Here is a 56,273-nt window from a genome sequence, read left to right on the forward strand (position 1 = left end):
TACGAGCAGGAGATCACCTTCAGCCACGACGGCCGCCCTTTCCTGCGCTACGAGGCACGCGCGTGGCTGATCGACGACTCCGGGGCCCCGGTCCGGCCGGCGGGACGTGAGGCGGGCTGGTGGCGGGTGACGCCCGACGCCTCCCTGGAGGTCGTTCTCGCGCACCCCACCGGCATCGTCGAAACGTACGTCGGACGGGTGTCCGGCGCGGAGATCGAGATCGAGACCAAGGACGTGTCGCTGACCCCCCTGGCCAAGGAGGTCACGGCCACGCGGCGCCGCTACACCGTCGACGGCGGGGAGATGACGGTCCTTCACGACATGGCGGCGGTGGGCCGGCCCCTGCAGCACCACCTCACCACCCACCTGCGCCGGCGCCCGACCTAGGCCCTGTCCGGGCGATCTTCGCGGGGCCCGCGACGCTCCCCCAGCTACCGCTGGGAGGTGCCCCCAGGCACGGCACCTCGCCGCGTTGTCGGAGCGCGCGAGTACGGCCAAGTACGAGCTACGCTCCTCCGCCTTGCGATGCACCGCGCCAGACGCCGCGGCCTGAGCCACAAAGATCGCCCGGACAGGACCTCGGCACCGCCGCCCCGTGGCCGCGGTGGAGATCACCCGGGTGCCCGGCACGGGCTGCGGGTGCTCCCGTCGGCGCCGTCGCATAGTCGTGGGAGGCCCCGTGACGGCGGCGGCGTACCGGATGGAGTGATGGTGGTGGAGGTCGGACGACGCGCCGCGCTGGCGGCGCTGCTGGCCGCAGGGCTCGTACCCTGCTCCGGTGCCGCGGCGGCGCAGCCCACCGCGCAGCCCACCGCGCGGGCCGCGGGCGAACCGCCGGCGGGCGCACCGGCCGCGGGCCGTCCGGCCTCGGGTGCTCCGCCCGCCGGTCCGCGCCCGCCGGCCTCGCTCCTGGGCAGTGAGATCCGCCGGCTGCCCACCTCGCGCAAGGTCGTCGCGCTCACCTTCAACGCCGCGTGGGACGAGGCCGGGCTCGACACCGTGCTGGCCGAACTGCGGCGGCGCAAGCTGCCCGCCACCTTCTTCCCGACGGGGGAGTTCGCCGACGCCCACCCCGCGGCGGTCCGTGCCATGGGCGCCGCGCACGGCCTCGGCAACCACTCGTACAGCCACCCCTACTTCGGTGAGATCAGTGCGGCGGAGCGTGCCGAGGAAGTGCGGCGCGCGGACGCGGCGATCCGGACGGCGTCCGGGACCGAGCCGCTGCCGTTCTTCCGTTTCCCCTACAGCTCCACCACCCGCCAGTCCGTCGCCGACGTCAACGACCTGGGCTACGCGGCGATCGAGTTCACCGCCGACACCAACGGCTATCTCGGCCCGGAGGGCGGCATGACCGTGGACGAGGCGGTCGAGCGGGCGGTCGACGCCCTCACCCCGGGAGCGATCATCCAGATGCACGTCGGCAGCACCGGCGACGGCGTCGTCCTCGACGCCGACGCCCTCCCGCTGATCATCGACGCGGCCCGGGCCGACGGCTACGAGGTCATCGACCTGCGCGAGTTCCTGAGCGCGCCGGCTTCCCCCGCTGCCGCGGGGGCCCGGTAGCGGTCGGGCCGGCCGGCTCCCGGAGCCGGTCCACCGCCCTCGCCAGCCGGAAGCCCGCGATCTGGCAGGTCACGAGGGAGACGAGGACCAGGACCACGAAGAACCGGTCGTTGATGAGTTCGGCCTGGCGGGTGACGCCCGCCAGGACGATGCCGATCGTGCCGCGGGCGTTGAGGGCGACGGCGAGGGACGAGGAGAACACCCGGTCTTCCCCCGCCACGCGCGCCGCCGCCCAGATGCTGGCCGTCTTGATGCCGCAGGCGAGCGTCAGGAACCACAGGAAGAACAGCGGATCGAAGGCGCGCACCAGGTCCAGGCGCATGCCGACCAGGACGAAGAAGACCGGGATGAAGAAGGCCATCGAGAACTGGCGGATGGCTGCCCAGACCGCCGTTTCCCGTCCGGCGTCCGGGGAGGTTACGCCCTCGGCCGCGTGATCGGCCTCGTGATCGCCGCGGGCGGCGCAGATGCCCGCCATCAGGGCACCGAACACCGCGTTGATGCCGAGGCCCAGGCACAGCAGCACCACGGCGCACAGGAAGATCAGCCGGAAGGCCACCGGGCTCTGCCGGGCGACGATGTTGGCGCGGTGACCGGCCAGCCGGCGGAAGAGCCGGGCGCCCCAGGTCAGGCTCGTGGCGAAGAAGAGCAGGCTGACGACGGTGAAGTAGACGGCCGTCGGCACGGCCGTGGCGGTGCCGATCAGGTCCCACAGGCCGACCGGGTGGCCGGTGCCGGAGCGGGCGAGGCCGAGGACCACGGCGAGGACCACGTAGAGGATGACGTCCTCGATCACGGCGACCATCAGGACGATCCGGCCGAAGGCGGTGTCCATGATCTTCAGGTCCATCATGATCCTGGAGATGACCGGAATGGCCGCGACCGCCATCGCGAGCCCCACGACGAGGGCGGTCGTCACCGTGGAGCCCGCCGGCCCCGCGAAGGAGGCGGGGACCAGCGCCGCGATGCCCGCGCCCGCCGCGAAGGGCACCACGAGGCCGGCCGCCGCGACGATCGCCCCGGTGCGGCGTTCCCTGCCGCCCGCCCGGATGCGCAGCTCCGCGCCGGCCAGGAACATCAGGAGCAACTGGCCCAGCTGGTAGAGGGCGTCCAGGGCGCTGGTCACCGCCCCGGAGGCGGGGAACAGCGCGGCTCGGGCCGCGGGGGCGACGAGCCCGAGGAGGGAGGGGCCCAGCAGGATGCCTCCGACGACCTCCCCGATGACCGGTGGCTGGCGCAACGCGCCGAAGAGAAAGCCGCATCCGTGTGCGGATGCGCAGATCACGGCGAGGGCCGCCAGCAGCCGGATGGTGTCGATCGCTGTCATGCCGGATCACTTCCACTCGTTCCGCGGGGTGGACGTCGTGCTGCTCGGATACACGTCGGTGCGGGGAAGGACTGTTCGGCCGACACGCTCGACGGCGGTGTGAGGCGGGTCGGTTCGGCGCGGTCCCATTGAATCGCCTCCGCCCTGCCGGAGTCGACGTGAGCCCGGTGCCGCCCGGGCCCGCGGGCCCGCGTACTGTCTCCCTGTTCGAACCCGGGGAGGGGACATCCATGCAGGTCGGAACGAGACGCGGCTTCCTGGTCGCGGCCGCCGCCATCACGGCGTCGGCGTCCGTCGGCGCCTGCCGGAAGCGGGGTGCGAACGACGACCCGCTCGATGTGCCGGCGAGTGCGAACCTGCCCGCGGCCAGGGAGTCGGTGGCCGCCGACGGCACCACGATCGTGCTCGGTGACCCGGCCGCTCCCCTGGCGGTCCGGCTGTACGAGGACCTGAGCTGCCCCGCCTGCGCCGAGTTCGAGACGGAGGGCACCGGCCCGTACCTGAAGCGGGCGGCCCGCAACAACGCGCTGCAACTGCAGTTCACCCTGGGGTCCTTCCTCGGGCCGGGGTCGAAGTTCGCCGCGAACGCACTGCGCGCCGCCGTGGACCAGGGCAAGTTCGCCGAGTACCACCACGTGCTCTACAGCCACCAGGTGCACGCACGGAAGTCCGGAGGCTTCACGAGGGACCGGCTGCTGGCGCTGGCCGTCCTGGTCGAGGGACTGCGCGGCCCGGAGTTCGACGCGGCCGTGCAGGAGACGAAGTACCGGGAGTTCGTCGAGGCCTCCGACGAGGCGCTCGGCGACTCACCCGCCGAGAGCACCCCGACCATGGAGATCAACGGGGCCCTGGTGAAGGAGGGCAACCGTGCGCTCTACACCGACCGCAACCGTCTCTACCGGCACCTCAAGAAGGCGTCCGGGGCGTAGGAGCGGCGCGGCGCGCGTACTGCCGGGCCGCGAGCCCCCAGGACAGCCCGAAGAGCAGCCAGTAGGGCGACCACAGCAGCAGGTCCCAGCTGGCCAGGGTGCGCGCGAGGTCCAGGTGCTCAGGGGGTGCGGAGGCCCGGCCGGCCAGCAGCCAGAGGTCGCCGGTGAACCCGTAGCCCAGGAGTCCGACGGCGCGCGCCACCATGAACGCGCATCCCGCCCAGGCCCCGGTGAGCAGCACCGCGCGCCGGACCCGGCCGTGCGGTCCGAAGCGGCCGCGCAGGTGAAGGGCCGCGGCCATGCCCACCACGGCCAGTGCCACCGACAGCCAGTGTTCGGTCACCGTGTTCCCGGCGCGATCGAGCAACTGGGCCCGGGCCGTCGGCGGCAGCGGGGTCTGGCGTGCGAGGATCGCGCCCCCGAGGGCCCAGTCGAGCTTCATCGCGCCGTACGCGAAGGAGCACCAGAAGACCGTTCGGGCCGCCTGTACGCCGGTCCGGTGGGTGGCCGTCATCGTACGGACTCCGCGCGCGTGCGCCGGTGGTAGGAGACGATCACCACGCACCAGGCGGTCAGTTGCGCGGCTCCCCCGAGGCCGTCGGCCGCCGCGGCCCAATCGCCGGACAGCACGTCGAGCCCCTGGCGCCCCAGGGTGACCGCCATCCCGAGCGCCTGCAGCAGCAGGCCGAGTGCGAGGGCGCCGAGCACCGCCCAGCGCGGGATCCGCCCTCCCCAGCGGGTGACGGTCGCCGCGACCACCGCCGCCGCCACGACGCCGAGCAGCGCGTTGCCCGCCTGCGCGGCCGCGGGGTGCTCGAAGCGTGCCTGCACGGCCTCGGGCGCGGGGCTGCCGGGCATCCCGATCTCCCCGCGTGCCGCCATGTACAGCTTCAGCCCCGTGTACATCAGCATGTATGCGACGGCGAGGGCCGCGGCCAGCCGTACGAAGCGGCCCGCCGGCGCGGGCCGCGCGGGCGTGAACAGCATCCGGCGCGCTCTGTCGGCGTACCTGTTGAGGATCATGCCCTCAGGGTGACCGGCACCGTCCGCCGCGCACGTCATGCCCGGGGAGCATCCCCCTCCCCCGAATGGTGGAGGGAACCTTGTCGGTTGGGGACGTATTCGGCCGGGGTCGAGGGCGGGGCCGGGGCCTTGCGGACGCAGCTTCGTGGCCGCGGGCGCCGGTAGCGGCAACAGGCCGATGGGTCCATAGGATGGTTCTATGCCCCTGCCTCCCCGCGTCCCCGATCTCGCCGCCCTCGACCTGCTGCTCAGCGTCATCGAACTGGGCAGTCTCGGCAGGGCCGCCGAAGCGCACGGCATCAGCCAGCCGTCGGCCAGTTCCCGCATCCGCTACCTGGAGAAGCTGGTCGGCCTGCCCGTCCTGGAACGGACGACGCTCGGTTCCCGGCCCACGCCGGCCGGCGCGCTGATCGCGGAATGGGCGGGGACGGTGGTCGAGGCGGCGCAGCAGTTGGGCGCGGGCATCGAGACCCTGCGGGAGCAGCGCGACTCTCGGCTGCACGTGGCGGCCAGCCAGACCGTCGCCGAGTACCTGTTCCCGAAGTGGCTGGTGGCGCTGCGGGCGTCCGCCGCCGTCCCGGCCGCCGTCACCCTGGAGTCCGGGAACTCGGCCGGGGTGGCTCAGGCGGTACTGGAGGGCCGGGCCGGGATCGGCTTCATCGAGAGCCCCCGGGCGCCGAAGGGGCTGGAGAGCCGCCCGGTGGCCGTGGACCGCCTGGTCGTCGTGGTGGCGCCCGGGCATCCCTGGGCCCGGCGTTCCACGATCACCCTGGAGGAGCTGGCGGCCGCGCCGCTCGTCCAGCGCGAGGCCGGCTCGGGAACCCGTACGTCCTTCGAGCGGGCCGTCGCCGCCCGCGTGCCCGACTGGCGGCGGCCCGCGCCCCTGCTGGAGCTCTCCTCCACCACGGCCATCAAGACGGCGGCGGCCGCCGGGGTCGGTCCGGCCGTGGTCAGCTCGCTGGCCGTGTCCGTGGAACTGGCCTCGGGGACCTTGAAGTCCCCCACCGTGGCCGGCTTCGACATGGCCCGCTCCCTGCGTGCCGTATGGCCCCAGGGGCAGCGTCCGGCCGGACCGGCGCGGGACCTGTACGCGATCGCGCGGCGGGCCGGTGCGGGGGCCGGTTCCGGCGCCGGCACCGAGAGGCCATAGAACGAACCTATGGATGCATCGGCCGGTTGGTGCTACCGGCGCGGAACTCCCGGGCGGAGGGTGGAGTCAAGAAAAGCTCCCCCCGATGAAGCAGGGACACCATGTACACCCTCCTCTTCCTCTTGATCTTCTTGTGCGTCGTGGCGGTGGTCCGCGACTGGCCGGCCCGGGCCCGGATGCCCCTGTGGACGGGAACCCTGATCGTCACGGTGCTGGCGTTCCTGCCCCACGTCATCGACCACGCCTTCCACATCGCCCTCTGAACACCGCGTTCCGGAGGAGGAGACCTCTCATGAGCACCACCACCCTGACCCCCGCCCCCGCCGTCCCCGCGGCCGGCGATCCGGCCCGGCTCTCCCACCGCCTGGGCCTCTGGTTCGCCCACGCCTACGTCATCGGCCTCTGCGGCACCCTGGCCGGCGCCTACTTCTTCCAGTTCGGGCTGCGGGAGTACCCCTGCCCCATGTGTCTGCTCCAGCGCATGTTCTTCCTGCTCAGCGCGCTGGGCCCGGCCTGGATCATCGCCCGATCCCGCAAGGGGGCCATGACCACCCACGCGTGGGCCTCCGGCTGGGGCTGGGCGATCCTGGCCGCCGTGACCGGCAGTACCGTCTCCGCCGCCCAGGTCCTGATGCACATCGTGCCCCCGGACCCCGGCTACGCCGGCGCCCTGTTCGGCCTGCACCTCTACACCTGGGCCCTGATCACCTTCCTGGCCGCCGCCGTGGCCGCCGCTGCCGCACTGTTCCTGACACCTTCCGCGGAGCCCCTGGACGCCGGACTCACCTCCCCCGCCCTGCGCCGGGCCGGCGTGGTCACCCTCGCCGTGCTCGTCGTCTTCGCCGCCAGCAACCTGATCGCCTGCTTCCTCCTCCAGGGCTTCCACTGGCAGATGCCCGGCGACCCCACCGGATACCGGTTCTTCACCGACCTCGGCCTCTGAACCGCTCCCCGGCCCCGGCTCTCCCTGTTTCCCCGCCCGGTTCCCCGGCCCTCCCGGCCGGGGAACCGGCGTGTGCGGCCGCCGCCCAACCAATGTGCGGCCACGCCTCGTTGTCCCGGTCGGTTATCGTCCGTCTCTCAACCGACCGACCGGCACAGGGGGATGCAGCAGGTGAGCGAGAAGGACGTTCTGGCGCGGAGCTTCGAGGAACACCGCCCCCATCTGCGGGCAGTGGCCTACCGGATGCTGGGCTCGCTCAGCGAGGCGGAGGACGCCGTACAGGAGGCCTGGCTCAAGCTGAGCCGCTCCGACGCGGGTGCCGTGGAGAACCTGGGCGGCTGGCTGACCACCGTGGTCGGCCGGGTCTGCCTGGACATGCTGCGCTCGCGGACCACGCGGCGCGAGGATCCGCTTCACGACCAGGACGGGCAGGTCCGCATCCCCGACCCCGTCGTCAGCCGTGCGGACGGCCTCGACCCCGAGCAGGAGGTGCTCCTGGCCGACTCGGTCGGCATCGCCCTCATGGTCGTCCTGGAGACGCTCGCCCCCGCCGAACGCCTGGCCTTCGTCCTGCACGACCTGTTCGCCGTCCCCTTCGACGACATCGCCCCCGTCCTGGGGCGCAGCGCGGCCACGACCCGGCAGCTCGCCAGCCGCGCCCGGCGCCGCGTCCAGGGCGCGGCGCCCGCCCCGGACCCCGACCGGGCCCGGCTGCGGGCGGTCGTCGACGCCTTCCTCGCCGCCTCGCGCGGCGGGGACTTCGAGGCGCTGGTCGCCGTCCTCGACCCGGAGGTCGTGGCCCGCTCCGACGGCGGCGCGCTGCGCCCCGGCCTGGTCCGGCGCGGCGCGGCCGACGTCGCCTCCCAGGCGATCACCTTCGCGCGGTTCGCCGCGGCAGCCCGTCCGGTGCTGGTCAACGGGATCCCCGGAGTGGTCGCGCTGGCGGAGGGCCGGGCGATCTCGGTCATGGCGTTCACCATCCGGGACGGCAGGATCACCGCGCTCGACATCCTCACCGACCCCGAGCGCCTCGCGCGGATCGACCTGAGCGTTCTGGAGGGCTGAGCCGCCGGCAGCAGCCGTGTGGTGCCCGGGGCCCCTCGCGCCCCGCGCACCACACGGTGACGGGCCCGGCCGTGCGGCTCTACGATCGCCGGGTGATGGAGACTTCGAAGCCCGAGCCGGGTGTCGGCCCCGGCACCGCCCTGGTGCTGATCGACCTGATGCCCCGTATCGTCGCCCTGCCGCTGGCCCCCCACACAGGCGAGGAGGTGGCTGCGCGCTGCGGGCGACTGGCCGAGGCCTTCCGGGCCGGCGGCCGCCCGGTGGTGGCGGTGCGGGTCGAGCGTCCCAACGTGGCCGAACAGCCGCCCGGCAGCGGCTTCGCCGAGGGCATCGCCCGCCCCGGTGACATCGAGATCGTCAAGCGCACGGTCGGCGCCTTCCACGGAACGGGCCTGCACGAGCGGTTGCGCGGCCTGGGGGTGGACAGGCTGGTCCTGGCCGGGCTGGTGACGACGATGGGCGTGGAGTCCACCGCCCGCGCGGCGAGCGACCACGGCTACGAGGTCGAGTTCGTCGAGGACGCGATCTCCGCCTTCGCGGCGGACGAGCACGAGTTCGCCGTACGGAGGATCTTCCCGAAGTTCGGCGAGGTCCATACCGCGGCCTCCTACCTGAAGGCCTTCGCCGCGGAATAGGGGCTGAGGCCGGTCGGGGTCAGGAGAGCCGCCACGGTGCGGGCGGAGCCCGTAGGGCACGGGGGCCCGAAACGGCGCCGGGACCGCCTCCGGGTGCGTGCCCCGGCCCGGCCGAGGATGGTGGAGTCCTGGCTCTTCCTTCCGCGCTCCGCCCGGAGCACGGCGGCCTCTGGGAGGTTCGATGCGACGTGTGCTCGCCCTTGTGCTCTCCGGGCTGTTCGCGGCTACCACGGGCTGTTCCGGAGAAGCGACGGTCACCACCACACCGGCGAGCAGCGCGCCGGCCCGGGAAGCGGCGCCCGCCGTAGTGCAGTCGACCCCCATACCGTCCCGGCCCGCTTCCGCCGCAGTAGGGGCCACCATCGACCTCAGCGGCCTCGAGGACGGCGAGAAGCTCGCCGTCACCCTCGTGAAAGTCGTAGACCCGGCCCGCGCCAAGAACCCGTACTCCACCCCCGAGGCGGGAGCACGGTACGTGGCGGTCCAGTTCCGGCTCAAGAACACCGGCACCGCCGTCTACCAGGACTCTCCGAGCAATGGTGCGAAGGTCGTGGACGCCCAGGGCCAGCAGTTCAGTCCGGCATACACGGAAACCAGTGCCGGCCCCGAGTTCCCCGGCAGCATCACCATCGCGCCCGGGGACACCGCACTGGGATTCATCACGTTCGAGGTTCCCGGCACATCCGAGATCGCCAAGGTGCACTTCTCCATGAACAGCGGCTTCTCACCGCATACGGGGCAGTGGAACGTGCCCTGACCCCCGACAGCCTGCAAGCCGTCCGGGCGGCCGGCCGGCACGTTCGGATCCTCGCCTGCGGGAGCACCATTGCGTCCGCCACCGGCGGGCGGTAGCCGGCGCTCTGGTCTCCGGCGGGCGAACGGTCCCCCGTACGGACGGCTCGACGGGCATCCGCCTCCGGACGGCCGGAGGATCAGTGCGGGGACACGCGACGGGAGCCGATCAAGGATGCCGAACACCGCCGGTCGCTCGAAAAGGGCGCGCATCGTCCTGTCAGGTGTGCTGCTCCTCGCCGGGGTCGTCTCGACCGGGTGCAGCGGCGAGGCCCGCGACGCCGGGCAGGAGCCCGGAGCAGGCCCCCGCCCCCAGCCGGCGCGCTCCGGCAGGGTCACCGTCGTCTACGAGGCCCAAACGGTCAAACCCGAGGACCGGGAGGCCGTGGCACTGATCCGGAACTCCCGCGTGCTGGAGCGTACGGCCGACTGGGTGAACAGAACACTCACCCTCCCGCACGACATGGTCGTGAAGGTCACCGCCGACGTGCCGCCCGGAGTCACCGACGCCGTCACCCAGCCCGACGGCAGGACGATCTTCGTCCCGCCGCCGTTCCTGACCGAGATCGAGAAGGCCCTCGCCGACGTCGTGAAGACCGTCGAACGGCCCGCCCCGTTCCCCGCGTCCGAGTACAACACCGACGACCTGACCGTGTTGTCGACCGAGTTCATCTTCGGCCACGAGATGGGCCACGCCCTGCAGCGCCAGCTCCTCCTGGCCAACCTCGGCCTCGAAGAGGACGCGGCCGACGGCTTCGCGTCCTTCTACACCGTCAACGAGGTCGGACCGGGCCCGTCGCTGGCCGCCGCGATCCTCTTCGACGAGATCGCCCGCAAGGAAGGCACGCCGACCTTGGAGGGCATGTCGAGCGACCACCCCGTCACCCAGCAGCGGGCCTTCAACTTCCTGTGCTACCTGGACGGCAGCGACCCGAAGAAGTACCAGCAGTCCCTGGTCGACAGCGGCTATCTCCCGAAGACCCGCGCCCCCCTCTGCCCGCAGGCGTGGGCCATGCTGGACTACGGCTGGTGGACCCAGCTCCAGCCCCACTTCAGCGCGGCGTTCAGGGCCCAGGGCGACGAGGAGCAGAAGAAGGCACACGCGCGGCTGATCGCGGAGACACAGGCTCTGGCGAAACGGATCGACGAGATCCGCACCAGCCAATGAGCCCGTCCGGCACCTGCCCGGGAGGCTCTGCAGACGCGCGCGGACCTGACGGCGCGCCCTGTCGTTGACCGGCGTGGCTAACGGCGGCGTGGGCGTCGGCTGCAGCTCCCTCCCTTCATCTCCCTCCCGTCATCACTCACCGTCCTCGGTGGGCCCGGACCGGCCAGGAGTCTCGGGACTTCCAAGGGATCGGCACCATGGACATTCGCGCAGGTGGCTCGCCGGGTCCGCTGGCGGTGGCAGGGACAGGGGGAAGCCCAACCTGTATTCGTCCTGAAGGGCTGGCATCGAGCTCATTCGCGTGCGGGGCGGGGTGGTTTCGCCGGCCGTGCCTGCTTCGGCCAGGCGGCGGATCGCCCGCATCAGCAGCGCCCGCACCGTGCACGCCACCCGTTGCACCGCCGCCCATGGATCACGAGCGGCTGGGTCACCGCAGGGGGCATCCTCACGCGACCCTTCTCGCGGACTGTGTCCGGATGATCTGGAAGACCCGGTCCATGCCAAGAAATTTCCTCATCTGCCGCGCGCCTCGGAGGGATGGACCTTCCTGGCGGGAGCACCCCGTCCATTGCAGAGGAGCCTCACGATGATAGACCGATGATAATTCTTTCACTTCAGAGATAATTCACCTTCCCCATCGATCCCCAGCACGGAATACATCAAACAGGCATGAGAGCACCCGTTACCGCTTCAACACAACCCATTCGGCGGCGAGGGGGCAGCAATGTGCGAATTGCCGGGGTTTTAGCCCGCCGCCTGGTGTGCGAATTGCCGGGGTTTTCGCCTCACTTCGACGATGTACGAATTGCCGGGGTTTTTCTGTGATATCAGCCAGCCTTTCCGCTTGGTCTGCTTGATCAGAAGGGCCGGCCGAGCGGCCTGCCGGCGTGTGGCATTGGACAGCACTCCGGCCTGACTCGTCCCAGCTCTCCGGACACGGTTCACGAGGCCAATACATCGAGGCGACAGGGCACTGGACGCACTCGCCGAGCCCATTTCGGCGGCCTCACCGCGACCCGGAACCTCGTCGCCCGGGGCGCCGGCATCACCTGCGTCGCCGGAACCCAGGACGCGACGAAGTCCGAGCCGACGCGAGCACCCAGCCGTCAGAGCTGCAGTCGTTCAGCGGGTGGAGCCGGCCGCCGGCAAGGAGGCGTCGTGCCGTAGGACGGGTGGCCGACATGGCTCATGAATGACCCGGATGCGCAGACGCCAAAGGGCCCCTCCCCCGGCCACACCGGCTCCGCGGCTTCCCGACGAGACAGCCGCGTAGCGTCTACGTGCAGGGACAGAACCTGCTTGAAGCGTCGTTGGCGCCTCAGTTCAAGGGCGTCCACGCCCCAGAGACGGCCCACCCCCGAGGAGTGCAACGACGTGAAAACTGTGCCCAGTGCGGTGGAAATCAGCACGATCCACAGGAGGATGCCTCCCACGGCTGGTCCTTTCGAAGGTTACAGAGGAAAGGACCGCCCGGACCGGAGCCCCGGCGGTCGATCGGCATAACGCAGGGGCATATGCCTGGTTGCGCCCTGTCCTCCGATTGCAGCCATGCGCGGCAATCCACCAGTCTTAGCATCTCGATCTACTTACCGATGATCAGTCGACTGCTGTGAGCGTTCAGACGAGGGCCGCAGCCGACCCTCCGGGCTCCAAGCCGGGGGCAGCGCGCTCCTTTGGGGTGAGGCGGCCGCCCGAGCCCGGGCAGCGAAGCCGAAGGATCCGATGGATGGGGCTCGGCGCGGCAGCAGGGCGGTCCTATTGAAGTACGCGCGTTGGCGTCAGCCGCCCCGACAGATGGGCGGACGGGGTGTCATAGGTGACGGGCACGACGGCAGGGAAATACGTTCCTGCTGTTCGCCTGTCTGTTTGTCGAAACTGATAAGACAGGCCCAACACTTGTCCATCGGCCACCATCACCCGGATGGCGCATACCCTGACCAACATCGACAGCGTTTATGGAATATGACAACAGCAAAGCTCCCCGTCTTCTTCCGCAGGGCCGCGGAACAAGACGGACAGGGAGACAGTTTTCACTCCGGGGCGATCCGGATCGGGAAGTGGCTTTTCATTCCGGGCTCAGCCGACTCGGGCGTGACCCGGAACGCAACGCTGGAACACGAGACTCTGGAAATCGATCTGAGCTACTCGTCCTCGATCTTTGAGGAGTTCCTTCACGCGATGAGCGTGATCCAGGTCGACTTCGGCAGGCGGTTGGGGATCACGGCAGCGTCCGCAACGACTGTCGGCGAGTGCTCGGGTGGCAGCTCCCATGTATGAGCCGTACGGGTACCCGGACATCCACGGGGTCCGCCCCGAGCCGGAGACCTCGGCGTTCTGGGGCCGGCCAGAGCACGTACAGCACGAGCACGTACAGCACCCCTCTCCCGGGCAACCGCTCGGCGGCCCCGGCGAGGCGCATCGACCGTGGGATCCGGCGGAGGAACTCGCCGGCCTTCTCCAGGAGAGCGCTGCAGCTGGGCAGCGGGAGCCCCTCACCCGAGGCGGCTTCGACGGTACCGGTGACACGGTCAGCACCATCGGCCTCGTCGCAGGGCTGAAGCACGCCGCTCCCGGGCGTCCGCCCGCACAAGCCTCCAGGGGGCACCGCCGGAACCTGTCGAAATCGCCGGTCGTGACCCTGCTGCAAACGGGCAGCCTGTTCACCGCCGCGATGGTGGGCGCCATCGCCGCTGTGGTGAGCATCCTCAGCGGGCTGGCCATCTGCGACGCCCTGCGCCACAGCGCCGGACCTCACACGGCCCGCGACGTGGTCAGTTGGTGGCCCCTGCTGATCTACGGCCCCTGGATGGTCGCCTCCCTGTCCATCCTCAGATCGGCCTTGCACCAGCGCCGCGCGCTGCACTCCTGGTCCATCGTGTTGTTGTTCTCCACCCTGGCCACGCTTCTGTGCGTGGCCCAGGCACCCCGAACGATCGCCGCCGGGACGGCGTCCGCCCTTCCTGCGGTCGCGGCGCTGGCCTGCTTCCAACAGCTGGTCCGCCAGATCACACTGACGCGACCGCCTCGCCAGGCCGCGCCGCGACACCGGAACCCGACGGCCTCCGTGTCCGTTCCGCTCAAGCAGACGGCCGCAGCCGCGGCAAGACGTGGCCCGGGCCGTGTCCCTCCCGGCTTCCCTGCGGAAGACAGCAGGGCAGGCCGCTCTCCGTCCCACAGCCACGGATTCGGGTACGGCGCATGACGGTCGCACGCGGGCGACTGCGCGGGAGCCTCCTCCGGTTTCATCTCTTTTCTGCTCGGCAAGAACGAGCGAACGCCTCCGGGAAGAGTGGGCGCAAGCCGGTACCGTCAGGGGAGTCCGGCCGACCGAGAGTCTTGCCGCCGGCCAGAGCGAGTCGCGGTTCACGCGACGCGGCGGAAGTCCTGGGTGAGCGTCCCAGCGGGAACCGGGCTGTCGCACGACGACGCAAGAGGGCCGATCGGCCCGTGGGCGGCAACCGCGAAGAGCAAAGGCGGTAGCAGCCGCTAACTCCTCCCTGGCCAACCCGGTCCTTCCCACACGTCAAAGGGGTGCTCGCCTGCACCTTTGAAACGAAGATCGAAACCGATAGTCACGGGCCGTGCGCAGACTCAGTCCGACGGTCTACCTCCTCTTGTCCCCATCGCAGCCGATCCTGGGCTGTCCACCGCGATGCGGCCTGGACCGCACCCGCAGCCCCGGCATCCGGCCACTACGACACACCCGAGCGACGTGCCGTAGGGAAGGGTCATGCCCGGCTACGGGGCAGGCGCGCCGGGCAGAGGACCGCACCCCACTGAAACGCAAGCACAACGCGCTCCGGCGCCTCATCTCCAGCTCTATCACGAGAGGTTGGCAACATGTACGAATTGACCTACACGGAGCGAATCCAATACAAGCGGCGCCAGGACACGGCCTACCAGGCCGGCGAAGATGCTGTGACCAACCTTCAGGCGGCGCTCGCACGCGCAGACCTGACCCTTCCCTCCCTGAGCAACGACGGGCCGGTGGCCGGCCACGGCTTCGTCCGGCTCGGAGGATGCAACGCGGCCTTCGCCAACCGGCTCGCCGAAGTCATCGCCGCAGGTGCCGACGCCCTGAAGTACCAACGGAAAGCCGGCAGGGTGGAACAGCCCCAGGAGGGGCTGAGGCAACAGCGCAGCATGCACTCCGTCGAAGTCGACGGCTACCGGATCCTGCGCGCCGAAGCCCCGGCCGCACCGGACCACATCACCGCGTTCCTCCTTGCCCTGCGCGACACCGGGTATGCAGCTCGCGTTGACCGAAGGTCGACGCCGGCCCACTGAGGCCCTACGAGCCGACGGGCCGTGGCCGAACCAGTCCGCCCCCGCCATCAGCTCGACGAGAATGTCCTGGACGAGCTGATGGCAGGGACGTCCTCGCCGAACGCCGCGACCGACTCGATGGCGAGCGGCGGGCCGCGCTCGCCTTCTTCCCACAGATCGCTCGGGTACCGGCGGCGTTCGGGCGTGATTCCGGCATGACACTTCACTCCTCGTGAGTCGGCCACCTGTAGCCGTTCGTGACGGTGGCCGTCGTCTTATGCGAGGCGTTCGGTCCTGGTGGCGAAGTGAGCCGTCGTGGTGAGCCTGCTACTGCATCGGGTGCCCTTCCTGGTGTTGTTCACCGGTCCGTCGTCAGTGCGCTGCCGATGATGCTGGCCGGATCTCCAGGGCTCCTTCATCACCACGGTGCCGGGAGCGACCATCCCACCGCTGGCGTCACTGCCTTCATTCAGGTGTGGTTCTGGTGTTGTCGAGCCGTTTGACGCGCGCTACGTTCTCCCGGTCCTCGGCGTCCACGCTCGCCTCGGCGGCGAACCAGGCGTCGAGGATCTCCTTGAGCAGTGGTTCGGAGGTCAGGCGCAGGCTGAGCGCGAGCACGTTGGCGTCATTCCAGCGGCGCGCACCGTCCGCCGTGTAGGCGTCCGTGCACAGGGCTGCGCGTACGCCGGGAACCTTGTTCGCGGCGATCGACGCGCCCGTACCGGTCCAGCAGCACACGACGGCCTGGTCGGCGTTCCCGGCGGCGACCTCGCGGGCCGCCGCCTCCGAGCAGGCTGCCCACTGCGGATCGTCGCCGGGGCGCAGCGCCCCGTACGTCACCACGTCGTGTCCGCGATCGCGCAACTGCCCGAGGAGTGCACGAGCCACGGGTTCGTCCATGTCCGAGGAAACGGAGATCCGCATACCCCGAGACTAACCAGCCGTGGACGGACGGTCGTCGCGAGTCGCGGAAATGAGCACTCGTCGTTGCCGCGGTTGACCGCGACCTCAACCGGCGTCACACGAGGATCAACAGTCACCGTGCGTACACGCGTAAACGCGTACACGACCACAAAAGTCTCATCGACATCCTGGCCGGCACCTTCGGACCGCTGGTGGACCGCGGGACTGGAACGGCTCACGCCTGGTATCCCACCAGTCCGCCAAGCGCTGAAACCCATCCGTACGAGCGCACCCCATCAGCAGCTTTCGCCCTCCCTGCGCACCGCGACGGGGAGGGCGTCTCCTTGGCGGCCCCGGGGCCGCTGGTGTCGGATCTCCGTACGCCGTCGACTTCCTCGACACCGCCGTCTACTGCCTCCATGCAGCCACAAGGTCCGGAACCTCCTGCCGGCCCCCGGCACACCACCCGCCAGACCGCGTACTCGCGCCGACCGATGCCGCACCGCAGCGCCATCCCGTAGATCTGCCACGGGCTGTTTTGGGGAGGCGACCGTCGGCGGTATCGCGAAGCGTGGGGGATCTGAGCGGTTTGCCCTGTGCTTGCCTTCCGGTTCGTGCTGCCCGGGTTGGCTTCGCCTTTCCCTTTCCCCGAGCGGGTCAGCCCGTACCGGAAGTGTGCTGAGACCGCTGCGACGGCCTGGTGCACGTGGATGAGGCTGGTGACACCGGAGCAGCAGGACCGCCGGCATGCGGCACGTGAGTGGGGGCATTGCGCCGCGGTGGCAGTGCCGCTGGCATCGGAGTGGGCGCTGATGCTCCTGGCGTGCTGGTTGGCCTGGATCGGCGCACTCGGCGGCGCGGCGGAGGCCCGTGCCCGCGGCGGCGTACGCACGCCGCCCTGCAGCTGCCCCGGCGCGCCTTCCAGTCGCAGGTGAGGATCGTGGAGGAGCCCTGCCTCACCGCCGTCCCGGCGTCGCGCACACACCGACCACACCGCCCGGTCCGGGCGATTCCTGCCCGGCATCGGCCGCCTCACCCCTTGGCCCCGCTGCGGTGAGGCCGGTGGACGGCCGGCTGGGGGTGGCTGGGTAGAGTCGCGGTCATGCTCGTCCGCCCTGCCCGACGCCATCGGCCGGCCGTCGCGGCCTTCCTGGCCGGTGTAGTACTGGCCTGCGCCTACCTGATGTGGGGCCCCGGACACGCCAGCGCGATGTCCATGCCCGCCCCCATGCCTGGCATGGCAGCGATGGCCGCCGTGGACTCGGCGGCGGATGCCGGACAGCATCCGGCCGTCTCCGGTGCGGGCCACGACGGTTGCCCGGCGATGAGCATGGACTGCCCGCTCGCGACCGCGCACCCGCCCCTTCCCGTCGCTCTCGTTGCACCGCCCGCCCCCACGGCCCTCGCTCAGCCGGCCGTAGCCGACACGGAGTCGGCACGGACCACCGACGACGGGTGTGCCTGGCCAAGGGCACCTGACCCAGTCGCTCTGCTCTGCGTCAGCCGGACCTGACACCACCCCGCACCCCGACCGGTCGCGCACCGACCGACGGGTGCCTCGCCGTGTCCTGATCCGGTACCTGTCCCCTTGGGAGAGTTCCTCCTCCATGTCCACCACGTTGTTCGTCACTGCCCTGACCACGGGCCTCTTCGCGGGCGGCGCCTCATGCGCCGCCGTCCAGGGCGGCCTCCTCGCCGGCGCCGTCGGCCGCCGCGCCACCGCCTGGACGCCCGAAGCCTGGGAGCGCAGCGGCCTGTTCGCTCCCATCGGTGCGTTCCTCGGTGCCAAGCTCGCCTCCCACACCCTGCTCGGCGCCGCCCTCGGCTTGGCCGGAGCCGCCGTTCAGCCCGGCCCCCGTACCCGCGCCGTCCTCCTGGTGGTCAGCGCGCTGGTGATGGTGCTGTTCGCCCTCGACATGCTCGGCGTCCGCGCCGTACGCCGCTTCGTGCCCCGACCGCCCGCCTCCTGGGGACAGCAGGTGCGCAGGTCGGCGAAATCGACGGCCGTCACCACCCCGGGCGTCCTCGGCTTCCTCACCGTCCTCATCCCCTGCGGCGTCACGCTCAGCGTCGAGCTGATCGCCATCACCACCGGCTCGTCTCTGGCCGGAGCGGCGGTCATGGCTGGTTTCGTCCTCGGTACCGGGCCGCTCTTCGCCGTGCTCGGGTTCTTCCTGCGCTCGGCCGCCCGCATTTGGCAGGGCCGCCTCACCGCAGTGACCTCCGTGATCGTGCTGGCCGTCGCGGTGTGGACACTCACCTCCGGACTGCGACTCGGCGGCTGGTGGCCCACACCTGCACCCGCCGCGGCAGCCGCAGCCGCACCCGCACCCGCACCCTCGGAGACGGTGACCACCGCGAACAACACGCAGACCATCACCGTCCAGGCCCGTACCAACTCCTACACACCCACCAACATCACCGCCGCCGCTGGCGTGCCGACCAAGCTGGTCGTCGCCACCCGCGGCACGAACGGCTGCGTCCGCTCCTTCGTCGTCCCCGACCGCGGCATCCAGGAAATCCTGCCCGTCACCGGCGAGACCGTCATCGACCTCGGTACCCCCAAGCCCGGAGTCCTCGCCTTCACCTGCGGGATGGGCATGTACGGCGGCGAAATCCGCTTCCAGCAGCCCGCCACCGTCACCACTGGCCCGAACCCCACCGCACCTCAGGAGACCGCCCGATGACCCTCCGCCTCGAGTTCACCGTCAGCGGCATGCACTGCAACAGCTGCGGCCTCCTCATCGACGACGAGATCGAAGAGCTCCCCGGCGTCACCGCCAGCACCACCAACCTGCGCACCGAACGCACCGTCGTCGAACTCGACCGGCCCATTCCGGCCGAGCAGATCATCGAAGCGATCGCCACGGCCGGGTACACCGCCACCGTGGCCGGCTGACCCCCGTCTGGGCGGCGCACTGTCAGTCCGGCGGAGGAACGCCAGCACACGGTCGAGGAATACCTCACCGCTGGAATGACGCCCCCCGCCCGCTGGGGCGTCGGGTGGCCGGCGAAGGGCCGCGAGCCCTACACGAATGACCAGGACACGCCCAGCTCGCTGATCGGGCGGTCACCGCGAAGTCCAACCAGGCCAAGGCCGACAAGGACCCGGCCGAATGGCTCCCGCTCACCGCCTCCTACGACTGCGCGTACGTGACGGGCCGGGTCGAGACCAAGCTCCGCTGGGACCTGACCGCCGACGACCGCGAGCGCGAAGCGCTCCTCGGCCTGGCGGACGACTGCCCGGCGCCGCCGTCTCCTACGAGACCGCGCCGTAGGGGCTCGACCTTCAGGCCAGCCGGGAGCCAATGCGAAGGCTCATCTCCCATCAGGGCCCTCGCCTCGTCCCCGCTGATCAGCTTCAGGCGCGGCCCGGTGTCCGCGTCGAGGAGCACGTCCAGCATCTCGCCGGACCGCTCGTCGCGTCACCCTGGACCGATCCGGCGCTTCGGTCCGGACCGGGGCGGGGCAGGGGTCGGCATCCGGGCCGGCAAAGCAGACCGAAGCCCCTGCCTGGCCCGACGGGCCGGCAGGGGCTGGTCAGCTACATGAAGGCATCACCGTGTGAACCGATACCGGCACGGGAAGCCACGCGCTGGGTCTCAGACTCAGCCGGAAGTGCCCGGGCTTGCTTCCCCAGGGGTTTCACCGGTCTCCGTGGTCGGGGTCTCGGTGCCCGGCGTCTCGGTGCCCGGCGTCTCGGTACCCGGCGTCTCGGTACCCGGCGTCTCGGTACCCGGCGTCTCCGTACCCGGCGTCTCCGTACCCGGCGTCTCCGTACCCGGCGTCTCCGTACCCGGCGTCTCGGTGCCCGGGGCGGGCTTTTCGGGCTTGTGCTCGCAGTACACCGTGCCCTGGTAGAACTTGCAGCCCGGCATGTTCTTCACGTCCTTGAACTTGCCGTGCTTCTTTCCCTGGTTCTTCTTGCCCTTGTGGCCCCAGCTGTCCTTCTTCCCCTTGCTCCCATGACCGCTCTTCGCGTGGTCGGCAACCAGCGCGGCTGCCTCGCTGACCTGCGGCTTGGCCGGCGCAGCGAATGCACTGGTGGGCAGCAGCACGCCTCCCCCGACAATCGCGGCCGAGACGGCGAACATCGAGAAACGCTGCTTCCGGGAAGTGCGAGCCATGAGAATTACTCCAGAAAAACGGGGGCGGGGGGCTGAAGGACTCCGGCGAAATGTCTGGTTTGTTCTTCTGCTGAAAAGACTGACTCCCGGACTTCACGACGCTGTCCGCCGACTGTCACAGGCGCGTGACAGGCCCCCTTGCCCGAGCAGCACCGGTTCGACGCCACTGGCCCAGCACCTCGGCGGCCGCGCAATCACGGCAAGCGTCCACACCGGGCCGCATCAGGGCGTTCTTCACCGCCGGGACGCGGCCTCGCCGGGCGGGACCGCGATGATGCGGCCGTCCACGCATCGCGTGACCAGCTGCTCCTCGCCCGCCGGGTGCGGCGCCCGGGTAGTGCTGGAGGGCGCGCCGGGCCGCCCTGCTCCAGCCGGCCTCGGTGGTCGCCCGGTGCGGATGAGCGTCCAGCCGGAGGCTGAGGCCGAGCAGCTCCCTGCGTATCTCGTGCCCGTCGGCCGGGGGATCTGCGGCCAGCCGGGTAAAGATCCGGGTCCACTGCTGCTCCAGAGCGACCAGGTCGTCCGGGAATCCGGTGGCCGGTCTCGGGCCGCCCGGTTCGGCGCTCACGCCGCGGCCACCCACGCGCAGGCCCGGGCGCGGCGGCGCAGCTCGACCTGGGCAGCCCGGGAGCGGCCCGGGACGGCCCAGAAAGGATGCGCCTCGATGCGGCAGGAGAGGGCAATCAGCCGACGTCGAAGCGCCGTGGTGCCGGCCTGCGCGGGCTGGCGGGCCAGGTTCGGCGTAGGTGCGCAGCCATGCGGCCTGGAGGTCGAGCAGCTCGTCGGGGAAGCGGATGGACGCCATCCATTAATTCAATTAGATGTTCGATTATGGACGCGAATGACACCCCTCCGCCGATCGGATGTGTGACTTAGCGCTGCAGTCGGCCCTTTAGCGTCGTAGTTGGCCCCTGAGCGTTGTAGCTGGCCCGTCCCTACCCTGCTCCTGCCGGCCGCCCGTCCGCTGGGCCCGCCGCCCTCACCACTGCATCCGGCAAATTGAAGGATGGTGAGGGGCAAAGTGCCAGGTCATCCCTCGTCGCCCGGGACGGCTCAATCAGCAGCAATCGTGTGATCATGAGACGTTGCATTCCTTCGCCCGCGAGGTGATCTTTTGACGAAGGTGGCACTGCGTCCCTACGCACTGTTGCCTCGGCAGTACGACGAACGGAAGGTTCTGGCCTCCACGATCGATCCGTGGGGCCGGGCTCTCTGGCTCATCTGCCCCGATGCCCGTTTCCCCTACAGATGGGGCGGCCGGGACATCCCGGCACCCGCGAAGCTGCCCTTCAATGCCCTTGTCGTCCTCAGCGACCGGGGCGAGGTCCGGGAACGGACCCTGCACGGAGTGGCCGTGGAGCCGAAAGCCTTCGATGCCCTCCCGGGCGGCGGGTTCATCCTCTCCGGCAACGGAGGGCCGAACGCACCCTCCGGCCAGCTCTTCGGCCCCGACGGCCGTCCCCGGCGCCGGCTCCGCCTGGGAACCTGCCTCACGCACCTGGTCTCAGACCGCAGGGCGGGCTTCTGGACCGGGTACGCCGAGGAAGGGATATACGGCGGTGACCCCGTCAGCGCGGGCGGGCTGGTCCACTGGGACAACCAGGGCAACCGCTCAGGCGGCCTGTACCCACCGAAGCCCCACCACCAGTTGGCGGGGATCAACACCGTCAACGTCTCCGCCTCCACCGCGCGCGCCTCGTACTGGCCCGGCGCACCACTCGTCGAAACCAGGTCCAGCGGGATACTCCGCATCCACACGCTGCCGGTCTCGGACCCGTTCGGCCTCGCCGTCCGCGGGGACCGGCTGCTCCTTCTCGGAGGGAAGGAGCGGGGCACCGACACCGCTACCCGGCTGAGCACCCTCCACCAGGTCCAGTTGGCGGAGGACGGAGCTGTAGTCGTCGGCCGTCAGGAACTCGTCTTCCCGAACGGTGACCCCGTCAGGCGCTACGCCCGGCCCGTCTGCCGGGGGCCTCACATCTTCCTGCGCACCCTCCGCACGCTGCGGCAGTGGTGGGTACTGACCGCGTCATAGCCCTCGCTGCGAGGTGGCGGCGACCTGGGACCACGACGGCACGGGGTCGCCGAAAGACTGCGGAATCTCGAGCGCTGTAGTTGGCCAGTGCGGCCAACTACAGCGCTAAGTCACAGGATGCTGTTGCGACTGAGCGCTTCACGTGGCGGATGAGTACTCGAGTTGGCGGGCGTTCCATTCGGCAAGAACGCTGCGGCCTTTGGAGCGGTCGCGGTCACCCGTCCCGACCGGGGTGGTCTTCCTGTCCCGCCAGGGGGGTGGCGGCCCAGCCGTGTTCCAGCAGGGTGAACAGGTCGCGCATGGTCCGGGCCGGGTCTTCGCTCGCACGGGCGACACTGGCGGATTCCAGCGTGAAGCGCGCCAGGCCGGCGACGGCGGGGGCTTCCTGGGCCAGCCCGGTGGCCTCGGCGAGGGCGGCGGCCAGCGTTTTCTCGTGGCGCAACCACATGTGCCGGGCGTAGTCCCGCAGCGCGGGGGTGGATTCGACGAGGACGAAAGTGGGGTCGTCGGTCCGCACGGAGGTTCGGGTGCGCACCATGTGGTCGCGCAGGGCGTGCAGCACTGTTTGGCCGGGGGCTCGGTCGCGAACGGCGGCGACGAGGGCGCTCTCGATGTCCGTGTCCAGGTCGAAGACGAGAGCTTCCTTGCTGGGGAAGTGCTTGAAGAGAGTGCTCAGCGAGACGTCGGCCGCCTCCGCCACCTCGCGTACACCGACGTTGTCGAAGCCGCGCTCGGTGAACAGCTGCACTGCGGCATCCGTCAAGGCCTGCCTCGTCTGGGCCTTCTTGCGTTCGCGACGTCCTGTCGTTGTCCCGGTCATTCCGCCACCCTACCCCCTTGAGGGGATTCGATCACAAAGGCGATCGACTACAAAGTCGGAGCGATTGCACTTTTGGGGCTACTGTGCTTCTGTGAGTGGGGACGGCTGACCGGCGCCCGGCCGCCGTCACCCGGGACGTGTCCCCACACCAGAACGGCTGATCCGCCACGCCCAGAACACGGCGTCGCCACACGACACCAGCACCCTCACCGACCTTTGAACGGAGCGTGACGCTCATGTCCACCACCGCTCGTATTGCGATCGCCGGCGCCGGCCTCGGCGGCCTCATCTGCGCGCGCATCCTGCAACAGCACGGCGTACCGGTCACGGTCTTCGAGCGCGAAGCCGCCCCCCACTCCCGCTCCCAAGGCGGCACTCTCGACATCCACGAAGACACCGGCCAGGCAGCCCTGCGCGCATCCGGCCTGTTCGACCAGTTCCTCGCCCTCTCCCGGCCCGAGAGCCAGGAGTGGCGCCTGTACGACCGCCACGCGACCCTGATACGCCACGACCAGGCAGGCGAGGACGATCTGAGCAGGCCCGAGATCGACCGCGGCCAGCTGCGCGCCCTCCTGCTGGACTCCCTCGCCCCCGGCACGGTCCGCTGGGGCCACTCCGTCGAGGCCGTCACCCCCTTACCCCGTGGTACCGCCCGCCTCCGCCACCACCGAGACCGCACGGGCGAAGACTTCGACCTGGTCATCGGCGCCGACGGCGCCTGGTCCCGGGTGCGCCCCGCGCTCTCCGACGCCCAACCCACCTACTCCGGTGTCACGTTGATCGAAGCCCACTTCGACGACGTCGACCATCGTCACCCCGGAATCGCTCACCTGGTGGGTCGCGGCACCATGTCGGCCAAGGCGGGCCGCCGCAGCCTGGTGCTGCAGCGAAACAGCAACGGACACGTCCGCGCCTACATCAACTTCCGCGGCCCCCAGGACTGGCACGCCGGCCTCGACCTCACAGACACCCAAGCAGTACGCGCGCGCCTCCTCGCCCAGTACCAGGGCTGGCACGAGAGCCTGCTGGACATCCTGCGCCACAACGAGGGCGGTTTCACCAACCGGCCCATGTTCGTCCTGCCCGTTCACCACTCCTGGCAGCGCGTCCCGGGCATCACCCTGCTCGGCGACGCCGCCCACCTGATGCCACCCGTCGGCGTCGGCGCCAACCTCGCCCTGCTGGACGGCGCCGAACTCGCCCGAGCCGTCATCGACCACCCCACCATCGACCAGGCACTCGACGCCTACGAAAGCGTCATGCTGCCCCGCGCCACCGACAACGCCAAGACCGCCCAGCAGATGCTCACCACCCTCATGCCCGACACCGACTCCGACGACGCCGCCTTCCCCGACAGCCTCTGGCCGGCCAACACCCTCCCTGACTCGCGCCCCGCTCACACCGACTGAGCTCGGCCGGCAACGCACCCCCAGCCTCCGCCGACGGGACCGCTTGAGCGTTCCAGTTGGCCAGATTTGGTGTCCAGGTGGCCGAGGCAGCGGCTGAGGCGCCTTGTGCAACGGCTGAGGTGTGGCAGGAGCGCGCGGCAGACGGATCTGTTGGGTGACTCCGGTCTGGTGGGCTTCGGCGTACCTTGCCCCGGCAGCGCGGCGGGGTCGGGGCCGCCAGCGGCCTGCAGCTCACCCGGCTCGGTGGAGGGCACGGACGCCCCGGTCGCTCGCCCCCGCTGGCCGGGGGTGCGGTCACGGGTGAGCATCGAACGGTCGGAGCCGACGGAGCCCACCGGAAGGACGCCCATGAAGATCGGTTCGCTCACCGAGATCGATGCCCTGGTCCGCGACGGAAGGATCGTGATGTCGGGGGACGACAGTGCGGTCGTGGCAGCCGTGCAGGACGCGTTGAAGGCCGGCAGATCGGTGACGTTCTACCTCTCCCCCGGACAGGCCGAGGCGTTCAAGGCGTGGTACTGGAGCCCCAGACGGGTCAAGGACCGGGGCATGGAACCCGTATCGCGCGAGGAGAGGGAGAGGATCACCTCGGAGCTCGGGGTCAAGGACATCGGGCCCGCCCATTCCAACCGCATCGACTGCGAGTGCGGGGCCCAGTACGGCGCCTTCGAGTTCATCGGACAGGGCATCAAGGAGCACGGCAAGGAGTCCGTGGACGCCGTCCTGGCCTTGGAAAACGCCTACGTCCTGCGGGTGAATCCGGTGACGCCCGCGATCTGCGCCGCCTGCGGCGCACGCATCCTGGTCGGCCACGAGTACGACATGACCAACAGGTACGGATGCTGCCGCTCCGAGAATCCGGTGTGAACAGCCATGGCGCACGGCCCCGTCGACCCGCCCCGTTATCCGGTGCCGGCTCCTTGGGCTCGAAGGTACGGACTTTGCCGAGGTGGGCGCGGCCGGGGTCGGCGCGTTCGTCGTGCATGTCGGGAGCGCAGACCGTGGCAGCACGGTCCGGCCGTGCTCGGGGTGGTGGCGCACCGACCAGCCCGGGAGTGGTCGAGAGGATCAGTGGTGAAGGTGTACCAGGACGTGGGCGACTTGTGAGGGGAGGTCCTTCGGAAAGGGCCGCCCAGAAGGAGTAGGCCCACCACGATCGCGACGGAGACGAGCGCCTCTTTCGGGGTCACCAGAACGAACAACGCGATGAGCGTCCACACCAGAGCGCAGACGGCGACCGGCAGCGCGACCATAAGGACGACGCCCAGGGCAAAGACCAGCACGGTTGCCGGGATGGGCGTCCTCGTGCGGGGACCGACCCGGCGCATCAGCCGGTGGGCAGGGAAGCGCCCGTCGCGCGACATCGCAAAGACGAGGCGCGAGCACGCGACCATCACCACGATCCCTGCACAGGCACACGGAAGGCAGGGACCGATCAGTGCACCATTTTCACAATCTTGCACATATGTATCCCGTTTGACTCACGCGACCGGCCGGACGGATCTGGCTGTAGTGATCGGCCCGCAGGGGGAGCTGGCCTCGAAAGACTCGTCAAAGCTTCCGCCTCCTCGCCGGTCGTCGGACGTGACCGCTCCAGGCGAGCTCCGGACCGTCGGCGGGCGGTTTTCCGCATCTGTGCTCGGCCTCGGGGGCGGAGCACTCCCGCAGGAGCGCGGGACGGGCCGCCGCGCATAGGCGGTGACCGCGTCGTCGAGGATTTCCTGGCCGGGCTCGCAGATCGGATTTGCTTCCTCCGGCGACCCGTAGGACGCTCAGCAGCCCGGACAGGCCGGACAGCCCGTGGCCGCGCCAGTGCGACGAGCAGGCCGCAAGGGTTGTTGGTTGCATCGCAGGGCCGCGTCAAGGCCGGGGCGTGACGGGGGGCGGCGTGCGTGCGTGGGGCCGGCACGGGCCGCCAGCACCAAAGCCCTTGTGGTGACCTGTTGGAGGAACACGTGGAAAAGGCTGAACCCCAGCGGCGATCGCACTCTGACGCAGGGGGTCCGGGTGAGGGCATGGACGGTCTGCGCGAGCGCGGGTTCGTCCGCTACGACGCCGGGCGACTTGGGATCATCCCGGCCGGCTCCGCTGCGAGGGACTTGGCCAGGATCCGGGAAGTCTTCGAGGCTCTGCCGCCCGACCCGTACGCTCCGGGTACGAACAGGTTCCGCCGGTACTCCCATGCCGTGTACCTGCCGTGGAAGGACGAACTGTCCTGGATTCCCGGAACCCCCGACCCCGTACACGGTACGGTCACCGACTTCTCCCAGGGCGAGGGCGACCCTGCGTACCCGCGGACGCGGCGCGTGCTCCCCGACATCCCCGAGGCGCTGCGCGGCAACGCTCTGCTGTTGCGACTCCTGCGCTGGGACATTAAGCAGGTCCTGTCCCTGAAGGATCTGGGGAGACGGCCGCTGTGGGCCGGTGTCCACCTGATCAGGCTCGGCGTCGACCGTCCCGGCCAGGAGGCCGTCTCCTCCCCGAACTGCTTGCACCAGGACGGAGGTTCCGCCAGCACGTTCACTTTCGCCCACCTGATCAGCCGTACCAACGTCACCGGCGGGCAGAACGTCATCGCCACACCGGGCAGCGCAGGCCTCCAGCCCGAGGATCCGTGGGCCGACATCCACGCCGATTTCACCCTCACCGACCCACTGGACGGCTACGCCGTCCACGACCACAGAGTCAGTCACTACGTCGGCCCGGTCCGCGCGGGCGCCGAGCCAGGGCCGGGCGAACGGTCCATCCTCATTGTCGGCCTCGCCCCGTACGTTCCCCAGCTGTGACACCGGCACGCCCCCAGCCCGCCGGCCTTCCTACACGGGCTGGGCTGCGAATATCCGCCGCCAGGGGTAGTGGTACGGGCCGCCGCAGGACCGGCACCACACCACGTACAGCGCCGACTCCGGGCCGAACTGCGCGCTCAGCCTGGCCAGGCACTCCAGTTCCTCGATCCGTACGACCAGCCGTGGGTCCGGGCACCCGCTCACCGCTGCGGCCGCCATGGCCGGCGGGCGGTCTGGCACCTGCCTCCGGGCGGGTACGGCCGGGCACGGCCCAAGGTCTTCCAGTCCCTGATGGTGCGCGATTGCAGCGAGTGCCACCTGGAAGCAAGCGGTCGCGGCCATCCCGGGCGTCTTTCGCCGGTCGACCAGCGACGGACCGCTCGCGGTTCCCCTCAAGCGCGACCGCGGCGGCAAGCAGCCGGGGTGGACCGACGAGCGGGCGCCGGTCCGTCTGCCGCTCGCTCTCCGTCACCCTCCCGGTGAAGCCGAGGACGCACCCGCGGGTCGGCGGCTCCGGCCGTTGTCAGTGGTGGGCGGCAGGATGGATACGTACCACTGATCCGGGCTCATCACGAGGGGTTCCCATGTCCGTTGCCGTATCCGACGCCGCGTCCGTCAGCTTCCCCACCGGCTGGTGCGCCACCGACCTGGGCCGCTTCCGACCCTGCGACGCCACCTACGAGGTCTACCCCCTGGACAGCCTGCCGCCGCTGGACGCCGTGGGACTCGACGGCGGGTTCGGGTGGATGGGCGGTGGGAGCACCGGGCCGTCGGAGCACGTGGCACACCTGGCGGTCCTCGAACGGGAGCTGGCCGCGGTCGGGCTCGCGCTGCCTTCGGACTTCGCCGCGTTCTACGGCAGCGAGCGATTCTGCCGCGCCTTCGACGAGGTGTCGGTGACGGCCTGTTGGACCGATCTGTCCGCGGCGTTGCGCAGCCCGGCCGAGGAGGGCGCCCGTCTCGTGCGGTTCATGCGGGACCAGCAGGACTGCGTCATCTGGTACCTGTACCTGCGCCCCTCGGGGGAGGCGTTCGTGGTGTGCTCGCACCTGGAGCTGGAGTCCGCCGAGGCCTGGTTGGCCGGGGAGCGGGCGGATGAGTTCCGGGAGGCCGCCGCCGGCTCGCTGATACGGTGCGCCGGTTCCTTCGAGGAGTTCGCGTACCGCTTCGTCGTGGAGAACGAGCTGTGGATGCAGCTCAACTCCGCCGGCACGGAAGGGCAACTCGCTCCCCGCCTTCAGGCATACGCCGATCACTACGCGGCCGCCGTCGCCTGACCCTGCAGCAGGCGGTCAGGCGAGCGGTGTGGAGCGTTTGAGGCAGAGGTGATGATGGCGGCGGCCATGCCGTCCTGCGGGTCGAGGTCCGCAGGACGGTCGCCTGGCGGGTGGCGCCGTCGCGGGGAGGGCCTGGCAGGCCGTTGACCTCCAGGAGGTGGAGGGCCCCTTCGGGGTCGAGGCTGAAGTCGGCTCGGGCCATGTCCCGAAGGCCCAGCGCATCGAAAGCCAGGCTCGTGCGGTCGCGTGCCTGGCGGGTGGGGGTGTTCGCACCCTCTGCCGGCCGGCGGAGTACGTTGGCCGGCCCGGGTTCGGGCGGACAGGGCGTACGCCTCTCGGAAGGACCGTGCCTACCTGCGCAGACTCGGGATCCGTTGCACGGTCCCGGACAAGGCCGATCAGTCGCGCAACCGCATGCAGCAAGTTGGATCCGGTCGGCCACCAGGCCCGTCACGCGGTCGAGTGCGGTATCAACCGTCTCAAAGGGCACCGCTCGGTCGCCACCCGATACGAGAGACTCGCCGTCCGCTACGAAGCGACCGTTCTCATCGCAGCCATCAACGAGGTGTTGTGCCCGCTTCGTTTCGCCTGGGCGGGTTGCGGGTGGCGAGCAGTTCCAGCACAAGTTCCACGATGAGATCGGGCCGTCCCACGAACGGGGAGTGGCCCGTCTGCCACTCGCGCACGTCGGTGCAGCGCGAGGCCATCCTCCGCTGGAGGCCCGGGGCGATGGCCCGGTCCCGTGCACAGACGACGTAGGTGGAGGGAGTGTCCTTCCAGCTATGGCGCTCCGGGACTCCTCGTCCGCAACCAGGAGCTTGCGTGCGCAGCAGGCCAACCGCCCGGGCGGCGAGGGGTTCGGGGCCGTCGCCGAAGAGGGTGTCGATGGCCCGGCCGGGGTGCAGACTGGTCGAGCCGTCGGGCTCGGGGACTATCGCGTCCCGGAGCTGCGGGGACGCACCACCCAGACCAGCCGCGCTCTCGCCGACGTCCGGCACGAAGGCAGCCAGGTAGACCAGGTGCCCCGCTCCGCGCACCCCTGTGATCACGGACCCTCCGTAGGAGTGACCGAGCACGATCGGGGGCGCTGGCAGTACCTCGATGGCGGCCTGGACGGCGGCTGTGTCAGCGGACAATGAGCCCCGGTGGAGTTCAGGAACGACAACCTCCATTCCCGCGGTCCGCAATCGCTCCGCCAGCTCGGCGAAGTGCTCGGGACGGTGATACAAGCCGTGAACGAGCACCACAGCGGCCAACTCGCCCGCCTCCTCAGATAGACACCAGGCCAATGAGCCTAGATCCGCGCCAGGCCGGTGTCGGTGCCGAGACCGGCAGGCGGGTCCCCGCACCCGCGGTTCAGTGCTCGCAGAGGGAGAACTCCCTCTCGTAGAGCTGCTCGTTGTGTTCGTCGACGAAGAACTTCCTTTCCTTCATGAGTTCCTCGCGGTACGTCCTGGCCTGCTCGAGCGTCATGGTCGATGTGTCGGACCAGGGCTGCTGCGGCGGTACGTCGGAGGTCGAGACGATCTGCTCCGCCGGGTCGGCCAGGAAGAACGCGAGGATCTTGCGGTGTCCCGGGCGGGTGGGGTCCGCGAGGCGGAACGTGTCCACGCGGTGCTGCAGGACGTTGGGGAACGCCAGGCAGCGGCCCGACGGGGTGGGTACCGAGCCCAGCACCTGGTTCAGCGCGTCTTCGTCCTGAAGGCCATAGACCTCGCGCAGCCCGGCGTCGTCGTTCTGTTCATAGTTCGGGTCGTCGAGTGCGGTCCGGAAGCCGAGCCGGCTCTCGGTGATGTTCTCGCTGTCCCAGTAGTAGATGCCGGTCGAGACGATCCGCTCGTTCAGCATGCCCTCGACGTGCCAGGAACCGCCGGGATATTCGGGCTTGTCCGGGGTGAGGTGAACGGTGGCGAGCTTGACGATGATCTGGAGCCGGCGCCCGCGCAGGTCGACCCTGGCGGAGGTGCCGGGCAGTACAGGCGCGCTGAAGGCCGGGGCGTCCGGGACGATCGGGCGGCGGTTCTCCCACCAGGCCTCATAGGCCTCTTCCCAGGCAGCGCGGGCATTCATGTAGGTCGCGTTGTCGCTGTAGGACGACTGGCGCGGATACTCCGGTTCCGAGTCGTACCAGCCGTAGGGATCGGCCTCGATCCGCAGGGGCCGCGGGTGCCGCAGATCGGTGAGCACGTTCTCGAACAGCGGGCGCAGGCGCGCGAACACGTCCGGCAGGACGGACGCCAGTTCACGATGCGCCTCGGGGTGGACGTTGTTGACGTACGAGCGGAAGGTGACGGCCCCGTCGTCACTGACGTCGACGTCCGTGGGCAGCCACTGGAACCTCTCCGAGAACTCGTACTTCGAGTAGTGGTTCGTCGGGTTGTCCCAGGCTCGCTCGGGCCCTCCGCTCACCTCCCTCACCAGGCAGAACAGTGAGGGGTGCACGAGGTCCAACACCTGGCCGTCAGACCCGGGATGCCAGTCCCGCTCTGCTTCGGGGACCTCTTCCAGGACCCGGACCGCCTTACGCAACCGGGACCTGAGCTGCTCGTCGACGAGGGTGTCCGACTGCCAGACCCCGTCGACCGCGGACACCTCGATGCCAGTGCGCGCGTCCCGCAACTCGGCGTAGTGGCCCAGCTCGGCGAGAACGTAGCGCACCTGTGCTTCGGTCAGGCCCTGCGCCACCGCTTCACGCGTCCACCTGGCAACGATGTCGGCGTCGTTCATCTTGTCGAACCACACGGGCTTGGCGCGCAGGTGCGAGCTGCACTGCATCATCTGTAGCTCCCGCAGCGTCCGAGGCGTCGCGAACGCCGGGGAACGGGAGGTCTGGAAAGGCAGCGGGAAGGCGGACAGGCCGGTCACTTCTGGTGGTCCTCACGATCGGTGTGCGGTGCCCGGAAGAATAGCCCGGCCCACTGACATCACAGCCGCGGCCCCCGAGCTGGGATGACCATCGCGGTCGCCCCGCCCCGGGGGGGCGGACACCGTGGAATGTCCGGCCCCGGGACCGCGCCAGGCGGTTCCCCGGCGGCTCGCCGCCCGACCAGCGCCGCGCCCGGCCACCCGCGCGCGGCGATCAGCTTCCGCAGCCGTTCGCCTCTCAGCCGTCCCCGCCCCGAACGCGGAAGAGAGCGGCCGGCGGGATCACCCGGGCGGGCGGCCAGATTTGCCGCAGAAACGACACTCCAGAGCGTCGGCTGCTGCGAAGTTCCGGCACAGGAGCGGCTTTGTGGCGTTGGCTGATGGCGCGGGGCGGGGTCAGGGGTGGAGGTAGCGCCGCCCGCGCACCCAGGTGCACCTCGTCCGGCGGGAAGCGGGCGGCGCCCCGGGAACCAGACCGCTGGGGTCCGGTTTCCGGGGCGCCTTGTCGTACGGGTCCTGCTGGCGGATCAGTTCATCTGGTAGCCGCCGAAGATGTCCACCACGAGGTCGATGTCGTCCCAGCCGCGGTTCCAGAAGTCGATGATGCCGTTGTTGCCCATCCCGGCCTGGACCAGGTTCGGGACGGTCTCGGTCCGCTTCCAGTTCAGGTTGGAGGAGTTGGGCGGGGTGGGCCAGCTGTCCAAGCCGGCCTTGTAGGCGTTCAGCGTGTTGGGGTCCGGGGAGACCGTGAGGTGCCCGTCGCCCCGGGTGTTGGTGACCGTGGTGTTCAGCACGTAGGCCGTGTTGGAGGGCTGCTGGGTGGACAGCGGCATGTAGATGTACCCCTGGCCCTCCAGCGGGCCCGACGACCAGTTCGAGCTGTCACGGGTGTCGAGCAGACGCTCCGGGACGAAGGGCATGTAGGCGCCCCGGCTGCCGACGCGGTAGTAGCCGACGACGTCGACGATGACGTCGGTGCCGTTCCAGGCGCCGTTGCGGAAGTTGACCGAGCCGTCGGGGCCGACCGGCACGATCACCGAGTTGGCGACGGTCTGGCCGGCGCGGAAGTTCACGTTGGACGTGATCGGAACAGCGCCCCCGCTGGGGAACACGGTCAGGTGGCCGTCCTCGCGAGGGTTCGTGACGGTCACGTTCAGTGCGACCGCGGTGGCGTCGTCCGGGATGCCGTCCCTGCCGGTGAACTTGGTGCCGAAAGTGGCCTGCCCGCGGACCTGACCCTGGGCGGTACCGGTGCCGTTGCGGGTGTCGACGAAGCGCGACGGGTTCAGCGGGGTGTAGCCGCTGGAGGTGGTCCGGGTGAAGTAGCCGGTGATGTCGGCAATCAGGTCGATCGACTCCCAGCCGCCGTTGTACAGGTCGACGTAGCCGTTCTTGGCGACCGGCACAATCACCAGGTTCGGGACGGTCTGTCCCTTGGCGAAGTTGACGTTCGACGTGATCGGACGCTCGCTGCCCTCGGGCCAGACCGTCACGTGGCCGCCGCTGGTGGTGTTCGTGGCGGTGACGTTGAGCACCACGGCCGTGACCCCCGCAGGGATGTCACCGTTGCCGGAGATCTTCACTCGGGTGGTGCCGTACGCGGGGACCTTGGCCTTCGGCCCGCCCGTGCCGTTACGGGTGTCCAGGAGCCGAGTGGGTGCGTACGGCGTGAAGTCGGAACCCGGAGTGACGACGGCGAGCGTGTTGGTGCCCCGCACGCCCGAAGCGTCCTTCAGAGTGACCTTGATCGTGTAAGAGCCGATCTCCGAATAGGAGTGGGCCACGGTCTGGTTGGTGGGGCCGTAAGTGTCGAACACGTCGGTGCTGCCCTCACCCCACTCGATGTAGGCCGAGATCTGGGCGTCCGGGTCGATGCTGACGGCGAGGTCCAGGCTGATCCCACGGGCGCTGGTGCCCTTGGCGGTCAGGCCGACCGTCGGCTCCGCGGCGACAGACCCCTGCGCCTGGGCCTGGGCCTGGGCCTTGCCCTTGCCGGCAGGCCTGACCGTGCGCTCGGCCGGGCTCGTGAAGGTGCTGAAGTTCGACGCCGCAGCCTTGCCGAGATCCACGTCCGGTGCGCTCACCCCGTGCGCGTCGGACTTGGCCGGATCGTCGGCCTGGGCTATACCGGGCACGAGACCTACACCAGCCGCGACGACGGCGGCGGACACTACGAGTCGGCGATTACGCACCGGCCCCCCAATTTTCTGTTAATCCTTGAACAGGTTCGAAAGCTCACCCAGAGTACACAGGCAACGGCCGATCAATCTTCGTCGACGTCGGCACGCTCCCGGCCGGGCCCAGGTGTCGGCGGCCGAGCGCGGCGAGGGCACCAGAACCGGGACCGCCGGCGCGGCCAGGACATCGAAGCCCGACTGCGCCGCGGAGGCTTCGGCACAGGCCTGGGCGGCGGCCTCCTGCTCCTCGCAGCGCGGGCAGTCCCGGCCTCTTCCGCGAGCCTGACGGCTACCTGCGCCTAGGCCTGGCCTTCGGATCACGCCGCAGGCCCGGCGTAATCCGGACTTCGGCGGTTCCGGACGGTGTCAAGCCCCGAGATCCCGGTGCGTGACCCCGCGGGGCGGCTTCGATCTACTGGAAGCGAGGACGGGGCGCCACGGGGCGCCCCTTCGAACCAGTGGAAGGCAGAACCATGACGTGCAAGACCCGGAGGAACACCGTCCGCCTGAGCATCGCGGCGATCGTGGTGTCGGCCGCGGCGGCCACGGGAGGTCTGGCCCTCACCGCCACGACGGCGACGGCGGCTCCCACGGCCGGCTTCAGCACGGCCCTGGTCGCGGACGACCCCGTCGAGGACACCGGGCCCGGCGCGGACACCGACCCGGACGGGGACGTCGACACCGACGTGACCGTCCGTCCCGAGACGATCCTCGAGGACGGCATCAAGGGGCCCGAGCCGGAGGACCCCGACTGGGTCGACACGGACGCGACCGTCACCGCGGACGGGATTCTCGAGGACGGCATCAACCCCCCTCAAGGGGACCCCAACCCCGACGGCGAGTTCGACCCCGACTACGGAACCCCCACCACCCCGGGAGGGGACAGCAACCCCGACGGCGAGTTCGACGCCGACGACGGCACGCCTTAGGCCGCCCCTTTCGGATCACCTCGCTGACCAGATGAAGATGGCGGCGAGGTGGAGTCCGGCGAGGTAGATGGTGGCGGTTTTGTCGTATCGAGTGGCCAGGCCGCGCCATTGCTTGAGCTTGTTGATGCAGCGTTCGACGCTGTTCCGCTGCTTGTAGACCTCGCGGTCGAAGGCCGGCGGTCGGCCGCCGACCCGGCCGAGCCGCTTGCGATTGGCGGCCTGGTCCGCGGGCTGCGGGATCACCGCCCGGATCCCGCGTCGCCGCAGGTGGCGGCGGATCGCCCGGGACGAGTAGGCCTTATCGGCCAGGACCACGTCCGGCGTGATCCTAGGACGGCCAATCCGCCGGGGCACCCGTAAGCGGGTCATGACCTGCTCGAATGCGGGTGCGTCCCCGGCCTGGCCCGGCGTGAGCACGAAGGCCAGCGGCCTGCAGCGACTGTCAGCTGCGAGGTGGATCTTGGTGGTCAGTCCGCCGCGGGATCGCCCGAGGGCATGGTCGGCCGGCTCGCCAGCCGGGGCCCCTTTTGACGAGCCCCGGCGGCGTGCTGATGGCATGGACGATCGTGGAGTCGACCGCGACGATCCAGTCGAGGTCGCCTTCGGCGTCGGCCTGGGCGAGCAGGGCGGTGAAGACCTTCTCCCAGGTGCCATCCGCGGCCCACATCCGAAGCCGGTTGTGGGCACCCTTCCACGAACCGAAGTGCTCGGGCAGGTCCATCCACGGCGTGCCCGTGCGGTACTTGAAAGCGATCGCGTCGATCACCTGCCGGTGATCGCGCCACTGCCCGCCCCGCTTCGGCGTCCGGTCCGGCAGCGGCGGCTCGATGCGTGCCCACTGGGCGTCAGTCAACGACACACATCAACCAACGACCGATGATCTGAAGGAAACGGCCTAGCCGCACTCCTGGTGATCCGGGGCAGCTGCGATGAACCTGGAACTGTCGCACCGAGACGATCTGATCGCCCCCGCGCCGAAACGGGCCCGGAGGTCTTCCACCTCGCGAAGTGGAGCGACCGGGCCAAACGGATCTGCTCCGCCTGCCCCAGAGGCACCGCCTACAAAACCAGCGCCCGTCAGAACAGGCTCTGGGGCATCTGGGGCGGAGAAGCGAACGACGGGCGAGTGGCCGCCGGTTTCATCCCGACTGGGTGGGCAAAGCGACCGCAAGCCTCCGAGAACACGAAGTGGCGGGCCCCGCTCGAAATCCACCGTCCACCAGCACACCCCACTCCCCTGCCCACGGGCCGGCCGGATCCCGGGCGCGGACGCGTGAGGCCGCCGCTGTCACGCAAGCCCGGCTCGCGATCGCGTTGAAGTCGATACCGCAGGCGGTGAAGAACCAGAAGAACGGCCGCCAGGCGATCCTTCCCCTCCGTGTGAAAGAGCCCCGACCAGCCGGGGGGGGTGGGCTGGCCGGGGCCTGCCCCGGCCAGCGGGGGGGGTGCCGGCCGGGGGCATGCGGGGCGGAGCCGCAAGGGCAGTCGCTTCACAGCGGATCCCCCGACTCCAGCCGAACGATCCTCGCAGGCGAACACCCACCAGACCTGCCGGACACGCATCCTGGCGGAAACTCTGCGTACGGACTGCTTCCCTGGCCGGTGAAGAGCGGGGCGCTCCTCCGGTCTCCCACCCGCGCCCTTGTCCGGACAGACCGTGTCGCCCCGGCCGCTCCGCCGCCGGCCGCAGTGCGTCCGCGCTCAGCAGGCCGTCGGGACTCGGATCGGTGAGGCTGATCCGATCAGCCATCCCTTGCCCTAGGGGTCATCGTTGACCAGACCGGGCCTGGTAACCACCGGCCGCTTCGTGCGGTGGGGCCGTGCTCTGCACCGGACGTTGAATGCCAGGATTAGGGGATGGTGAAGAGGACCTTGTCGTCGTCCGATGAGGGGTCCGCCCGCTTGAGCTTGGCCCTGACGCTCGCTCCGAGCAGGAGGCTCTGGCCGTTGGTCGAGGTGACCTTGGCCATCACCGCGGGGTCGGCCAGGTACACCTTGCCCTTGTGCGGATCATCCCGCTCCGCGTCGGTGTCGATGACCGCAGCGTCGAACACCTCGCCCACCCGGTGCATCAGCACCGCGGCCTCGGCCAGGTCCACGGTCTGCCGGTCCGCGACACCCGCCTTCCCCCGTGCCATGTCGCACGGCAGGCAGTGCAGGGCATCGAGCACCCACTTCGGCGGGGGTTTGTCCGCGCACGCTGCCACGCACAGCTCACCGGTGTAGCGGTCGACCAGGCGGCGCAGCGGAGCCGTGCAGTGGGTGTACGGGGCCGCGATCGTCGCGTGCGTCGTGTGTTCCGGCGTCTGGTGGTCGCGGAAGACGGTGTACTCCGCCTTGAGCATCGTGGTGGCGGCCTCGGTGAGGAAGGCCATGTGCTTCTGATTCTTCGGATCGAGCTTGCGGACCAGCGCGGCATACGAGACACCGGAGTCCCAGACGATGCCCAGGCACTTTGCGATCTCGTGGAGGCGACTGACCACGTGCTCGTCGGTCTGTTCCTTCTGGGTCCGCAGGATCCCCGTACCGCTGTCGAGCATGATCTGGGCCGCGGCCATTCCGGTCATGAGGGAGATCTGCTCGTTCCAGCCCTCCACCGGCAGCGTCGCCACGTAGCTCAGCCGGAACGATCCGTCTTCGAAGGTGACCTCCTGATCCGGCAGGTTCACCGAGATGCCCCCGCGCGTGATCTCGACGGTCTCCCGCAGCTTGCCGATCTCGCGCAGCAGTGCGACGGACTCCTCGGCCGTGCCGTCCTCGATGGACTGCTGAACGCCCTGGTAGCTGAGTTTGGCCCGGCTGCGGACCATGGCCCGACTCACGGACGATGCGGTCACGTTGCCGTCGGCGTCGAGGTCGTGCTGCCACAGGAGGGCCGGGCGATCCTTGTCCGGCAGCAGGCTGGCCGCGTCCTCGGAGAGCACGGGCGGGTGCAGGGACACCTTGAGGTCGGGGAAGTAGAGGGTCTCGATCCGGTCATGCGCTTCGGCGTCCAGGGGGCTGCCCGGCCTGACGAACTCGGCCACGTCGGCGATGGCGTAGTACACGCGGAAGCCGCCGCCGGGCCGGCGCTCCAGGTGCATGGCCTGGTCGAGGTCCTTGGAGGTCGGGGGGTCGATCGTGAAGAACGGCAGGTGGGTGGCGTCCTTGTGGTGCGGATGCGGTTGGGCCGCTGCCTTGTCGGCCGCTTTGAGTACGCGCTTGGGGAAGACGAGAGGGACCTTCAGCTCCGCACGGAGCTCCACCAGCGCGGAACGCAGGCTGTCCAGGGCCTCGTCAGACATGTGCATCGGTCGGCGTCGCATGCCCCGAGCGTAGGGCGACGGTCACGGACCGGCGCGGCGAGCGGGTCCGGGTGGCGGAGCGGCCGGTACGGACCGGGGGTGGCGGTGGGCGCCCGGGAAGGGGGCATCGCCCAGGTTCTGTCCGCCGGATCATTACGGAAGCACAGCGCGCCCGGACGGCAGCGCACACGCGCTCCCAGGGGCGGCGTCCGGGTCCACGCGCGGGCGGGCACACTGCTGCCCTGCGTGCAGCAGGCGCCGCCCTTGATGTGCTCCTCCGTCGCCAGGCCTGCACCGTGCCACCCGCCTTTCACCACCGCAGCACGCCCCTTCCCCGACGCCCGTCACCTCCCGCGTCCCGCCCCCTTGCCAGGCGCGGCCTGCTGTCAGTGGGCGGCTATGGCAGCCTCGACCGGGACGCGGATGCGGGCGACATGGATGACAACGTTGTCAGGGAGTGGACGGCCGCTTCCCCGGATGCCTGCTTCCAACCGCCGCCTCCCCATTCACAGGTCTGTTGTCAAGTCCCGAAATGCAGTGCCGTGACGCGAGTCGGCAGCTAGGGCGGAATTGAGGCATGGAGTCACACGAAGGTGGGGCGCCCGCTGAGGTACGGAGTGAGTCAGATGCTGAATCATCTTGAGTTGCCTTCGAGAGGCGTCGCCAAACCAGCCGCCCGGTGTCACCCGAGGGGCTTCCGGGCCGCGCTGCGATGGCTGATCATCGCCCTCATCGCCTTCACGATCTGCATTTGCACTCTCGCGGCGTGGTGGTTCATCCCCGACAAGGACAGCGGCTCCGTATTCCTCCAGCCGGCCTCAGAATCTGGCCGCGATCCATTCACTGAAAGTACTGCCGATAGCGCCGATCCACACCTGAGCGGTGGGACCGATTCGGGTTCGGACGCCGGCGCCGGGGCAGACGGCGGACCGACCCCGACCGACCTTGGTGGAACGTTGCCGGGTTCGGACGCCGGCACCAGGGCAGACGGCGGACCGACCCCGACCGACCTCGGTGGGACGTTGCCTCTCGTGATCGCCGGTGTGTCAGGCGTCGGAGGCCTGCTCAGTGGCGCCGCAGCAATGATCACCGTGTGGAAAGGCGCCCGCCCCGGGCGGAGGCGGCACGCTGTGCACTGCAGGCATTCGTGGCATGCCGCGGAGCACCACCTTCGTGGCCGAGCTCCCAACCATCGGCGATAGGTTGTCGACTGTGCGCGGCTCGTCGCAGGAATGATCGCGCTCTGCGCACCGGGCCGGGGCCGGCCGGTCAGGGCTGTCCGGAAGTGGCGTCGAGCAGGGGCCACCGGATCGCCCTCGTACCCGAAGACAAGACAGGCCGCCGCCACCGGCCCCGGGAGAGCTCCACGAGCCGGGCCAGGGCCGTCGCGTCGGACGGCAGTCCGGCCGGGTCGAGACCGAGCGCCCGGGCCTCGCGCTCGAGTCGCCGACCGAGGTCAGGCACCGTGATCCCGGTACGTGTCGGCGACCAGCTCCAGCACCGGCGGCGCGCGCAGCGCGGCCAACGGCGCGTCCGCGGCCGTGCCGGTCAGCTGTCCAGCCATCTCGACCAGGACCGCGGCCAGCGGCACGGCCGCATCGCGGACAACGGACAGGTGCGAGTTCCGGTCCGTGAGCGGTCCCGCGAGGTCGGCGTCCGCTTCATACAGGGGTTTGGTCGTTCCGCACGCGCACACCGCCCGGAAGGCCTCCGCGCACGGCGGGCCCGGCCGCCGTAGGCCGAAAGTTGTCCGCTGCGGCTCAGTTGACGGTGACCGTGTAGGTGATGCGCTCGGGCGCCTGGGAGGGGGTGGTGGCCCCCGTGGCCGGGGTGGCGGAGGGCCCGGTTGTCTCGGGGGGCACGGTGGAGGTGTTGCCCTGGCAGGTGGTGAAGGTGCAGTGCAGCAGCGTGAAGCTGGTGGTTCCCTTGCCCTTGGCCTCGAAGGTGAAGGTGAGCCGACCGCCGGCACCGGCCACCGCTTCGTCGCCGGAGTCCGACGCGTAGACATGGCCGCGGCTGACCAGCACGGAGCTGTCGGGCTCGGGGTCGACCAGGTACCAGTACTCGCGGGTGGAGGCGTTCTGGCCGACGGTAAGCGTGAAGCGCTCGCCTCGCTCGGCAGTGATGCTGGTGTCCTTCACCGGGCGGCTCGTGGAGCCGCCGGCTGATTCATCGGAGCCGGAACCGGAGCCGGAGCCGCAGCCCGTGGCGAGAGCGAGGAGCGCGGCCGCGGCGATCGCCGCACCGCCCCTGCCGCCGCGGAAGACATTCGCTGTACGCGTTGGGGAGATCACTGTTGCAAGCCTTGCCCATGTAGCCGTTGATGAAGTCGCCCTCGCTGACCCAAGTGGTCGAGCCCCAGGGGTTGTACACCTGAAGCATGTCACCGTCCTGGGCGATGATGGTCATCGCGTGGGCGTCCTCCTCACCCGAGACGTCCACAGGGACCGGGTGCCCCTGGGCCACCGGCTTCACGACTTCCGCGGCTGCGGCGCTCCCCCGGCATGCAGGAGCTTGACCTCCAGCCCGGTCAGGCCCGTGCGGGCTTCGGCCTGGTCGACGCCGGGACCGCTGACAGAGACCCCGCGCTCGCGCCGCAGGCCGACGACGACCGCGGCCAGGTGGGTGCCGACGGGCCTCGGCGCGTAGCCCTTCCCGTTCTGCTGACCCTCGCGCAGCATCCAGGCCACGAAAGTGACCAGGGCGCCGCGGGAGCCCTCCAGTTACCGCGCTGGCAGAGTTGCACGTGGCGGCCTGAAGGGTATGCGCGGCCGCCGCCGACACCCACGCACTGGAGACTCGATGGACCGTCGTACCTTGAGCGCCGCACTCAACGTCCCGCTTCCGCCCGAAGCGGCCTTCCGGCTCTTCACCGCCCGGGGTGAGCGCGACTGGGTGCCGGGCTGGGAACCCGTTTTCCCGGTCGAGACGCCGGACGACACCGCGCCGGGAACCGTCTGGCTCACCGCGTCCCACGAAGAGGAGACGACATGGCTGGTTGTCTCCCGAGACTTCCCCTGGTCGGTCTCCTACGCCCGGATCACCCCGGGCGTCCGGGCCGGGACGGTCACCGTCACCCTGGCAGCGACCGGGGTCGGCAGCGAGGTGACGGTCACCTACGACATGACGCCCCTCACCCCGGCCGCGGCCAAGGCTCTCGACGAGTTCGCCGCCGAGTACCCGTCCTTCATCCGCTCCTGGGAAGAACTCATCACCGCCCACCTGGCGTGAACACCAGCCGTCCCCCGGGGAGATCGCCGACGTTCATCGGGCGCTCCAGGCGTTCCACCGTTCGCAACGCCTCCTGAAACATGAGGCGTTGCAGGTGGACGTTCCGCGGCGCCGTGTTCCGTAAGCGACCACCTAGGGAACGGGTGACCGGACTCGCCAGGCGCACCAACAACAGCCGGAGTACCGGAGTGCCGGAAAGCCGGCGTGCCCAGGTGCGGCCGGCATCACGACGGCTGCCACATCCGCTGCCCGGGCAGCGGATGCGCGTCACCTCCCGCGCCCCGCTCCCTTGCCGGGCGCGGGCTGCTGCCGGTGGGCGGAGACCTCGGCCCCGACGCCGGCCCCATCTGCCTGAGTTCTATCCGTAGGGGTGTTATTGGCGGTCCAGCCGGCGAGCACGCGCAGGGCGTTGTCCGACGGTGAGCCGGGCTCGACGGTGTAGAGGCCGAGGGTCTGGTCGGGATCGCCGATGGGGGTGAAGGCCTCGAAGCCGAGGGTGAGGTCTCCGGCGAAGGGGTGGTGGTAGCGCTTGGAGCCGTACTGGGGCCGGTACACGTCGTGCTCCGACCACCATCGGCGGAAGTCCCGGTCGCCGGCGGAGAGTTCGCCGACCAGTTGTGCCAGCTGCGGATCGCGCGGATGGTGGCTGGCGTACAGGCGGAGCATGCCGACGTTTTCGCGGGCGGTCTCGGGCCAGTCGACGTAGAGGTCGCGGGCCTCGGGGGCGAGGAACATGTAGCGGGCCATGTTCCGCTCGCCGACCGGCAGGCCCTCGAAGTCGCGGTAGAGGGCGCGGGTCAGGTGGTTGACGGCCAGGACGTCCAGGCGGTGCCCGAGCAGCAGGGCCGGGACGTCGGTGATGTTCTCCAGCACCCGCAGCAGCCCGGGGCGGGCGCGCTGGGCTGTGGGCGTATCCGTCTGCTGCCCGGTGGGGTCGGCCAGGGCGAACAGATGGTTACGTTCGATGTCGTTGAGTTGCAGTGCGTGAGCGACGGCGTTCAGGACGGCGGCGGAGGCGGATGTGGTGCGTCCGCGTTCGAGCCGTACGTAGTAGTCCACGCTGACTCCGGCCAGCTGGGCGACTTCCTCGCGCCGCAGGCCGGGCACCCGGCGCGCGCCCGGGTGCGGGGCGAGGCCGGCTTGTTCCGGGGTGATGCGGGCCCGGCGCGTGCGCAGGAAGTCCCGGATATCGGTCTCCGGCGCTGACTCATGGTTTCAGGCTAGCTCTGCCAGCCGGCCCCGCCCGATGTCAGTGGAAGGGGGTACTGCTGGACCCCCGGTAGGCCGAACCCCAGGACGAGGAGGGTTCTACCTGCGGTTCCGTCCGGCTGGTGCTCTGGATGTGTCGCCCGGCCACAAGGGCCGGCACACCACCCCAGGAAGAAGCGCAGCCATGAACACCACCCCGTCCACCCCCCGCAAGATCGTCCTGGTGACCGGCGCGTCCGGCGGAATCGGCGAGGCGACCGCCCGCCACCTCGCTGCCGAAGGCCATCACGTCGTCCTCGGCGCCCGGCGCACCGACCGCCTGGACGACCTGGTCACCGAGCTCACCGAGGCCGGCCACCGCGCCGAGTCCGCGCAGCTGGACGTGACCGATCGCGCCAGCGTGGAGGCCTTCGTCTCCGGCGCGCTGGAGCGCCACGGCCGCGTCGACGTGCTGGTCAACAACGCCGGCATCATGCCGCTGGGCTTCATGGAGGAGCTGCGCGTCGACGAATGGGACCAGATGATCGACGTGAACCTGCGTGGTGTGCTGTACGGCATCGCGGCGGTCCTGCCCACCATGGGTGAGCGCCGGTCCGGGCATATCATCAACGTCGCCTCGACCGGCGGGCACCGGGTGGACCCGACCGGGGTCGTGTACTGCGCGACGAAGTTCGCCGTACGTGCGGTCTCCGACGGCCTGCGCCAGGAGACCACCGACCTCCGCGTCACCGTCGTCAGTCCGGGCCTGACCAAGACCGAGCTGACCCACTCCGGCGGCAACGACGCGCAGCAGGACGCGGTGTGCTCCGCGCTCGACGCGGTCGGTATCGACGCCTCGGCCATCGCCCGGGCCATCGGCTACGCCATCGCCCAGCCGGATGACGTCAACGTCAACGAGGTCGTCGTCCAGGGCACGGCACAGCGCTGACGCCACGCCGGGCGGACCGTCTGCTCGCACCGCCACAGCCCCGGACCTGGCAGCGGCCACTACCGAACCAGCTCACCGGCTGAGCGGATTCGCTCCCGTGGCCATCGGCGGCACCTCGCCCCCACCACCAGCGCGAGGTGCCGCCGGCCACCGGGCCCGGCCGCCGGTGTCACCGGCTGATGCGGCGCTCCCGGCAACCACTCCCGTACTGGGCAACACCCCACAGCGACAAGAAGGATGTAGAGAGATGAACCAGCAGTTTGCAGGCGCCTCGGCACTCGTCACCGGCGGCGGCAGCGGCATCGGGCGGGCCTCCGCCCTGGCCCTGGCAGCCGAAGGGGCACTGGTGACGGTCGCGGGCCGCACCGCGGAAACGTTGAAGGAGACCGTCCGTCTGATCGAGGCCTCCGGCGGCTCGGCCCGCTACGTGGTGGCCGACATGACCGACGAGGCACAGGTGGAGAAGGCCGTCGATGCCGCCGTCGCGGACATCGGCCGCCTCGACATCGCTTTGAACAACGCCGGATACGACGGTGAGTACCAGCTCACCCTCGACTACTCCACCGGCATGCTCGACCGGATGATCGCCCTGAACGTGCGCGGTGTGTTCCTGTCGATGAAACACGAGCTCCGGCACATGACGGCGCAGGGCTCCGGCGCGATCGTGAACATGTCCTCGGGCGCCGGCCTGATCGGGGTCCCCGGCTTCTCCGGTTACGCGGCCACCAAGGCCGCCGAGATCGGCATGACCAAGAGCACGGCGGTCGAGGTGGCGCCCCACGGCATACGCGTCAACGCCGTGTGCCCCGGCCTGGTCGACACCCCCATGATCGCCGCCCTGGACGCGGACCAGCGCACGTCCCTTGACGCCGCCCACCCGCTGGGACGGATCGCCCGCGCAGAGGAGATCGCCGACGCCGTGGTCTGGCTCTCCTCCGACAAGGCCAGCTTCGTCACCGGCATCGCGCTCCCCGTCGACGGCGGATACTCCGTCCCCTAAACGACTGCCCGCCCCCGCACAAACGTCCCTTCGAGGACCCGGAGCTGTGCACGCACGGCACCGGCGCCGTTGACCCCCATCCCCAGGCGGTCAACGGCGCCGCCCGCTACCACCGGGCCACCTTCGCTCCCCACCGGGTGCGGCCGGTGGGCCGGCCCGGTCGCGTACTGCGGGAGGGGGCTGTTGCTGTCGACAGGGTGCTCAAGGCGTAAGCCGCGGCAGGCGCTGCCGGCCCATCTCCCCGGAGGGCGGCGGACGTGGATGGCACGCCGGTCCCACCACCGTCACACGGACAACAACCGAGCCGTTCATGCGGGCGCCCAGGATTCGTCTTTTGGATCTTCGTCGCGTTCCCGGGCGGGCGATTACAGTTCGCGCCGTGAACATACCCGACTGGTACGTCTGGATCGCTCTCGGTCTGGCCGTCCTGCAAGCCCTTGGCCTCGTTCCCATCGTCCGCCGGCTCCGCGGTCCCGACTCCGTGGTGCGCTCCACGGCACGTCTCGAACTGCTGGACACCGTCGCCGCCCTGATGCTCATCGGCGGCCTGCTGCTGAGTCTCACGGTGGCGAAATCCTGGTTCTGGCTCGCTGCCACCGGCTTCGCGCTCATGACCGCCGTCTACGCCGTGAAGGGCGTCCGCCGGCTCCGCTCCCGACGCGCTACCGCTTCGTGATCAAGGAGCCCCATCATGCCCGCACCACCGGCGCCGCGTCCGCGTCCACCGCGGCGAGGGGGTAGCCGACCACCGCTGGGGCCTCGCCGCCTGCCCTATTGAGGAAGCGGGTCGCCTTCCCCACAGAGCCACTACCAGCAGGAACAGCCGCCACGTGAACGGAACGGGACGGCTTGTCCAGGGGCGACAGGGGCCACCATCATTCGGCCATGAGGCCCGAAGTGCAGACGATCGCTGCCCGATCCATCGCCCCGGCCTCCGAGTGAGCGCGGTCCGGCCCCCACGATGAGGCGATACCGAAGGGTGCGACCATCGTCGGATGCGAGGGATCGATGAGCTGGTCAATGTGGACGATCCGGCGTGGCCGGAGCTTCAGGAGACTCTCAAGGCGAGCTCCGTGCCGGTTCGAGTGCTGCCCGGAGACGTCAACGAGGGCCGCCGATGCCTTCTGCAGATGCAGGTCAGCGCGCGATCGGTGCTGGGTGCACTGGCGTTGAACACTGGCGGATTGCTCGTGGACGACGGGTGGGTGCGGGTGTTCGGCGGGGGTTCGGGGTCGGTCGCGGATGGGCGACTCCCGAGTCTGGCGCAGGTCAACCGTTTCCCCACGGACTTCGCCCCTGGCTGGCATCCCGCGACAGGTCTTGTCGTCGGCCACGACATTGTCGGAGGGGTCTTCGCGTTGAACGGTGGCGATCCCGCCGCCGCGGGCCGCCCTGGGGCACCTGGCCAGATGACGTATTTCGCTCCCGACACTCTGGCGTGGGAGGCGATGGAGATGGGCCACTCCGCATGGGTCTCCTGGCTGCTCTCGGGCAGGCTGGAGACGTTCTATGACGGAATGCGCTGGCCCGGCTGGCGCGAGGAGACCGCGGCCCTGGCTTTCGGGCGTGGTCTTTCCGTGTATCCGTTCCTGTGGTCCGAGGAAGCTCACGCCGATCTCGCGGCCACGAGTCGGCGGCCTGTGCCGATGCGCGAGGTGCTAGGAGTCGCAGCGGACTTCGCCCGGCAGATGGGGCCGTCCGATCCTGGGTTCCTGGGCGACGTGTGACTGGCTTCGCTGACGGATCAGGGCTTCGTGCCAGGTGCCAGGGGGCGGGGGCTTCCTGACTCCCCTCGCGCGTCCTCTTCGCCGAGAGCGGTGTCTGGTTCAGATGTGGAGTGCGGGCTGTGTGGTGCGGCGGCGGGTCATTGCAAGCAGGGGCGAGAGGTAGAGGAAGAGAACGGAGAGGGTGAGACCGACGACACCGAGGAGGATGGTGGCGTACAGCCCGATGACCGTAGCCGTCACGCCGGCCAGCAGCGCGCCGAGCGGTGCAACGCTCCACTGGATCCAGCGAATGGAGGCCGTGACCCGCCCCAGCATGTGCTCGGGGCTCTCCAGTTGCCGATACGTCCGTTGGGCCGTGTTGTAGACCATGACGCCGAACAGCAGGATCACGTAGCAGCTGCAGACGATGACCTGTCCGCCGAGCCCGGGGTTGACGAGGAGTACGGGGAGCTGGCCGGGTCCGTCGAGGAGGGCGGTGACGAGCAGTACGCGGGGCATGCCGTAGCGGCGAACGATGCGGGGCGCGGCGAGTCCGCCGATGACGGCGCCGGCCGCACCGATGCCCAGGACCATGCCTGCCGCTGATGAGGACCAGCCCAGTTCGCGTACGACGTAGAGGAGCCAGACGGTGTTGCTCCAGGAGAGCAGCACGGCATTGGTGGCGTTGAAGCAGGCGATCGCGCGGAGGACGGGGTGGGCGAAGACGAACTTGAGACCTTCGACAATCTGGCGCCGGAAGGTTGTGCCGCTGCTCCGGTGATGGGTCGTCTCCTTGGTCCGGTCGAAGAGCAGCAGGACGAGGGCCAAGAGGTAGGAGAGCGAGTCGACGGCGATGGCGCGTGAGGCGCTGAGGAGTCCGACCAGGAATCCGCCCAGGCTGGGGCCGGAGAGCTGGGCGAAGCCGTCTGAGGCGCTGATCCGGCCGTTGGCGACCATGAGGTGGTCGCGGCCGACGACGACGGGCACATAGCTCTGATACGCCGCGTCGAAGACCACGGTGAACACGGCATTGAGGAACGCGATCAGGTAGAGCTGCCACATGCTCAGGACGTCGAGGACTGCGGCGACGGGGATGGTGGTCAGCAGCCCCGCCCGGCCGGCGTGACACAGCAGCATGAGTGGGCGTTTGGCCCTGCGGTCGACGAGGGCTCCGGCCGGGAGTCCGATGAGTACCGGGGGAAGCACAGCGACCGCAGCGAGGACGCCGAGTTGCAGGGGCGTGGCGTCCAGCTCCTGGATGGCGGCGAGCGGAAAGGCCAGTGTGGTCACCGCGGTGCCGAGCACGCTCACGGACTGGCCGGCCCACAGGAGCCGGAAGGGAGTGTTCTTCGCCAAGGGTATGGCTTCAGGTTGTGCGTCGCTCCGCAAGGAGTCCCCCGTTTCGATTCTGGCCCCGCACCCACCCGTAAGCCGCTACAGCAGACGGAATGTCGGGATCCGCATCTAGACGAGGACTGACTTGAAGTGCTGGGGGCGCGGGGGCGGCCGGTTCAGTCCGCAGCTGCGCAGGGCAGGACGTCGGCCGGAGAGGCCGGCCGTCGCCCGGTCCGACGACACCCTATCCACGGCTGCGAGACGCAACGCCCAGGGCCGATTTCCGTCCGTGGATTTTCACCTCTGCTACGACCACCCGCGGAAACGGCTGCGGAAAAGCGGCATCCTCCTGCAAATCGCGCCCCGCGCGTTGAGGGTTCGGAACATTTGATCCGATACCGGCCCCCCGCCCCACCGCGACACCAGGCAGAACCAGGGCCTCCACCCCTCTCAGCGGCGCCCACACCCTCGAAAACCTGTCCAGAACCACTCGGTCCACTCCACGGGGTGATGCCCCGCTGCCGCCGCTGCCGAGACGAACGGGCTTGCACAACATGTTCAACAGCCTGATCTGACAGCGCCGCTCCCCCACATCGAGACCGGTCAGACCCGCGACCACCGGGCTGCCTACCTCATCCGCACCACGCGCACATCGGGGACGAACGGACGGCGGGGCCAGTCACGGCCTTCAGCCCCCTAGTGCTCTGACCGGGAACGTTTACCGGGTTGGCGGCGGCGGGGCCGCCGCATGCGGTGGTGCGTGCGCGTCAGAGTGAGGGTGCGAGCAGGGTCAGCCGCAGGAGCACGGCCACGGCCAGCACCGCCGGAGCGGCGAACCATCCCCGGCCCACCCACTCGGCCTTCACGAAGACGCACGAGAGCAGTGCCGTCACCAGGGCCAGGGCGAAGCCCAGGCCCGCCGCGTACTTGGCGTGGGCGAGGCCCTCGGTGTCCCAGGGGCCGACCGGGCCCACCGCGTACGCCAAGAACGCAAGATAGCCGGTCACCAGGTTGCTCAGGGCGAGGACGAGTGTGCACGCGACGGTACCCACCAACCGGGGCGCGCGGCCGGCGGGGCGTTGCCGGGCCGGGTTCGTCGTCTCGTTCACCGGAGTGCTCCCCCGCGTCGTTCAGGTTGTTGTCGAACAGTCGACCGTACGCTTGCGCTCCGTCGCTTTCGTAGGAGGGGCCCCCGTTGTAGCGGGTGTCCCGAGTTCCCACATCTGCTCCCGCGTCATCTCGTGCGCGGGCACGTCGGCGAAGCCGCTCTCGGCCTTGTGCTGGGCCGGGTACGCCGATGCGCGTCGTCGCGGGGCTGTCCTCCCACTGCCGTACCGGTTCCGCCGCACGTGACGCCGGAGTCGTCGCGGCCTTCTCCCGGTCCGTGACCTCGGAGAGTCTCTTCTCGGTGTGCTTACCGCTCTTGAGGTGCCACTCGGCGGTGGCAACCGCGTCGGCCTACAGGGTGAGAGCCGACCCGGCGGTGCGGAGCGCGCCGGACAGGGCCCCTGCGAGGCTTCTGGTTTCGTCGAGCCGCTGGCGCAACGCTGATTCACCAGCGGCCTGCCACGGGGGGCGAGCTCTTCAAGCAAGTCGCCGACGGGGGCGCGACAGATCCCCGGCAAGGGGCGGGATGGGAAAGGCCGCACGGGCCCAGGTTGGCTCACGACTCACCCAACCCCTGCAGCCCCTCCTCGCCTCACTGGACGAGCACCTCCGTGTTCTGGCAGGCGACCAGGCGCCATTGCCCGTCCTCCTTGGCCATCACGTAGAGCGGGGTGCCCGCGTTCCCGATCGGCGCCCCTTCCAGCGTCCAGTACTGCGCGTGGGCCTTGACCGCGGCGACGTCGGGGCGGATGAACAGCACGTCCACCACCTCGTACGTGGCCGTCGAGTCCTTCATGGCGCCCGGAAGCACCTGGTGGGTGAAGGACGAGATCTCATGGCGACCGGTGAGGCGCTTGCCGTGGCCCGTCGTCCAGATCGCGTCGGCCCGGAACAGGCCGACGAACTCCTCGGGCAACTCGTTCTCCTGGGAATGCTCAAGCTTTGCGATCACCTGCTTGATCGCTTCAATCTCGGCTTCCTGCGTCTGCTGGTCAATGGTTGTCGTTTCCATACCGATCATCATGGAACCTCAACCAAACTTGAGATCAAGCCCCGAACGCACAGGTAATCGATCCCCAGCTCGCCACTAGCAGCTCATGCGTGAACCGTCGGGTGCCGCCTCGGCGGACCACGAGAACCAGGTACGGGCGTCCACGCCGAGCAGGGCCCCCGGGTCCGGCTTCACCCCGTAGACCTCACGGAGCAGTTCGGGCGAGTCGAAGGCGAGGGTGATGCTCGGCCGGTCGGCGGATTCGAAGCAGAAGACGGCGATCCGGCCGTCAGGCCCCGTGTCCAGGTCGTGCACTGGATGCCATCCCGCCGCCGACGCTTCCCGGCCGTAGTAGTCCAGTACGTCCTGCCTGGTCCCGCCGTACGCGTACAGCCGCTGCGCGGAGAGCCAGGCGCCCGCGGTGTCGTCGACGCAGGATGATCCGGCCCACGGACCACCGCCGACGGACACGGCCCCCTCCGGCCGCAGCGCCAGCGCGGGCAGCTCGTCGAGCTCGGCCACGGCCGGCTCGGTTCCCTCGCAGGTCTCGAATGGGGAGAGGAAGGAACATCCGCTCAGGCTGGTCCCGACGAGCAGGACCGCCAACAGCACCCGCACGGCAAGCATGTTCATGGCGAGATTATGGCCCCCGTCCAGCGAGGTCCGACGAGCGCGGGTCCCTGAGCACGGTGGTGGCTACGGTTTGCGCTCCGGCGACGAGCTTGTTCTTCAACCTTTCAATCGCTGTGGGGCGGTACGGGTCTTCTCCCGGCGGACTGTTTTGCCCACGTCGTAGCGGGGTGCCCGGTGTCTGTTCGGGGTCCCAGGGGTCCCAGGGGTGCCGCAGGTCGCGGGTGAGCGAGCGGGCGAGCCGGAGCTGGGTGTAGGCGGTGATGATCAGCCACGTCCACCGGTCCGCTGCCTCCGGTTCCCGTGGTTTGGGGCGGGTCCAGCCGAGGGCCTGCGCCAGGTCTCCGGATTGGCGAAGCGGAGCTCCGGCCCGCGCTTCGGCGGCCGGCCTCCCTGCGGGTCGTAGACCCGTGGCGGTTTCGGTAGCCGCATCACGCGGTCGCCGCGGAGGCGCCCGGCCAGCTCGACGGGCAGGTCCCGCAGGACCCACGCCAAGCGGGTGACGTCGTAACCGGCGTCGGTCACGATGACGATGTCGGGCTCGCCCGGCGCCCACGGGCCCGCCGCGACGAGTCGTTCGACGACGTCACGGAGTTCGGCTGCGGTCACCGCAGTGGCGTCGTCGGCCGGACCGCATCCAGGATCTGCGTCCAGGACGTGGCGCCCATCTCCAGCACGGCGACGAACGAGTAGGGCCGGCCGGGGATGAACTGTGAGGCGGTCTTCGCCGCCCGTAGACGTGGCAGAACAGCCGGTCCGGCGAGCACGGAGCGTTCGACCGCAGCCACCGTGACACGTCGACGGCCAGGACCGGGCGCCCGTCGGGGAACCGGGGCAGCGGCAGGCCGGCCAGCAGTGACCGCAGCCGGTCCACATCGATCCGCCCCTGGTTCAGGCCGGCGCGTACATCGCTCCGTGCCCGCGTCGATGTTCGGGCAGGAGCGTCAGCTCGACTGCCGAGTGCACCGCACCCGGCGCACACAGCACCACGTCCGCCAACTCGAACAGCTCGTCGCCTCGCACGGCCAGACACGCGTACAACTCGTCCCAGTTCGAGTCATTTTCGATGCCGGACCCCAAAGGGCAGGGTCAGGCTCCCTCGGGGGTGATCAGGCAGAAGGGATGGCCGACGGGGTCCGCGTAGACGCGGTAACCGATCGGCTTGTCCGAACCATCCAGCAGCGTCGCGCCGAGGGCGAGCACCTGTGCCTCAGCCGTATCGAGGTTCGTGACCATCACGTCGATGTGCATCTGCTGAGGACGCGCGGGATCCGTCCACCGCGGCGCGCGAAAGTCGTCTACCCGCTGGAAGAGGACCACCGGGGTGCCCGCCGCGTCCTGGAGCACTACGAAATCGCCGGTGTCGGCCTGCCGTGACAGCGACAGCAGCTTCTCGTAGAAACCGGCGAGTTCATCCGGGTCGGGACAGTCAATGACAACGGTATAAAGGCGTCCAATCATCCGGCTCACTCTGCCACTGGCCCGCGAGCGGGCCAGTGGCAGGGGCCCAGCGCATGGTTGATGAACAAGGTGTGAGGCTGGCGGCGAACTCGGGCGGCTGCGCCACGGTGAGGTGGCGCAGCCGACCGTCGTCCGTGCCGGCACTCTCTTGGCCTTCGCGCGGATCTGCGGCTGCCGCCCTTCCCGTATCTCTCCCAGGTCTGCCGCTCCCCCGCATCCGCCATCGCCGTGTCCGCCCGCCGGGCCTGCGCTGCCTCATGGTGCGCGGAGGCGCGCGGCCATGGCCGTCCGGCGACGTCTGTGTACCGGCTCAGCTCGGACACGACTGCCCTGCCGGGGCGCTGGCATCGGCGGGTGCGGGTGCGGGCACGACCGTACGGCGCGCCGCAGCACTGCAGGCCGCCACGACGCGGGTCTGTTCCAGGCGTGCCTTCGTCTCTCAAGACGACGAGTCGGGGAACACGGTCAGCCCGACTGCGGGTCGAAGCCGACGGCCGCCACGTGCCCGGCGACGGCGGCGGCAGGGGCGATAGCCGCCAACACTCCCGCAGGGATCCGCCGACGGCCGAGGGCTCCCGGGCCGCTCGATCGGGCCGTGCGGCCGATGAGCGTTCCCGGACGCCGGTCTGACGGGCGGATCAGCGCAGTCCGGCGAAGAGGTCGTTCTCCGGTACGGCCGCGCCGGTGGTGTCCTTGACACGTACGAACGTCTCCGTGCCCATCAACTCGCCGAACCTCTCCTTGCCCATCTTGAGGAAGAAGATGTTCTCGCCCTGACTGGCGTGCGCGGCCAGCGCGTCGAACTTCTGACCGCTGAACTCGGTGGCGTCGACCCACGTGGTGATCTCATCGTCGGGCAGGCCGATCTCGGCCATCGCGGCGGCCTCGGCGGGATCCGGCTCCGGCATGTCCTCATGAAACTCGCGCATGATCTCGCCGAACCGCTTCATCCCCGAGCGGGGCATCGTCGTCCAGTACACCTTCGGTGTCAGCGCGGTCATCTCCAGCGCGGCCATCGTGATGCGGTGGGCCTGGATGTGGTCGGGGTGGCCGTAGAAGCCGTTCTCGTCGTAAGTGACGACCACATCGGGTCGGTAGTGCCTCATGAGTTCTGCAAGTCGGGCGGCGCCTTCCTCCACGGGGGTCTGCCAGAAGGATCCGGGGGCGTCGTTGCTCGGCCAGCCCATCATTCCGGAGTCGGCATAGTCCAGCATCTCCAGATCGCTGACCTTCAGAACGTCACAGCTCGCCTCGAGTTCTTGACGGCGCATCAAGGTGATGGCCGCCGGATCGTGCCCGGGATCGCCCGGCTTGACACCCCCCGGTCCGTCACCGCAACGGCCGTCGGTACACGTCACGAGAACCGTGCGGATGCCTTCCGCCGCGTACCGCGCGAGGACCCCTCCGGTTCCGGTGGCCTCGTCGTCGGGGTGGGCGTGCACTGCCATGAGCGTCAAGGGCCGGTCAGTCACGAAACAATCCTCCTGCAGAAGTACTTCTTGGTCCGAGGGCGCGGCGGGTGTGCCGCGATGCTGGGGGCCCGGGTTTCGGTGGGGCGGACGGCCTTGGGGTCTCCGTGTCCCCCGCCCGTGGCGCCGGTCCCTCGGTCAATGCAACCGCGCCGACCGGACCGGCTGTTCCCGACGCGGCCGCTCGGCCTTCCAGGACGTATGCGTGGGACCCCCTCGAAGCGTCGATGAAAACGGTCTGCCTCTCGGTCGAAGTCGTGGCGGGCTGGCCGTTGTGACCCTTCGAAGGGGCGATGACGACGGACCATCGGGATGGGCTGGGGTCTGCCACGGCACGGGCCCATCCCCGCGTCCGCGGGGGTGGGCACGCGTCGAGCCGTTGCTGCCGGACCGGACGGGGTGGGCGGTGGCGTGATCGTCGGCAGGTGATCGACGCGATCGCGTTCAAGTACCGCACCGGCACGCCATTGTTGGACCTGCCCGAGCACTTCGGGTCGCGGGGCCCTGCCCGACCGAGCCGACGCCGAAGGCGACCTCGACCCGGCGTCGCCGTCGACTCCACCATCGTCCGCGCCCACCAGCACGTCGCCAGGGCCGGAATTCGCGCTACCTCGCGGAGGCTCCCTCCACTCGCTCTGCCGGATTGGTACAGGCCCCCAGGGGGATCGGCTGCGAGCACCCGCAGGTGCAAACGGCGAATGCGCAGGACACGGACGCCGAGGACAAGAAGACGGCAGACTGGGGCCCATGGACTCAGGACTCGCCGCGCTGCTGGGCGCCGCCGTCGGTTCCGCCACCACCCTCGGGGCCGCGATCGTCAACGGCCGTGCTCAGGCACGGTCCCAGCACGCGCAATGGAGCCGCCAGCATCGCCGCGACGCGTACGCCCGCTACCTCAGCGCCCTCCATGACCGCGACATCGCCATGGACGCCGTCCTCGTCGCGCTGCGTTCGGACCAACCCGACCTCCCCGATATCGACGAGAAGACAGCCCGCTTCATCACCCTGGCCCGCGAGGTGCATCGCGCCGTCGAGGTCGTCATCCTCGAAGGGCCGGCTCCCCTCGCGGAAGTCGCGGAACGCGTTACCGACGCCTCCAGCGACCTCTCACACGTCATGCGACGGATGGCCGACAACGCCCGCGCGGGAGACACGACCCGCAAGGCCGAAGACATCGCCCTCGCCGCCGAACGAGAGCGAACCCTCTACCAAGCGGTCAAGGACTTCCGCCTGGCGGCCCGCGGCGCCATCGGCAGAACCAGCTGACCCGGGGATCCTCGGCCCCGCCCCAGACTGTCGGTGCAGCACGCCGGTGAATCCCGGCCCCGGCGCAGCGGGACGGTCCGGCGCCGGACGAGTCGGCCGCCTTGCAGGCGAACCCGCTTGGTTGGGTGTCCACGGAAAATGACCGGCTGCGACCGGTCGGCGTATGCCAGACTTGCCGGCGTGTCGGATGATGATCTTGAGATGCGCGATGACGATGCATCTGCAGCAGAGCGCTGTTGGCTCGAAGCCGACCCGCTGATCCTTACCAATCAAACGCTCCCTGCCCTGGTGAGGATCCGGGAAGCCTTCCACGTCAACATCCGCGACGCACTGGAACTGCTGAACGAGCGGTACGACAAGCTTCAGCGCGAGCAGCCGGAGAACTTCGAGTCAGACCCCTGGGCGTACTACCGCGGCGCCTAGTGCACGCGAGTGCGTGGAGCAGCACCGGATGGTGTAGCTCGTTGCCGTCACCGGGTCTGACCGCGGAGGGCTCGCCGGCTTACTGGAAGGAGGATGGCGGTGCACAACATGCCCTGGGTACACGTCGTTCCCGAGCAAGGCGCCCTGCCCGTCGATCTGCTGCTGACCGGCAGGACATACGTGGCACGGCTCGACGGGCGGCAGATGTGCGACACGGACGCCGTCTTCCAGCAGTTCTACGACGGGCTACGGCTGCCCGACTACTTCGGGTGGAACTGGAATGCGCTCCACGACTGTCTCGGTGATCTGGCGTGGCTGCCAGCGGACCAGTACGTGCTGATCGTCGAAGCCGCGGACGCGGCACTGCCCGACGACCCCGCCACACGGCGGCAGCTCTTCCGGACCCTGCTGCGGGCAGGGCGGCGATGGTCCTCCGTCAAGCGGCCCGAGGGCATCGACCTGAGCAGGCTGCTGGTCGTCATGTCCTGCGACGCGGCATCCGTTGCGGACGTGCGGGAACAGGTGCGGTCGTGCTGGGAAGAGACCGTCTCGTCAGCCGACTCGTCAGCCGTCTCATCTCCCGTTTCGTCAGCCGTCTCGTCAACCGCCTCGCCATAGGAACGGCTTCGTCCCGCGACGGCGATGTCAGTGGGCGCCCCTAGCGTTCGGGCATGATCTTCACCGCCACTCAGGACACCCTCCCGCCCGTTCCGCCTGCGCAGCGGCTCGATGCAGCGCCCTCCGGGCTCGCCGAGACCGTCGAGCTGACGGCCGCCCATCTCGACTCGCACGCCCACACCGTGGCGGTGTTCGAACGCATCCTCGACGGACTGGTACGGCAGGCGCACCGCGCCCGCCACCCGCTCGCGGAGGCCCTGTCCACGGCGCTGGGGCACCGCTACCCCGAGGAGGAGACCGAGGCGAACCGGCTCACCCCGGTGGACGTGGTGGTGGCCTCGCTGTTGTGGCGGGTGGCGGGGTACAGCCTCAAGCCCGAGTACGTACGCCGGGAGCGCGGGCACGAGGAGTGCGCGCAGGGCGGGCTCGAGCTGGTGATGAAGGCGCGGGTGCGCGAGATCGGGTACGCGCTGCGGTCCGGCACACCCCAGCCCTTCCTGCTGGCCACCCCCACCTGGGACACGGGTGCGCTGGAGGCGGCCGAGCTCGTGGAACGACTCGTGGAGTACCGGCGGTTGGGCGTCCGTCCCGGGCCCGCCGACTTCGGGCAGGCCCTACTGCGCGTACGGCGGGACGATCCGGCGGCCCCGGCGGCCGCCGCGGCCGCGGAGCGGCTCGGGACCTCCGAGGGCGATCGGCTCGCCGCCTGGCTCGGCCCGGACGGTGAACCGGGCACGCCGCGCCGCCGGGTCGTCATGCCCGATCCGGGGGCGCACCGGGCCTGGTCGCGGACCGGAGCGGCCGTACCGCAAGTCGCCTTCCTGAGCGGTGAACGGCCGGCCCTGCGCTGGGAGTTCCCGGATGCGTTCCAGTGGCTGAACCGCCCCCACGAAGGCTTCACCCAGTGCTACCACTGGGCCGGCGGGCATGCCGTGCGGGCTTCGGTCCTGCCCGAGGACCGGGACACCCAGGCCTCATGGCTGCTGCCGGGCGTGACGCTGGCCGCGACGGTCGGCGACCACGGCGGCGCCTGGATGCTGCCGCACCTCGCCCTGCTGGGCGGGCCCGCGGGAACCGGGCTGCACTCCGCCATTGCGGCGGGGCTGGGCGGGCGGTACCCGGACGGCCGCCGCCCGGCGGTGGAGGCCCTGCTGGTGCTGGCGGGCCGGGGCGAGCTGGACGCCCCGCTGCTGGGGCGCGAGCTGGCTTCGATGGTGACCCTGGGCACGGTCAAGCCCAACCGGCTTGCGGACGCGGCCCGTACAGCTGCGGCGGCGGGCGCGTACGCCACGGTGTGGGCCGTCCTCGCCGAGGTCCTGCCGGCCCTCCTGCCTTCGGTACGGGGTGCGGGCGAGGTGCTGGCCGTCGCCGCCGAGTGCGTGGAGCGCTCCGGGGCCTCGGGCCCGGCGCCGGCAGAGGTGGCGGC

General features: G+C 70.1%; 54 protein-coding genes and 2 pseudogenes (2 of these 56 only partly in view). 30 read left to right on the plus strand and 26 right to left on the minus strand.

Going from position 1 to position 56,273, the window contains the following annotated elements:
* Positions 1 to 387, plus strand: the 3' portion of a protein-coding gene (locus OG472_RS04630; protein ID WP_405940955.1) for an FABP family protein. 156 nt of this gene lie to the left of the window's left edge; 387 of the gene's 543 nt are visible here — the last part of the coding sequence; its start codon lies beyond the left edge, outside the window; the stop codon is at positions 385 to 387.
* 321 nt (positions 388 to 708) lie between these two features.
* A complete protein-coding gene (locus tag OG472_RS04635) occupies positions 709 to 1,563 on the plus strand; it encodes a polysaccharide deacetylase family protein (RefSeq protein WP_405940956.1) in 855 nt (284 codons plus the stop codon).
* Here OG472_RS04635 and OG472_RS04640 read toward each other — a convergent pair.
* Entirely contained in the window at positions 1,502 to 2,890 is a 1,389-nt protein-coding gene (locus tag OG472_RS04640; RefSeq protein ID WP_405940957.1) for a cation:proton antiporter, read from the minus strand. The two genes, OG472_RS04635 and OG472_RS04640, sit on opposite strands and share 62 nt — an antisense overlap.
* A gap of 230 nt (positions 2,891 to 3,120) precedes the next feature.
* Here OG472_RS04640 and OG472_RS04645 point away from each other — a divergent pair, with 230 nt between their 5' ends.
* The gene (locus OG472_RS04645) at positions 3,121 to 3,819 is read left to right on the plus strand and encodes a thioredoxin domain-containing protein (protein WP_405940958.1); all 699 of its coding nucleotides are present in this window, start codon (positions 3,121 to 3,123) and stop codon (positions 3,817 to 3,819) included.
* On the opposite strand, the gene OG472_RS04650 is transcribed toward OG472_RS04645, so the two are convergent.
* Together OG472_RS04650 and OG472_RS04655 are read right to left on the minus strand one after the other, a co-directional pair.
* Entirely contained in the window at positions 3,797 to 4,333 is a 537-nt protein-coding gene (locus tag OG472_RS04650; protein ID WP_401602933.1) for a hypothetical protein, read from the minus strand. The two genes, OG472_RS04645 and OG472_RS04650, sit on opposite strands and share 23 nt — an antisense overlap.
* On the minus strand, positions 4,330 to 4,842 hold the full coding sequence (locus tag OG472_RS04655; protein WP_401602934.1) for a hypothetical protein: 513 nt from the start codon (positions 4,840 to 4,842) through the stop codon (positions 4,330 to 4,332). Before OG472_RS04655 ends, OG472_RS04650 begins: the two co-directional genes overlap by 4 nt.
* A gap of 199 nt (positions 4,843 to 5,041) precedes the next feature.
* On the opposite strand from OG472_RS04655, the gene OG472_RS04660 reads away from it, so the two are divergent.
* The 10 genes from OG472_RS04660 (at position 5,042) to OG472_RS04705 (ending at position 14,882) form a co-directional block, all read left to right on the plus strand.
* On the plus strand, positions 5,042 to 5,992 hold the full coding sequence (locus tag OG472_RS04660; RefSeq protein WP_401602936.1) for a LysR family transcriptional regulator: 951 nt from the start codon (positions 5,042 to 5,044) through the stop codon (positions 5,990 to 5,992).
* Between the two features lie 101 nt (positions 5,993 to 6,093).
* Positions 6,094 to 6,255 carry a hypothetical protein gene (locus OG472_RS04665; protein ID WP_405940959.1) on the plus strand — a complete coding sequence of 54 codons (162 nt, stop codon included), beginning with the start codon at positions 6,094 to 6,096 and terminating at the stop codon, positions 6,253 to 6,255.
* Between the two features lie 29 nt (positions 6,256 to 6,284).
* Positions 6,285 to 6,935, plus strand: coding sequence for a disulfide bond formation protein B (locus OG472_RS04670; protein WP_405940960.1), 651 nt, complete (start codon positions 6,285 to 6,287; stop codon positions 6,933 to 6,935).
* A 162-nt stretch (positions 6,936 to 7,097) separates the two neighbouring features.
* Positions 7,098 to 8,000, plus strand: a complete 903-nt coding sequence (locus tag OG472_RS04675; RefSeq protein WP_401602940.1) for a sigma-70 family RNA polymerase sigma factor — start codon at positions 7,098 to 7,100, stop codon at positions 7,998 to 8,000.
* A 95-nt stretch (positions 8,001 to 8,095) separates the two neighbouring features.
* Positions 8,096 to 8,635 carry an isochorismatase family protein gene (locus OG472_RS04680; protein WP_405940961.1) on the plus strand — a complete coding sequence of 180 codons (540 nt, stop codon included), beginning with the start codon at positions 8,096 to 8,098 and terminating at the stop codon, positions 8,633 to 8,635.
* Positions 8,636 to 8,825: 190 nt separating this feature from the next.
* Positions 8,826 to 9,392 carry a DUF4352 domain-containing protein gene (locus tag OG472_RS04685; protein ID WP_405940962.1) on the plus strand — a complete coding sequence of 189 codons (567 nt, stop codon included), beginning with the start codon at positions 8,826 to 8,828 and terminating at the stop codon, positions 9,390 to 9,392.
* Between the two features lie 210 nt (positions 9,393 to 9,602).
* Positions 9,603 to 10,595, plus strand: coding sequence for a DUF4344 domain-containing metallopeptidase (locus OG472_RS04690; RefSeq protein WP_405940963.1), 993 nt, complete (start codon positions 9,603 to 9,605; stop codon positions 10,593 to 10,595).
* Positions 10,596 to 12,557: 1,962 nt separating this feature from the next.
* Complete coding sequence (locus tag OG472_RS04695) at positions 12,558 to 12,872, plus strand: hypothetical protein (RefSeq protein ID WP_405940964.1); 315 nt, start codon at positions 12,558 to 12,560, stop codon at positions 12,870 to 12,872.
* Positions 12,865 to 13,797, plus strand: a complete 933-nt coding sequence (locus OG472_RS04700) for a hypothetical protein (RefSeq protein ID WP_405827958.1) — start codon at positions 12,865 to 12,867, stop codon at positions 13,795 to 13,797. Before OG472_RS04695 ends, OG472_RS04700 begins: the two co-directional genes overlap by 8 nt.
* 638 nt (positions 13,798 to 14,435) lie before the next feature.
* Positions 14,436 to 14,882 carry a hypothetical protein gene (locus OG472_RS04705; protein ID WP_401602951.1) on the plus strand — a complete coding sequence of 149 codons (447 nt, stop codon included), beginning with the start codon at positions 14,436 to 14,438 and terminating at the stop codon, positions 14,880 to 14,882.
* Positions 14,883 to 15,326: 444 nt separating this feature from the next.
* On the opposite strand, the gene OG472_RS04710 is transcribed toward OG472_RS04705, so the two are convergent.
* Positions 15,327 to 15,785, minus strand: coding sequence for an RpiB/LacA/LacB family sugar-phosphate isomerase (locus tag OG472_RS04710; protein WP_401602953.1), 459 nt, complete (start codon positions 15,783 to 15,785; stop codon positions 15,327 to 15,329).
* A 1,586-nt stretch (positions 15,786 to 17,371) separates the two neighbouring features.
* Between OG472_RS04710 and OG472_RS04715 the strand changes: the two genes are divergently transcribed.
* Positions 17,372 to 18,451 (plus strand): sulfite exporter TauE/SafE family protein, encoded by a 1,080-nt coding sequence (locus OG472_RS04715; protein WP_405940965.1) that lies wholly within the window; start codon positions 17,372 to 17,374, stop codon positions 18,449 to 18,451.
* On the plus strand, positions 18,448 to 18,663 hold the full coding sequence (locus tag OG472_RS04720) for a heavy-metal-associated domain-containing protein (RefSeq protein WP_401602957.1): 216 nt from the start codon (positions 18,448 to 18,450) through the stop codon (positions 18,661 to 18,663). The genes OG472_RS04715 and OG472_RS04720 overlap by 4 nt, the downstream gene beginning before the upstream one ends.
* A gap of 709 nt (positions 18,664 to 19,372) precedes the next feature.
* On the opposite strand, the gene OG472_RS04725 is transcribed toward OG472_RS04720, so the two are convergent.
* Positions 19,373 to 19,891: a hypothetical protein gene (locus OG472_RS04725; RefSeq protein WP_405940966.1), complete on the minus strand. Its 519-nt coding sequence runs from the start codon at positions 19,889 to 19,891 to the stop codon at positions 19,373 to 19,375.
* A gap of 1,114 nt (positions 19,892 to 21,005) precedes the next feature.
* On the opposite strand from OG472_RS04725, the gene OG472_RS04730 reads away from it, so the two are divergent.
* Positions 21,006 to 21,926, plus strand: a complete 921-nt coding sequence (locus OG472_RS04730) for a hypothetical protein (RefSeq protein WP_405940967.1) — start codon at positions 21,006 to 21,008, stop codon at positions 21,924 to 21,926.
* Positions 21,927 to 22,140: 214 nt separating this feature from the next.
* Here OG472_RS04730 and OG472_RS04735 read toward each other — a convergent pair whose 3' ends face one another.
* Positions 22,141 to 22,746 carry a TetR/AcrR family transcriptional regulator gene (locus OG472_RS04735; protein WP_401602965.1) on the minus strand — a complete coding sequence of 202 codons (606 nt, stop codon included), beginning with the start codon at positions 22,744 to 22,746 and terminating at the stop codon, positions 22,141 to 22,143.
* 236 nt (positions 22,747 to 22,982) lie between these two features.
* On the opposite strand from OG472_RS04735, the gene OG472_RS04740 reads away from it, so the two are divergent.
* Positions 22,983 to 24,155, plus strand: a complete 1,173-nt coding sequence (locus OG472_RS04740; RefSeq protein ID WP_405827969.1) for an FAD-dependent oxidoreductase — start codon at positions 22,983 to 22,985, stop codon at positions 24,153 to 24,155.
* Between the two features lie 348 nt (positions 24,156 to 24,503).
* Positions 24,504 to 25,022: a hypothetical protein gene (locus OG472_RS04745; RefSeq protein ID WP_401602969.1), complete on the plus strand. Its 519-nt coding sequence runs from the start codon at positions 24,504 to 24,506 to the stop codon at positions 25,020 to 25,022.
* A 35-nt stretch (positions 25,023 to 25,057) separates the two neighbouring features.
* Here the strand turns inward: OG472_RS04745 and OG472_RS04750 are convergent, their stop codons facing one another.
* Positions 25,058 to 25,618 (minus strand): amino acid permease, encoded by a 561-nt coding sequence (locus OG472_RS04750; RefSeq protein WP_405827971.1) that lies wholly within the window; start codon positions 25,616 to 25,618, stop codon positions 25,058 to 25,060.
* Positions 25,619 to 26,170: 552 nt separating this feature from the next.
* Between OG472_RS04750 and OG472_RS04755 the strand changes: the two genes are divergently transcribed.
* Positions 26,171 to 26,941 carry a 2OG-Fe dioxygenase family protein gene (locus OG472_RS04755; protein WP_405940968.1) on the plus strand — a complete coding sequence of 257 codons (771 nt, stop codon included), beginning with the start codon at positions 26,171 to 26,173 and terminating at the stop codon, positions 26,939 to 26,941.
* A 30-nt stretch (positions 26,942 to 26,971) separates the two neighbouring features.
* Here OG472_RS04755 and OG472_RS04760 read toward each other — a convergent pair whose 3' ends face one another.
* Positions 26,972 to 27,181, minus strand: a complete 210-nt coding sequence (locus OG472_RS04760) for a hypothetical protein (RefSeq protein WP_405940969.1) — start codon at positions 27,179 to 27,181, stop codon at positions 26,972 to 26,974.
* Positions 27,182 to 27,525: 344 nt separating this feature from the next.
* On the opposite strand from OG472_RS04760, the gene OG472_RS04765 reads away from it, so the two are divergent.
* The gene (locus tag OG472_RS04765; RefSeq protein WP_405940970.1) at positions 27,526 to 28,218 is read left to right on the plus strand and encodes a hypothetical protein; all 693 of its coding nucleotides are present in this window, start codon (positions 27,526 to 27,528) and stop codon (positions 28,216 to 28,218) included.
* On the opposite strand, the gene OG472_RS04770 is transcribed toward OG472_RS04765, so the two are convergent.
* The 4 genes from OG472_RS04770 to OG472_RS04785 all read right to left on the minus strand — a co-directional run bounded on the left by OG472_RS04770 (position 28,139) and on the right by OG472_RS04785 (position 33,218).
* Entirely contained in the window at positions 28,139 to 28,708 is a 570-nt protein-coding gene (locus OG472_RS04770; RefSeq protein ID WP_405827977.1) for a hypothetical protein, read from the minus strand. The genes OG472_RS04765 and OG472_RS04770 overlap by 80 nt on opposite strands.
* Positions 28,709 to 28,775: 67 nt before the next feature.
* Positions 28,776 to 29,474 (minus strand): alpha/beta hydrolase, encoded by a 699-nt coding sequence (locus OG472_RS04775; RefSeq protein ID WP_405940971.1) that lies wholly within the window; start codon positions 29,472 to 29,474, stop codon positions 28,776 to 28,778.
* 100 nt (positions 29,475 to 29,574) lie between these two features.
* Positions 29,575 to 31,083 carry a DUF4246 domain-containing protein gene (locus OG472_RS04780; protein WP_405940972.1) on the minus strand — a complete coding sequence of 503 codons (1,509 nt, stop codon included), beginning with the start codon at positions 31,081 to 31,083 and terminating at the stop codon, positions 29,575 to 29,577.
* A 527-nt stretch (positions 31,084 to 31,610) separates the two neighbouring features.
* Positions 31,611 to 33,218 (minus strand): hypothetical protein, encoded by a 1,608-nt coding sequence (locus tag OG472_RS04785; RefSeq protein WP_405940973.1) that lies wholly within the window; start codon positions 33,216 to 33,218, stop codon positions 31,611 to 31,613.
* 515 nt (positions 33,219 to 33,733) lie between these two features.
* Between OG472_RS04785 and OG472_RS04790 the strand changes: the two genes are divergently transcribed.
* Entirely contained in the window at positions 33,734 to 34,189 is a 456-nt protein-coding gene (locus OG472_RS04790) for a hypothetical protein (RefSeq protein WP_401602982.1), read from the plus strand.
* Between the two features lie 15 nt (positions 34,190 to 34,204).
* Here OG472_RS04790 and OG472_RS04795 read toward each other — a convergent pair.
* From OG472_RS04795 to OG472_RS04820, 6 genes and pseudogenes are all read right to left on the minus strand, one after another.
* Positions 34,205 to 35,048 (minus strand): annotated as a pseudogene (locus OG472_RS04795) (IS5 family transposase).
* Between the two features lie 991 nt (positions 35,049 to 36,039).
* A complete protein-coding gene (locus tag OG472_RS04800) occupies positions 36,040 to 37,494 on the minus strand; it encodes a ribonuclease catalytic domain-containing protein (RefSeq protein WP_401602986.1) in 1,455 nt (484 codons plus the stop codon).
* Between the two features lie 1,435 nt (positions 37,495 to 38,929).
* The gene (locus OG472_RS04805) at positions 38,930 to 39,169 is read right to left on the minus strand and encodes a hypothetical protein (protein ID WP_405827990.1); all 240 of its coding nucleotides are present in this window, start codon (positions 39,167 to 39,169) and stop codon (positions 38,930 to 38,932) included.
* 64 nt (positions 39,170 to 39,233) lie between these two features.
* Positions 39,234 to 39,614, minus strand: a complete 381-nt coding sequence (locus tag OG472_RS04810) for a protease inhibitor I42 family protein (RefSeq protein ID WP_405827992.1) — start codon at positions 39,612 to 39,614, stop codon at positions 39,234 to 39,236.
* Positions 39,615 to 39,642: 28 nt separating this feature from the next.
* Entirely contained in the window at positions 39,643 to 39,882 is a 240-nt protein-coding gene (locus OG472_RS04815) for a hypothetical protein (protein WP_405940974.1), read from the minus strand.
* A gap of 62 nt (positions 39,883 to 39,944) precedes the next feature.
* Positions 39,945 to 40,154: a hypothetical protein gene (locus OG472_RS04820; protein ID WP_401602992.1), complete on the minus strand. Its 210-nt coding sequence runs from the start codon at positions 40,152 to 40,154 to the stop codon at positions 39,945 to 39,947.
* A 136-nt stretch (positions 40,155 to 40,290) separates the two neighbouring features.
* Between OG472_RS04820 and OG472_RS04825 the strand changes: the two genes are divergently transcribed.
* Positions 40,291 to 40,704: a hypothetical protein gene (locus OG472_RS04825; RefSeq protein WP_401602994.1), complete on the plus strand. Its 414-nt coding sequence runs from the start codon at positions 40,291 to 40,293 to the stop codon at positions 40,702 to 40,704.
* Between the two features lie 267 nt (positions 40,705 to 40,971).
* Here OG472_RS04825 and OG472_RS04830 read toward each other — a convergent pair whose 3' ends face one another.
* Entirely contained in the window at positions 40,972 to 41,892 is a 921-nt protein-coding gene (locus OG472_RS04830) for a helix-turn-helix domain-containing protein (protein WP_405943140.1), read from the minus strand.
* Between the two features lie 205 nt (positions 41,893 to 42,097).
* Between OG472_RS04830 and OG472_RS04835 the strand changes: the two genes are divergently transcribed.
* The 4 genes from OG472_RS04835 (at position 42,098) to OG472_RS04850 (ending at position 45,568) form a co-directional block, all read left to right on the plus strand.
* A complete protein-coding gene (locus OG472_RS04835; RefSeq protein ID WP_405940975.1) occupies positions 42,098 to 42,841 on the plus strand; it encodes an SDR family oxidoreductase in 744 nt (247 codons plus the stop codon).
* A gap of 247 nt (positions 42,842 to 43,088) precedes the next feature.
* Positions 43,089 to 43,841 (plus strand): SDR family NAD(P)-dependent oxidoreductase, encoded by a 753-nt coding sequence (locus tag OG472_RS04840; protein ID WP_405940976.1) that lies wholly within the window; start codon positions 43,089 to 43,091, stop codon positions 43,839 to 43,841.
* A 379-nt stretch (positions 43,842 to 44,220) separates the two neighbouring features.
* On the plus strand, positions 44,221 to 44,517 hold the full coding sequence (locus OG472_RS04845) for a hypothetical protein (RefSeq protein ID WP_405940977.1): 297 nt from the start codon (positions 44,221 to 44,223) through the stop codon (positions 44,515 to 44,517).
* A gap of 319 nt (positions 44,518 to 44,836) precedes the next feature.
* Complete coding sequence (locus tag OG472_RS04850) at positions 44,837 to 45,568, plus strand: DUF2625 domain-containing protein (protein ID WP_405828005.1); 732 nt, start codon at positions 44,837 to 44,839, stop codon at positions 45,566 to 45,568.
* 99 nt (positions 45,569 to 45,667) lie between these two features.
* On the opposite strand, the gene OG472_RS04855 is transcribed toward OG472_RS04850, so the two are convergent.
* From OG472_RS04855 to OG472_RS04885, 7 genes and pseudogenes are all read right to left on the minus strand, one after another.
* Positions 45,668 to 46,903, minus strand: a complete 1,236-nt coding sequence (locus OG472_RS04855) for an MFS transporter (protein WP_405940978.1) — start codon at positions 46,901 to 46,903, stop codon at positions 45,668 to 45,670.
* Between the two features lie 746 nt (positions 46,904 to 47,649).
* Positions 47,650 to 47,991, minus strand: a complete 342-nt coding sequence (locus OG472_RS04860) for a hypothetical protein (protein WP_405940979.1) — start codon at positions 47,989 to 47,991, stop codon at positions 47,650 to 47,652.
* A 590-nt stretch (positions 47,992 to 48,581) separates the two neighbouring features.
* Positions 48,582 to 49,001: an SgcJ/EcaC family oxidoreductase gene (locus OG472_RS04865; RefSeq protein ID WP_405940980.1), complete on the minus strand. Its 420-nt coding sequence runs from the start codon at positions 48,999 to 49,001 to the stop codon at positions 48,582 to 48,584.
* A 75-nt stretch (positions 49,002 to 49,076) separates the two neighbouring features.
* A complete protein-coding gene (locus OG472_RS04870) occupies positions 49,077 to 49,613 on the minus strand; it encodes a hypothetical protein (protein ID WP_401603008.1) in 537 nt (178 codons plus the stop codon).
* A gap of 264 nt (positions 49,614 to 49,877) precedes the next feature.
* A pseudogene (locus OG472_RS04875) lies at positions 49,878 to 50,643 on the minus strand (transposase).
* A gap of 56 nt (positions 50,644 to 50,699) precedes the next feature.
* Positions 50,700 to 51,071, minus strand: coding sequence for a VOC family protein (locus OG472_RS04880; RefSeq protein WP_401603010.1), 372 nt, complete (start codon positions 51,069 to 51,071; stop codon positions 50,700 to 50,702).
* A 638-nt stretch (positions 51,072 to 51,709) separates the two neighbouring features.
* A complete protein-coding gene (locus OG472_RS04885) occupies positions 51,710 to 52,543 on the minus strand; it encodes a PIG-L family deacetylase (RefSeq protein ID WP_405940981.1) in 834 nt (277 codons plus the stop codon).
* A gap of 744 nt (positions 52,544 to 53,287) precedes the next feature.
* On the opposite strand from OG472_RS04885, the gene OG472_RS04890 reads away from it, so the two are divergent.
* From OG472_RS04890 to OG472_RS04905, 4 genes are all read left to right on the plus strand, one after another.
* The gene (locus tag OG472_RS04890; protein ID WP_401603013.1) at positions 53,288 to 53,806 is read left to right on the plus strand and encodes a proline dehydrogenase; all 519 of its coding nucleotides are present in this window, start codon (positions 53,288 to 53,290) and stop codon (positions 53,804 to 53,806) included.
* Between the two features lie 180 nt (positions 53,807 to 53,986).
* The gene (locus OG472_RS04895; protein WP_405940982.1) at positions 53,987 to 54,229 is read left to right on the plus strand and encodes a hypothetical protein; all 243 of its coding nucleotides are present in this window, start codon (positions 53,987 to 53,989) and stop codon (positions 54,227 to 54,229) included.
* Positions 54,230 to 54,337: 108 nt separating this feature from the next.
* Positions 54,338 to 54,847 carry a barstar family protein gene (locus OG472_RS04900; protein ID WP_405828029.1) on the plus strand — a complete coding sequence of 170 codons (510 nt, stop codon included), beginning with the start codon at positions 54,338 to 54,340 and terminating at the stop codon, positions 54,845 to 54,847.
* Between the two features lie 53 nt (positions 54,848 to 54,900).
* Positions 54,901 to 56,273: the 5' portion of a DUF6493 family protein gene (locus tag OG472_RS04905; RefSeq protein ID WP_405940983.1), read on the plus strand. It continues 76 nt past the right edge of the window; 1,373 of the gene's 1,449 nt are visible here — the first part of the coding sequence; its start codon is at positions 54,901 to 54,903; the stop codon falls past the right edge of the window.

The organism is Streptomyces sp. NBC_00207 (assembly GCF_045160965.1).
Lineage (GTDB): Bacteria > Actinomycetota > Actinomycetes > Streptomycetales > Streptomycetaceae > Streptomyces.

Bases quoted from the DNA above. Each gene is read 5' to 3' on its own strand.
- OG472_RS04650 (WP_401602933.1), bottom strand. From the start codon at position 4,333: ATGACGGCCACCCACCGGACCGGCGTACAGGCGGCCCGAACGGTCTTC.
- OG472_RS04690 (WP_405940963.1), top strand. From the start codon at position 9,603: ATGCCGAACACCGCCGGTCGCTCGAAAAGGGCGCGCATCGTCCTGTCA.
- OG472_RS04840 (WP_405940976.1), top strand. From the start codon at position 43,089: ATGAACCAGCAGTTTGCAGGCGCCTCGGCACTCGTCACCGGCGGCGGC.
- OG472_RS04660 (WP_401602936.1), top strand. From the start codon at position 5,042: ATGCCCCTGCCTCCCCGCGTCCCCGATCTCGCCGCCCTCGACCTGCTG.
- OG472_RS04870 (WP_401603008.1), bottom strand. From the start codon at position 49,613: ATGAACATGCTTGCCGTGCGGGTGCTGTTGGCGGTCCTGCTCGTCGGG.
- OG472_RS04700 (WP_405827958.1), top strand. From the start codon at position 12,865: ATGTATGAGCCGTACGGGTACCCGGACATCCACGGGGTCCGCCCCGAG.
- OG472_RS04675 (WP_401602940.1), top strand. From the start codon at position 7,098: ATGCAGCAGGTGAGCGAGAAGGACGTTCTGGCGCGGAGCTTCGAGGAA.
- OG472_RS04695 (WP_405940964.1), top strand. From the start codon at position 12,558: ATGACAACAGCAAAGCTCCCCGTCTTCTTCCGCAGGGCCGCGGAACAA.
- OG472_RS04640 (WP_405940957.1), bottom strand. From the start codon at position 2,890: ATGACAGCGATCGACACCATCCGGCTGCTGGCGGCCCTCGCCGTGATC.
- OG472_RS04820 (WP_401602992.1), bottom strand. From the start codon at position 40,154: ATGCTGCGCGAGGGTCAGCAGAACGGGAAGGGCTACGCGCCGAGGCCC.
- OG472_RS04790 (WP_401602982.1), top strand. From the start codon at position 33,734: ATGACGTGCAAGACCCGGAGGAACACCGTCCGCCTGAGCATCGCGGCG.
- OG472_RS04865 (WP_405940980.1), bottom strand. From the start codon at position 49,001: ATGGAAACGACAACCATTGACCAGCAGACGCAGGAAGCCGAGATTGAA.
- OG472_RS04665 (WP_405940959.1), top strand. From the start codon at position 6,094: ATGTACACCCTCCTCTTCCTCTTGATCTTCTTGTGCGTCGTGGCGGTG.
- OG472_RS04720 (WP_401602957.1), top strand. From the start codon at position 18,448: ATGACCCTCCGCCTCGAGTTCACCGTCAGCGGCATGCACTGCAACAGC.
- OG472_RS04735 (WP_401602965.1), bottom strand. From the start codon at position 22,746: ATGACCGGGACAACGACAGGACGTCGCGAACGCAAGAAGGCCCAGACG.
- OG472_RS04725 (WP_405940966.1), bottom strand. From the start codon at position 19,891: ATGGCTCGCACTTCCCGGAAGCAGCGTTTCTCGATGTTCGCCGTCTCG.
- OG472_RS04890 (WP_401603013.1), top strand. From the start codon at position 53,288: ATGGACTCAGGACTCGCCGCGCTGCTGGGCGCCGCCGTCGGTTCCGCC.
- OG472_RS04800 (WP_401602986.1), bottom strand. From the start codon at position 37,494: ATGCGACGCCGACCGATGCACATGTCTGACGAGGCCCTGGACAGCCTG.
- OG472_RS04705 (WP_401602951.1), top strand. From the start codon at position 14,436: ATGTACGAATTGACCTACACGGAGCGAATCCAATACAAGCGGCGCCAG.
- OG472_RS04835 (WP_405940975.1), top strand. From the start codon at position 42,098: ATGAACACCACCCCGTCCACCCCCCGCAAGATCGTCCTGGTGACCGGC.
- OG472_RS04680 (WP_405940961.1), top strand. From the start codon at position 8,096: ATGGAGACTTCGAAGCCCGAGCCGGGTGTCGGCCCCGGCACCGCCCTG.
- OG472_RS04765 (WP_405940970.1), top strand. From the start codon at position 27,526: ATGTCCGTTGCCGTATCCGACGCCGCGTCCGTCAGCTTCCCCACCGGC.
- OG472_RS04740 (WP_405827969.1), top strand. From the start codon at position 22,983: ATGTCCACCACCGCTCGTATTGCGATCGCCGGCGCCGGCCTCGGCGGC.
- OG472_RS04715 (WP_405940965.1), top strand. From the start codon at position 17,372: ATGTCCACCACGTTGTTCGTCACTGCCCTGACCACGGGCCTCTTCGCG.
- OG472_RS04815 (WP_405940974.1), bottom strand. From the start codon at position 39,882: ATGACCATCATCGCCCAGGACGGTGACATGCTTCAGGTGTACAACCCC.
- OG472_RS04755 (WP_405940968.1), top strand. From the start codon at position 26,171: ATGGACGGTCTGCGCGAGCGCGGGTTCGTCCGCTACGACGCCGGGCGA.
- OG472_RS04900 (WP_405828029.1), top strand. From the start codon at position 54,338: ATGCCCTGGGTACACGTCGTTCCCGAGCAAGGCGCCCTGCCCGTCGAT.
- OG472_RS04670 (WP_405940960.1), top strand. From the start codon at position 6,285: ATGAGCACCACCACCCTGACCCCCGCCCCCGCCGTCCCCGCGGCCGGC.
- OG472_RS04655 (WP_401602934.1), bottom strand. From the start codon at position 4,842: ATGATCCTCAACAGGTACGCCGACAGAGCGCGCCGGATGCTGTTCACG.
- OG472_RS04635 (WP_405940956.1), top strand. From the start codon at position 709: ATGGTGGTGGAGGTCGGACGACGCGCCGCGCTGGCGGCGCTGCTGGCC.
- OG472_RS04710 (WP_401602953.1), bottom strand. From the start codon at position 15,785: ATGCGGATCTCCGTTTCCTCGGACATGGACGAACCCGTGGCTCGTGCA.
- OG472_RS04645 (WP_405940958.1), top strand. From the start codon at position 3,121: ATGCAGGTCGGAACGAGACGCGGCTTCCTGGTCGCGGCCGCCGCCATC.
- OG472_RS04745 (WP_401602969.1), top strand. From the start codon at position 24,504: ATGAAGATCGGTTCGCTCACCGAGATCGATGCCCTGGTCCGCGACGGA.
- OG472_RS04880 (WP_401603010.1), bottom strand. From the start codon at position 51,071: ATGATTGGACGCCTTTATACCGTTGTCATTGACTGTCCCGACCCGGAT.
- OG472_RS04850 (WP_405828005.1), top strand. From the start codon at position 44,837: ATGCGAGGGATCGATGAGCTGGTCAATGTGGACGATCCGGCGTGGCCG.